This window comes from Pseudomonas sp. P4_C1, from assembly GCF_056402155.1.
This window is the reverse complement of record NZ_JBFUHY010000028.1, coordinates 1-57,183: the sequence shown is the minus strand read 5'-3', so window position 1 is coordinate 57,183 and position 57,183 is coordinate 1. Positions and strand designations below refer to the sequence as shown.

Below are 57,183 nucleotides of genomic sequence, written 5' to 3'. Positions count from 1 at the left end.
GGTCCCGATTGCACGACATAGGCCAGCGTTATATCGCGTTCCCACTCACTGGAATTGCTGGAAGCGATGGTATTGATGTCATCACCTTTAACGTATACAACTCCCGCCGTCGCACCGGGCAAGCCCAGTTTCGCGAAGTCAAAAGCGTAGCGTGCTTGCCAGGACTTCTCGCCAGCGTGCACGAATTTCTGAACCTGCATTTCCGTGATGGTGTAAGTGGTCGGACCGTCACCCTGGTTTAAATAAGGGAAATCGCTTTTTCCGTTGCTAACCTCATAGCCGGCTCCGAAGGTGTGCCCGGCAACGGCATAGGCAAATAATCCACTGAACAGGTTATTGTCGACTTTGCCTTTTATCGTATTGCCGCCGTAGTAGCCTGTCGTAAAGTAAGCAGGGTCATGGCCGTTCGCACCATCATCCTGGCTATTGAAATATCGAATATCACTGGTCAGCACGCCCGAACCGATTGCCCAGTTATGAATCAGTCCTAGAAAGTGTTGCTTATAAAAATCTTCAAGGTTGCCGTAATAATATTGCAAGGTCAGATCTTTGGTCAGTTTGTAATCGCCGCCCGCATAAATGAATTTATTACTGAAGCGACCGGTGACAGGATTGTTGGCACCCGCAATTGACATGTTTTCGATATTGCTGGAGTTCCGGCCCTTGACCCCGTCAATTTGCCCTCCTACCAGGGTCAGATCCCTGATATCCGCGGAGGTAACCTGGGTTCCCTGCCAGGTTTGCGGCAGCAAACGCCCGTCATTGCTGAAGATAACCGGCAGTTTCGGGACCAGAGTACCCAGCTTCAACTCGGTCTTGGATATCTTCACTTTCCCGGTCAATGCAAGGCTGGAAAAATCGTCAACCGCATGGTCGCCGTCGCTTGGAAACACCACGCCACCGAAATTGGTACCCGTTGGATTGCCATGCTTGCCGGCGCTTGAGTCGAGCTTTACGCCCAACATGCCTAAAGCATCGACACCAAATCCTACAGGGCCTTGGGTGTATCCGGAGATGAATTCCACCTGGAAAGCCTGCCCCCATTCCGCTTGATAACTTTGATTGGCGGCTTGCTGCGCGGGTGTTGCAGAGTCACGATAATCGCTGTTGATATAGTAATTGCGCAGTTTAAGCGCAGCCTTACTATCATCAATGAAACCAGCCGCATGGGCTTGCTGCGCCAATACACACATGGCAGCCGCAACGGTCAAAGTACATTTCATTTATGTGCACCCAAGTCGAGGTTATTATTTTTGTATTAACTATTCAGCTATTTTTCAGGCACAAATGCCCCAACAGCACATGGAGCATAAGCGCCGTCATTCAGGAATTATTTAATGCAGACAGTAACTACATGGATCAATCAGCTTTGAACTGAGCCTTCCATGTTGCCGGCGTACCCAGTTCAGAGTCGACCAACTGATTTTCGAATCGATTGCGCTCACTGATGGCACTGGCGGAGCGATCGGTAATGGAAAACCAGCAAATACCGATGAATGCTACGGCCATTGAAAACAGGGCCGGATATTCATAAGGGAACCAGGCTTGCTGATGATGCAGGATCTTGACCCAAACGGTTGGACTGAGAATGCACAGGGTAATTGCCGATACCAGCCCCAGCGATCCGCCAATCACGGCGCCACGGGTCGTCAAGCCTTTCCAGTAGATCGATAACAACAGTACCGGAAAGTTTGAACTTGCGGCGATGGAGAACGTTAAGCTCACAATAAAGGCGATGTTTTGCTTTTCAAACGCAATCGCCAGGAGGATCGACAACACACCCAGTACGATGGTCGTAACACGAGAGACGCGCATTTCGTCACGGTCGCTGGCGGTGCCGCGGCGCAAAGCATGTGCATAGAGATCATGAGAAACAGCTGACGAGCCAGCCAGGGTCAACCCTGCCACTACCGCCAATATCGTCGAGAACGATACCGCACACATGAATCCGAGGAAGACATTACCGCCGACGTTATGGGCGAGGTGAATCGCAACCATGTTAACGCCACCCAATATTCCACCTGATGCATCGTGATAGGCGGGATTGCTGGCAACCAGGGCAATGGTGCCAAAGCCAATGATGACAATCAGCGCATACCCTATGCCGACAAGACCGGAGGCATAAAGAATGCTTTGGCGCGCGGCTTTAACATCACCGACGGTGAAAAACCGCATGAGAATATGTGGAAGACCTGCCGTACCGAAGACCAGTGCCAACCCCAGGGAAATGGCGGATATCGGGTCGGTAATCAAACCTCCGGGGCTCATGATTGCCCCATGGGTTGGATGAACCTGAGTGGCTTGAGTGAACAATTGGTTCAGGCTGAATCCGAACTCGGATAACACCATGAAAGCCATGAAAACACAGCCGGTCAGCAGTAATACTGCCTTGATGATCTGAATCCAGGTAGTTGCCAGCATCCCGCCAAAGAACACATAGACGACCATCAGCGTACCGACGAGCAGTACAGCCGCGGTGTAATCAAAGCCGAACAGCAGTTCCACCAGTTTTCCAGCGCCTACCAGTTGAGACACCAGGTAAAGCAGCACGATCACGATAGAGCTGGACGCCGCAAAAGCTCGTATGGGTCTTTGCTTCAGTCTGTAGGACAGAACGTCCGCCAGGGTGTAGCGCCCAAGGTTGCGCAATGGCTCCGCGATCAGGAATAGAATGATCGGCCAGCTTGCAAGAAAGCCGATTGAGTAGATCAGCCCATCGAAGCCACTGGTAAAAACCAGGGCGGAGATGCCCAGTAACGACGCTGCGGACATGTAGTCTCCGGCGATGGCCCAACCATTCTGGAAACCGGTAATTTTGCCGCCTGCCGCATAGTGATCGGCAACACTATTGTTTTTACGCGCGGCCCATCGTGTGACAAATAGAGTGAATACGACGAACGCCAGGAACATGCCTATGGCAATGGGGTTATGTTTGGGAGCTGCGGCGGGGACATCGCTCGCGTATACAGTTGCCGAAACAAGGATGGCCGAGAATGTGATAAGAAGACGCTTCATTTTTTGAAGCTCCTGATGATTGTTTTTATTTTTGGGTCGTAGCAGGTGTTGGTGCGCCATACGTAGACAGCAACGAGAAGAACCGTAAAGGCGAGCATTGCGAAGCCAATCGGCACGCCCCACGTCATGAGTTGACCTTCGGTGATAGGTGTACCCATGCGGGCAGGAATAAAGGCCAGCGAAAGAATAAAGCCGAAATATACCGCCAGCATGAGAGCAGTCATGCTCCACGAAAATATTCGTCGCTGTTTTACCAATGCACGAAACTGCGGGTTTTCGAAAATCGGATTTTGAATAGTGTCCTCAAGCTTTTCAGCGGACACGGCCGGGCCACCGTCTTGCGGATATGCATGTTCCATGGTTCTCTCCTGCGAAGGGCGTGTAACTGAATTAAAACTTCACGGGCACTGCGGTTTCACGCATCACGGCTTCTGGAGTCCGGTACAACTCAGCCATTTCGCGCTCTTGCTCGCTTTTCAATTGCGCCTGCATATACGCGCCAAGATGCCTGGCGTGCTGAACTATCGAGGCGCCGAAACGGCAGCGTTGCTGGCTATAGTCCGCCAAGGCATCTTCAACGGATGCATGTCGCTCAAGTGCTTCGACGATTGCCAAGGCATCGCCGGCCGCCTTGGTGACACCCATCCCGCAATGAGGACGGACCACAAATGCAGCGTCGCCGAGCAACGCGACTCGTCCGAAATTCATCTTCGGTACTTCCAGGTCGTAAATCGGCTGAAACAGCGGTTGCGTCGCTTTCTTCACGACTTCGGCAAACTGCGGGGCAAGTAGCGTATCGGCGGACTTATACATATTGGCGAGCACATCACGACGTATCAGTGCTGGAGGAATTCCACCTTCAAACTGTTTACCGCTCTCATCCCGGAGCAGATCCTTCAACTCATCGTCGCCGCTGGTGCGGTACCAGACAAAGTTGTAACGACGCTCTCCTGCAAGGGTGCTGTTCGACTGGCCAGCAACCGGATACCCCAAAATTTGCTCGCGCGGGGGTAAACAGAACGCAAATTTATCGAAGAGCGATGCGTGGGTGGAGTCGCAAAGAACACCTTCATCGACCAACCCGCGCCATGCAATATAGCCGGCGTATTGCAGGTGTAAGTCAGGCAAAAGCTGCTGGCGAATCGTCGACCGGAATCCATCGGCAGCAATAATGATGTCCGCTTGATGAGTGGTGCCATCAGCCAATGTGACACTGGCATGGGACTCCGTACTTTCGACCGAGACGACGCTGCCACCGCAACGATAGAGCGAGTCTGGAAAAGCGGCGCGAAGAACCTGGTACATCTTCCCCCACGCAGTCAGCGTTTGCGGGAGCGCATTCTCGAGTACGACATCGCCGTCCTGGTCCAAAGTGACGCGCGACAGCACATCGATACCTACCGACGCATCGAGTGGGATACCCGCTGCAGCCATCGCCTCGAACAATTCAGGGTGTGTAACGATCCCTGCGCCACGTCCAGCGAGTTCGTCCGGAACACGTTCGAAGACTTCTACATCCCAACCTTTGCGTAGCAACATGTTCGCTGCAAACAGACCTCCCAGCGAACCACCTACGACAATAGCGCGGCGCTTGTTCGATATATCAATCATGGCTGCACCTCCACAGTCGCAGCGGCATGGGCGGTGTAGGAACCGACGGCTTCAATCTCGGAGGCCGGGAAGTTGWGTTCGATGGTGACACCGCTAGGATCTTCGATGAAGACCTGATGCAGGCCCAGGCTCGGAACGGTGCGATCACGCCAGGCAATGCCTTGCGCTTTGAAGACGCTCCAGAACTCAACCAGGCCTGTTACCAGAAAAGCAATGTGATCAACGGTCCCAGTGCCCTTCAGCGGGATTTCCTTGTCGCCGAGATACTTCTTCAGGCCCTCGGGGTTGGAGGGATCGATCCCGATAATGTGAACCGTACCAAAGTCTTGCTCATCCCCTCCCATGTACAACCACACGCCAGGAAAGTCGAACGGCGGCCGGTAGCCAGGGGTGAAACCGAGCACCTTTTCATAAAATTGGCTGGACTTTTCCAGGTCGAACGACCGGATCGAGTAATGAGCGAGTTTTCGGACTTGCATGGCGCCTCCAACAGTTTCTTGTAGTTATTTATCAGTCGATAAACAGTAAGGCCTGACGAAATTGAAGTAAATAGCCGCGGGACCAAATTTTTTGAGGACGGCCCCTGAACCACGTCGTGGTGGCGTCTCGGCAGGGCGAGTTCCAGGTGTTTGGAAAGGGCTTTTCAGAGCGAAATAGCGGAATGCGCGCCCTCCCGCCACCTATCCAGCTAAAGGCTGAAACAGGTGATGAGTGGTCGACAAAAAGAAGGGTGGAAGCAGGATGTCATCAGGTGGGCAAGCGGAAAAATCAATTCAAGCGAGGCTTTTCGCCGAGGTCGTTGTCGACCTGAGCCAATACATGGGGACCGCCATTGAGGAACGCATCGACCATCTGCTCTATCAGCGCGTCAATGTCCTCGGTCACTGGAAGATCGTAGATCCATTTGCGCACGCCAATATAGAAAATGCTGGCATGCAAACTCCAGATCAGTTCGAGCTCTTTTTCATTGATCGTTTCACCGCAGGAAGGCGCCAGACCATGGGCATGGCGAATTTCCGCAATAACAGGAATGAAGACTCGCTCACGCAATTTGGCCAGATACCGATCGTTGATGCCTTCACGGGTCAACCCGGCGAAAACGAAGATGCGAATCCATTCTCGCCGCAAAATCACGTTTGCGTATGAGGTATAGAAACGAACCAGGCGAGCCTGAAGGGGTTGCGAACGATCCTTGATTATCGTCTCCCAAGAGGCATCCCACTGATATACCTCGTCGTAAACACGGTCGATCAATGCCTCTTTGCTGGGGAAATAGCGGTAGAGCAACGGCTGGGTAACGTCCAGTTGCCGCGCCAGCTCACGGGTGCTTCCCGAGAATCCGCACGTCGCAAAGTGCTCGATGGCTTTGTGCACGATCTGCTTTTCCCGGACCTCTGGAGAAAGGCGCCGAGTCGCCGCTTTGACGGTGCCCTGTGAGTCCGCTGATTTTTCCGGCGTTCTCTCGTCTACGTTTTTTGAGTCTTGCATAACGCCTCACTAGAGCTTCATCGAGGCATCATACAAAACAAAAGAATGCGCTGGCTATGAACCCGACCCGGCTTCTGAGGACGCCAGCAGATCAATTCCCGGGGAGGTGTTCAGGCCCCAGTAATTCACTGATGAAATCGATAAACGCATTGACGCGTCTGGAGCCGCGATGATTGGGAAGATACAGCGCGGAAATGGCCGAACTTGCATCGTTGGGATTGATCACAAAAGACTCGAACAACGACGTCAAGTCGCCGCTGTCGATATCATCGTCGACGAGCCAATCCGGTAACAGCGCCACCCCACCGCCGGCCAGTACAACTTCGCGCAAAACCTCCGCATTGTTGCTTTTGAAGCGGCCGTCAATGGGCACTCGCGTCTCCTCACCGTCCTTTTGGAACGTCCAGACCTGCTGCTTTGCCCCGTAACTGAAGCGCATGCACTCGTGCTGCAGCAGGTCCAGAGGCTGTTCGGGAAAGCCATGCGTATTCAAGTACGCGGCGCTGGCAACCGCCCGACGCCGAAAATGACCGATGGGACGACTGACCACACCATCCATCGCTGCTGCCGATCCCAACCGTATCGATAGATCGACGCGCTCGCCGAGCAACTCGACGATGTCGTCAGAAAGTGTCATGTCCAACACCAACTGCGGGTAACGTTTCAAAAGCGAGGCGATATGCGGAGCAATGAGACGCCGTCCAAGCGCCACCGGCACCGAAATACGCAGATGCCCCGCAGGGACTTCCCCACGGTCAGTGACTGAGGCATCCGCTTCGGCCACAGCATTGAGCACCTCCCGCGCTTTCAAATAGTAGGCGGCCCCGGCATCTGACAATGAGATTTGACGGGGGGAGCGGTTAAGCAGGACAGCGCCCAGTTCAGCCTCAAGCCCATCGATCATCCGGGTTACAGATGACGTAGCCATGCCTAATTGTCGTGCGGCAGAAGAAAAACCCTTCGAATCCACCGCCTGGACGAACATTTTCAATGCGAGCAGCTTGTCCATGACACTCCTTGAGTTACCGGGCGCTGACTGGGAACGGTGCGCCTATTGAATCACTGATTGGATTTGATGACGAACTTGGGGCTCCCTCCCCAATCGTTTGTTCAGGCGACGGATTTACTCAGTGGGTCTGCCCGCTTCTACGGGACACCATCAAGAACGCGATCAGAGTGGCCAGTGACAATGCACTTCCGACTGCAGCAATCGCCGACCAGCTAAAGTGTTCATAAAGCGAGCTGGCCACCGAGGAGCCGATCGCCCCGCCAATGAAGATGCTGATCATGTACAACGCATTCAGACGGCCCCGGTTGGCAGTGCCCAAGGCGTAGACGGCTCGTTGCCCAAGCACCATGTTCATCTGCACGGCAAAATCCAGCGCGATACCCGTAACCGCTAAGCCGATCACACCGTAAAAAGGATTGATGAAGGCCGGCAGGAAACTCACTGCACCCAATATCATCGCCAACTGTGAGGCTTGTCGAGTGTGCCCCGCATCAGCGAGTCGACCACTGATAGGTGCGGCGATTGCGCCGATGGCGCCGACCAGAGAGAAAATCGCAATCTGACTTTGCGTGAGGCCGAACTCACGGCTCAATACCAGGGGGACAGCGGTCCAGAACAAGCTGAACGCCGCAAACATCAACCCTTGATAGAGCGCTCGTTGACGCAATACCGGCTCACGGTAAAACAATTGTCCAAGGGACTTCAGCAACTGCCCATACGACGCGCGATGGGTCGGTTGCCATTTGGGCATGGTCATGCCGATCACCATGGAGATGACGAACATCAACGCAGCCGCGCCGATAAATACTGCCCGCCAGCCAAAATGATCAGCAACCAGGCTCGACAGCGGACGCGCAAGCAGGATCCCCAACAGCAAGCCCCCCATGATCCCGCCCACCACTCGGCCGCGAGACTCTTCCGGCGTCAGATGCGCGGCCAATGGAATCAGCATCTGCACGCAGACCGAGCTGAAACCGATGAGTGCCGAGACGACAAGAAACACACTCGGTTGCCTGGCCAAACCAGCGGCGATCAGGCTGAAGATTGTAACCACGATCGTCGCGATCATCAGTCGGCGGTTTTCCATGAGGTCCGCCAAGGGAACCAGGAAAAACAATCCGAGTGCGTAACCAATTTGAGTCAGCGATACGATAAAGCTGGCGCTGCCATTCGACATGCCGATATCCGGGGCGATCAAGCTGATAATCGGTTGTGCGTAATAGATGTTGGCCACGATGGCACCACAACAAAACGCAAAGAGAAGCACCATTCCCCTCGTCATTGAAGCTTTTGTTATCGCCGCTGCTGTGCCGCTGGTTGAAACGCTCATGCCATGAACTCCTGAGGTTCGACCGCGGTGACTTTCCAATGAAGGTCACCCGCCTGATGATTGTCAGGTCACAAAGTAGGCGGCACGCCCCACCGAGAGAATACGGACATGGCGCAATGTCATGTTGCGTCGTGCGCAAAAGCTGCCTGGGCGCAATCAACGCCTCCCGTGTGCATCATTGGCGTATATAAGCGGGATACTTCATTGCCCGCACTCAACTTTCGAGGTCGATGCCCATTGGGCGGGTAAAAATGAAATTTCTGAGTAAGGCGAAACACATCGTGACGCTAAATCTTCGAGTTGGCTTTTACTCTGACTCGAAGCCGTATCAGAAACCGCTCGACTTCCCTGCCCCTCAGTCTCAGCTAAGTTTCGACCCGTATCGTCTCCCTTGCGCAACTTCGGCGCTGCACAGGAGAGGCAACCCGCCCATGAAACCCGTTACAGCCGGATGGCTCAACAAAGTACCCGAGGTGACCCTGTCATTCTGGGTGATCAAGATCTTGTCCACGACGGTGGGTGAAACCGGCGCGGACTTTCTCGCCGTCGATGCCGGCCTCGGCCTGGGCTGGACCAGCGTCGGCATGGCGACATTGCTGGCCATCGCCCTCTTCATACAGATGCGCAAAACCGCCTGTTCGCCCTGGATCTACTGGCTGACCGTGGTGCTGGTGAGCATCGTCGGGACGCAGCTCACCGACATCCTGACCGATGTACTCGACGTTAGCCTGTACACCAGCACCGCCGTGTTTTCAGTCCTGCTGGCACTCAATTTTCTCGTCTGGGACCGGGTGGAGCACAACCTGTCGATCCGCGAGATCGTCACCCCGCGCCGGGAGTGGTTCTACTGGACGACCGTGCTCTGCACCTTTGCCCTCGGTACGGCAGCCGGTGACCTGGCCACCGAGGCCCTGGGTCTGGGCTTCACCCTCGGCGCGGTGATTTTCGCCGCGCTGCTCGCCGCGACATTAGTAGCCTGGCGCCTGGGTGCCAGCGTGGTGCGGTCATTCTGGGTCGCCTACATCCTGACCCGTCCGTTCGGTGCTTCTCTGGGCGACTTGCTGACCCAGTCCAGGACTTACGGTGGCCTCGGCATGGGCGCCACCTGGACCAGCGCGATCTTCCTGTGCGTCATCGTCCTGTTGGTTGCGGTCGCGCAGATCAGCGTCGGCAACCGCAAGCCCGTCACTCAGTAACACTTAATAGTCCATCAAGGAATCGTCATGCGCCCTTTTCAAAACATCATTCGTCACGTCGCCATTGTCTCGTCGATCTTTCTGCTGAGCATCGCCGCCGGCTGCTCGAAACCCGCCGACAAACCTGCTGCGGGCGCCACATCCGGTGCGATGAGTGCCCAAACCCAATCCGGTTCAAAACTGGGTGACCTGTCCGAGTTCCGTACCATCGCCGCCGACGTAGCCGCGATCGTCGATAAAAACGATCTGCCGGGTGCGAAAGCCCGCATCAAGGACCTGGAGAGCGCCTGGGACTCCGCCGAAGCTGGCATCAAGCCGCGCGCTGCGAGCGACTGGCATGTAGTGGACAAGGCCATTGACCGCGCGCTCGACGCGTTGCGCGCCAGCAGTCCGCAACAGAGCAATTGCAAGGCCCGCATGAACGAGCTGATGAAGGCCTTCGATTCGATGAAAGGCGTGTAATAACCGGGCGGACAAACGCCGGTACAGGTGCTTCAATACAGGCGCGACGGTCATGGCCGCCGCGCCTTTTTTTCGGAGCGGGACATGCGCATATTGCTGGTCGAAGATGACCCGATGATCGGAGACGCCATCCAGGGCGCACTGAGTGATGCGAGCTACGCGACCGACTGGGTGAAAAACGGCCTTACCGCACTCTCGGCGCTGCAGACCCAGCCCTACGACCTGGTGCTGCTGGACCTCGGATTGCCAGGCAAGGACGGGCTCGATGTGCTCGACAGYATTCGCGCCCGCAACAACCCGGTGCCTCTGCTGATCATCACCGCACGGGACAGCCTCGACGATCGCCTGCGTGGCCTCGACGGTGGTGCCGACGACTACCTGCTCAAACCCTTCGACATGGCCGAGTTGCTGGCCCGCATGCGCGCTGTGCTGCGCCGTAACGGCGGGAGCGCCCAGTCATTGCTGGACAACGGTGTGGTGGCGCTGGACCTGGTGTCGAAACAGGCGAGCACTGCCGAGAACCCCGACGTGCAACTGTCCAGCCGCGAGTTCGCCTTGTTACAGGCCCTGCTGATCCGCCCGGGGGCGATCCTCTCGCGCAGCGAACTCGAAGACCGCCTCTACGGCTGGGGCAACGAAGTGGAAAGCAACGCGGTGGAGTTTCTGATTCATTCGCTGCGACGCAAGCTGGGCAACCAGGTCATCAAGAACGTCAGGGGTATGGGATGGATGGTTTCAAAAAGCGCTTGAGCGACTCGGTGCAGGTACGGCTGTCGGTCGCACTGTCGCTGGCCATCCTGATCGTGGCGGTGCTGGCCGGGATGTTTGCGTTCGTCTCGGCCCTCGACGAAGCCCACGAAATGCAGGACGACACCTTACGTCAGGTGGCCATCCTGTTCGATCGGCAGCAGATGACCCTGCACTACCCCGCTACCGAAAAAATCGCCGGTGACGACGAAGAATCCAGGGTCATCGTGCAATACCTGGCCGACAGCAGCAAAGCCGCCGGCAACCACGACGACAGCGTCATACCGCTGCCCTTCTCCACGACGCTGGCCGATGGCTTGTCGACATTGAATATCGCTGGCGAAGACTTTCGCGCACTGGTCAGGACCACCGCCCGGGGCGAGCGCATCGTCGTCGCCCAGGAGACGGGGGTTCGCGACAAGGAGGCGCGCGAGAGCGCCTTGCGCAGCCTGCTGCCGTTTCTCATTCTGTTTCCGGTGCTGTTGCTGGTGGTGAGCGATCTGGTGCACAAGCTGTTTCGCCCCATTGCCACCCTCTCCGATGACCTGGACCGACGCGACAAACAGGCCCTGCACCCTATCGACGAACACCATCTGCCAACCGAGATCCGCCCTTTCGTCGTGGCCATCAATCGCTTGCTGGCGCGGGTTGCGCAGTCCATGGAAACCCAGCGGCGCTTCATTGCCGACGCCGCCCACGAACTGCGCTCACCCATGACAGCCCTGTCTCTGCAAGCCGAGCGACTGAAAGCCACACCCATGCCGACGCAAGCCGTCGAGCGCCTGTTGCCGCTGTCCTGCGGCATTGAGCGCAGCAGAAAGCTGATCGATCAGTTGCTGGCCCTGGCCGCCGCGCAATCGAACGCCGAGCGGCCGCAAACCACGGTTTCGGTGCATGAGGTCTATCGACGGGTGCTGGAGGACCTGTTGCCCCTGGCGGAACGCAAGAACATCGACATCGGTGTTGAAGGCACCGAAGACGTGCAGCTCGTCATCAACGAAATGGACCTGCTGATACTGGTCAAGAACCTGGTGGACAACGCGATCCGCTACACCCCTTGTGGCGGACGCGTCGACCTGTCGGTGGCGCTCGCACAGGAAATCGTGATCCTTCAGGTCAAGGACTCCGGCCCGGGCATCACCGCCGATGAACAAGTGCGCGTGTTCGACCCGTTCTATCGCAGCGTGGGCACCGAAGAAGCAGGCTCAGGGCTGGGCTTGTCCATCGTCAGGGCCATCGCCGAGCGCACCGGGGCTGGGGTGCGCTTGAGCTTTTCGGACGAGACGAACAAGCGCGGGTTATGTGTGTCAATCGAACTGAAAAGAGGCTCAGACCAGATCCCTATGTATCACAGTGTGTAAACGCGAACGCTCGATACACAGGCTTTCATCCGTCCGGCGATTCGACACAGGCTGGATACGTTGACGCGTTTCAATGCAAGCAAGGTTTGCAGGGGCACAGACCGGACCCCTGACCCATGGCTGGTAATGGAGACATCCCATGAAGATGGCATTGCGCAACAGCAACACCGGCAACACTCGCCGCCACCTGGTCGGCCCTTCGATCCTTGCGCTGACCCTGTTCGGCGCTCTTGGCGCAGCTCACGCGCAAACGGCCGCCACCACGCAGCCAGCGGCGACCCCGGCCGCTACCACGCAGGTGGCGCCCTTGCCCTTCGGCCCGCTCAAGCATGTCAACGCCGGACTGCTGAATGTGGCGTACGCCGAAACTGGCCCGACCAACGGCCCGGTGGTGATCCTGCTCCACGGCTGGCCGTACGACATTCACAGCTATGACGAGGTCGCGCCGTTGTTGGCCGCTAAGGGCTATCGGGTGCTGATGCCCTATGCGCGCGGCTATGGCGATACGCGTTTCCTGTCCGTAGAAACCCAGCGCAACGGCCAGCCGGCTGCGCTGGCCAGTGATGTCATCGATTTCATGGACGCCCTGAAGATCAAACAAGCGGTGCTCGGTGGCTATGACTGGGGTGCGCGTTCGGCCGATATTGTCTCGGCGCTGTGGCCGGAGCGGGTCAAGGCACTGGTCTCGGTCAGCGGTTATCTGATCGGCAATCAGGCAGCCGGCAAGAACCCGCTGCCACCCAAGGCGGAATTGCAGTGGTGGTATCAGTTCTACTTCGCCACTGACCGTGGTCGCGCCGGTTACGAGAGAAACACCCACGACTTCGCCAAGCTGATCTGGCAACTGGCTTCGCCGAAATGGGCGTTCGATGACGCCACCTTCGACCGCAGCGCCAGGGCACTGGATAACCCGGACCATGTCGACATCACCGTGTTCAACTACCGCTGGCGCCTGGGCCTGGTCCAGGGCGAGAGCCGGTACGATGCGCTGGAGCAGAAACTGGCCACGGCGCCGTCCATCAGCGTGCCGACCATTACCCTGGAAGGCGATGCCAACGGCGCACCGCACCCGGCCCCCGAAGACTATGCCAAGCGGTTCACCGGTAAATACGAGTTCCGGCTGATCAACGGCGGCATCGGCCACAACCTGCCGCAGGAAGCTCCGCAGGCGTTCGCCAAGGCGGTGATCGATGCGGATCATCTTTGAGGGCTGATCCGGCATTCGCCTGCCGTTGCCCAATAACCACCTTCGTGGGCACGGTTCCTTGTAGGAGCCAGCTTGCTGGCGATGGTCGTAAACGATAACGCGTGTGAACTGGATAAACGCGGTGCACTTGAGTCCATCGCCGGCAAGCCGGCTCCTACAGGTATTGCTGCGGCAAACATGAGCTATCTTTTCAGCAACCCGCCTGCACCAGGTGACTGCTATCAAGTAAGGACGCCTTATGATCCGTTTGCCCCGGCGTCATACCCTCTTTGCCTTGACCTTGGCCAGTACGCTCGCCGCCACTCCCCTGCCGGGGGCCCAGAGCCGCGCTGTCGAAGCCACCGCCGCCAGCGCGGTCGCGGGCCCCGTCGCCGGCACCAAAGTCACTGAGCCGTACGTGCGCATGATGGCGCGCGAGGCGTATTTCTGGGGTTGGCCGATGGCCAACATCTTCAATCGGCGCCAGGCGTTCAAAGACCTGCCCGAACCCGGATTGTTGGGCGGCATCGTGCCCGTGGCCCCGATCAACCGGTTGTCGATGCTCAGCGACTACATCGACCCGGCCGAGCGGCTGGTGGCCTGTCCGAACCAGGACGTAGTGTACGGCGCCGGCAGCATCGCCCTGGACATTGAGCCGGTGGTGCTGCAAGTGCCGGACTTCGACGGCCGTTTCTGGGTGTATCAGGTGGTCGACCTGCGTTCCGACAGCTTTGCCGAACTGGGCAAAATGTATAACACCCAACCGGGTTTCTACCTGCTGGTCGGCCCGGACTGGAACGGCAAGGTGCCGCCCGGCATCAAACGTGTGTACCGGGCGCGCACCAACACCGGGTTCGTGATCCCGCGGGTATTCCTGGATGACACCGCTACCGACCGCCTGGCTGTGCAACCGGCACTGTCGGGCATCGACATGTACCCGCTGTCGCAGTACGACGGCAAGATGAAGAAGCGTGCCTGGGCCAGGCTGCCGAAATTCCCGGCCCAGGCTTCCGAAGGCAGCGCCGAAACCAAATGGGTGGTACCGGAGAGTTTCTTCGACGAACTGCCGGCCCTGCTCAAGGACGCCAAGCCCTTGCCGGGCGAAGAGGCCCGCTACGCACAAATGGCCGCCCTGGCGGCCATCGCCAAGGCCGACCCGCAACTACGGGCCGCGATGATCGACGAGGCGAAAAAGGCCGACAGCGAAGTGATCGACCCGTTGTTGCAGTTCCGCAACTATGGCCTGCAATTGCCCGATCACTGGAGCACAGTGAGCAACGGCGCAGCGTTCGGCACCGACTATTTCAGTCGTACCGCCGTGGCGCGCTCGAACATTTTCGTGAACCAGCAGAAAGAGGCCAAATACTTCTACCAGGACCTGGATGAGAACGGCCTGCGCCTTAACGGCCAGTACGGCTACAGCGTGACATTCGCCAAAGGCAAGCTGCCGCCGGTCAGGGGCTTCTGGTCGCTGACGCTGTACAACGAACAGCACTTCTTCGCCCCGAATGCCCTCAAACGCTATTCCATTGGCACCAGGAACAAGTCCCTGCAAACCAACCCTGATGGCTCGCTGACCCTTTACGTGCAAAGCGAATCACCCGGCAAGGACAAGGAAAGCAATTGGCTGCCCTCGCCCAAGGACGCCAACTTTTCGCTGTACATCCGGGCTTACTGGCCAGAGTCCGAAGCACTCAACGGCCAATGGACCCCACCGCCCGTGGTCAAAACGAACTGAACCGGATTAAACACAAATCCCTGTGGGAGCGAGCTTGCTCGCGATGGCGGCATGTCAGCCGACATCATTATTGAATGTACCGGCCTCATCGCGAGCAGGCTCGCTCCTACAGGTACGCGCCTCGCTCACTGCACACGTCGGTCAAAGACAGCACACCGATTCAATATTCCCGACCCGATCTACGTAACCATGACGTCCTCATTCACACCCCGTAAGGACCCTGTCATGGCCATTGCAAAAGCAGTTCCCGGCAAAACCCTGCTGACCCCGACCGACCACACCCTGATCATGATCGATCACCAGTCACAGATGTCCTTCGCGACCAAGTCGATCGACGCCGTGACCCTGCGCAACAACGCCGCACTGGTGGCCAAGGCAGCGCGTGGCTTCAAGGTCTCGACCATCCTCACCACCGTCGCCGAGAAGAGTTTTTCCGGGCCGATCTTCGACGAAATCAAGGCTGTGTTCCCGGAACACAACGTGATCGACCGCACCAGCATGAACACCTGGGAAGACGAGCGCATTGCCGTGGAGGTCAACGCCATCGGCAAGCAGAAGATCGTCCTCGCCGGTCTGTGGACCTCTGTTTGCATCGTCGGCCCGGCGTTGTCGGCGATCGATCAGGGCTTCGAGGTGTATGTGATTGCCGACGCCTGTGGCGACGTCAGCACCGAAGCCCATGAAATGGCCATGCAGCGCATGATCCAGATCGGCGCCCGGCCGATGACCTCGCTGCAATACCTGCTGGAACTGCAACGCGACTGGGCCCGCACCGAGACCTACGACGAAACTGTGAAAACCTCGATTGCCAACGGTGGTGCCTACGGTCTGGGCCTGATCTACGCCAAGACCATGTTTGGTGCATCCGAAGGCCATTAAGGTCCGTTGAAAAAACCAGCGACTGCAAGCGGACTCCTGTAGGAGCGAGCTTGCTCGCGATGGTCTCAAGAGCGCCGCGTTTAGCCAGTAAACACGCGTTATCGTTAACGACCATCGCGAGCAAGCTCGCTCCTACAGTGAATCATCGCAGTCGCTACCCCCTGTGGTGAGCCATTGATGACCCTCTTCCCGCAAGACTTCAGGGTGACGATTGCCCTGTGCTTCTGCCTGTTCGCTACCCACTCACTGGCCGATGAACCAGCACAAGGCGCAGAAGGATTTCTCGACGGCGCAACGCTTGGCGTACTCAGCCGAAACTTTTATCTGAACAGCGACTATCGATCCCCCTCGCCAACCGGTAAGAGCTACAAAGCCGAATGGGCTCAGGGATTTATCGGTGCTTTTACATCCGGATTCACACCAGGAACCGTCGGCTTCGGCCTCGATGCCCATGCTTTTCTGGGATTGAAACTCGATGGCGGCAAGGGCCATTCCGGGACCGGATTGCTGCCGGTGGGCAGTGACGGCCGCAGCGAAAGCGACTACTCCAGCGGTGGCGGCGCGATCAAGCTCAAGGCATCGAAGACCACCCTGGCGTTTGGCGAAATGGAGGTCGAATCCCCGGTGTTCGACACCGCGGACAAACGCCTGCAACCAGAGTACGCCACCGGTTTTCTGCTCGACAGCCGCGAAATCGACGGAATGAACCTGCAGGCCGGCCACTTCACGGCGTTCAAGAATCAGGACAGTGCGTCAGGCAAGGGCAACTTTTTCGGTTATGGCGCCAACACCGAGGCCGGCGGCATTTCGTTTGTCGGCGCCGATCTGTTTACCCAAAGTCCGGTCGGTGGCGCCCTGTACGCTTCGGAGCTGACCGACACCTGGCATCAGTACTACGGCAACCTGCACTTCAAGCAGTCCGAAGTGTTCCTCGACGCCAACCTCTATCACACCCGGGACACCGGTCAAGCGCTGGCCGGCGCCATCGACAACACGGCGTACAGCCTGTCCGGCCGATACACGCTGGGTGCCCATGGTTTCACCCTGGCCTATCAGAAGATCAACGGTGATACGCCGTTCGATTTTGTCGGTGGCGACTCCATCTACCTCGCCAACTCGATCAAGTACGCCGACTTCAACGGCGCCCGCGAACGCTCCTGGCAGGTTCGCTACGACCTGGACCTGGCCACCTTCGGGGTACCCGGCCTGAAGTTCATGGCCCGCTACGTCACCGGCGACCAGATCGACGGCACCCATGCGCCACAAGGCGGGGCCTACAACCCGTTCGACCCGGCGACCGGCACCTTCACACCGCAACAAGGTGACGGGGGCAAGCACTGGGAGCGGGACATTGACTTGAAGTACATCGTGCAATCCGGGGTGGCCAAGGACTTGTCGTTGCAACTGTCCCATGTGTCGCACCGGGCCAACGCGGCCCAGGCCGGCGATGACATCGACCGGGTGTACGTGGTCATCCAGTACCCGTTGAACTTTGGGCCGTTCTGAGTGGAAAGTGGCGGAAGGCAGCCGGAGTCGAACCTGCCCGGGAACGGATGCCGTCCCCAACCGGGTTTGAAGCCCGGCCGCGCCACCGGGCGCGATTGCCTTCCTTGAAGTCATGCCTTTGAATCAGTGTTCTGTGTGCTGGGCCAACGCACTGTCCAGGCGAATCTGCCGGCGATCACCCAAGCGTCGTGTCAGACCGATACGGTCGAAGTACTCCAGTATCTGAATGCTGCGCTTGCGCCCCAGGCCCACGGCATCACGAAACGCCGCCACCTGAATCACCGGGTTGGCGTCTGCCAGTTGCAACAGCATAGCCGCCAATCGGTGGATCATGCTGTCGGTGTAAAACAGATCGCGCACCACCTGGTGCATCAAGCCCAGGCGCGCCATTTTGCGCAGCAAATCGCGCACGTCCGCTTCCTCATGCCCCAGGTCGCGCACCCAGGGCGGGTCGAAACCGGCCTGTTCGAACAGCGGCTGCACGTGTCGCCACAGGGCTTCGTCCTCTTCGCTCAAACGCACCTGATGCCCGGGCAGATGCAACCACGGACCGCTGCTGGCGATGTCGCCGCTGGCCAGTAACTCCTCGAGCAGGGTGATAAATGTTGCGCGTTCCAGAGTGCTACCGGTAAATCGGCGCAAACGATCCCGGTCCGGCCCCATTTGATCCGGTTCGAGTTGATGCAAGCGCGCGAGTTGCTCCAGTACGGCCGCTTTCAAGGCTTCCCAACGACTGGCGCTGAACAGCAACGCGCCTTGACGGGTTTCGACCCAGCGCACGTCAGCGGGCAACACCCAGCTGCTGCGCAGTCGGTTGAACTGCCGTTCCAGGCGCTGCGGATCGAGCCCGCTGTCGCTATGGGCCAGCAATGCCGGCAAAACATCCTCCAGCTTTGCGCTGTTCACCAATGCATGCAGCTGCGCCAATCGTTCGGGGCTGCGGCGTTGCCGAGTGGGAGCAAACGGGTCGAGCACCCGGCCGCCGCCCAGGGTTCGTTGGGCACTCTGGTCGCGCAGGATCAGCGGATCGCCTTTCACCGCATGCACCGGTGTATTGAGCAACAGTTGGGCCAACATCCGCTCACCGGGCGCCAGGCTGGTGCCTTCGAGCAAGGCGACTCGCCCGGTGACGTCCTGGGTGCCGAGGTGCACGTGCACCGGTTGAAAGTGCTCGAAGGCGCGGGGTTCACCGGGGAGCAACTGCATGTCGAAGTCCAGCCGTTGGGTGGGCGCATACAAGCCGGCGGCCAGCAACCAGTGGCCGCGATGGATGTGCTCCAGGGCCAGCCGTTCGGCACTCAGGTTCAACGCCACGCGCTGGCCGGCAAAGGCATGGTCGGCGACCTGGTTTTGCGCGTGCAGGCCGCGAATGCGCACCGGTTTGCCTTGTGGCCCCAGTAGCAAGGTATCCCCCACCGCGACCCGGCCGGACAGCGCCGTACCGGTCACCACGATACCGGCCCCGGCCACGCTGAAGGCCCGATCGATCGCCAGGCGAAAACCACCTTCGGTGCTGCGTTGCGACACCTCGCGCTGGGCATCGAGCAACGCCTGGCGCAAGGTGTCGATGCCATCAAAGGTCACGCTCGACAGCGCCATCAGCGGTGCACCGGCATACGGACCGGGCGCCAGTAATGCGCCCACCTGCTCGCGAACAACCTGCACCCGGGCACCATCGACCCGGTCGCATTTGGTGATGGCCACCAGCGCCCGGGGAATGCCGAGCAGCTCGACAATCGCCAGATGCTCGCGGGTCTGCGGCATCACCCCGTCATCGGCGGCCACCACCAGCAACACAAGATCGATGCCCTGCGCTCCGGCGAGCATGTTGTGGGTGAAGCGTTCATGGCCGGGAACATCGATGAAACCGGTCAGGCCCGCTCCCGGCTCCAGCGCGGCATACAGGTAGCCGAGGTCGATGGTCATACCGCGCTCGCGCTCTTCCCGGCGCCGGTCACCCGCCTGACCGGTCAGCGCCTGGAGCAGCGCGGTTTTGCCATGGTCGATGTGCCCTGCGGTGCCGACAATCACCCTGCCCGGCCCTCCACTTGTAATTGATCGAGTTGCGCCAGCCATGCCGGCTCGTCGTCCAGTTGCCGCAGGTCCAGCCACAGGGCGTCATCGTCAATGCGCCCGAGGACCGCAATCGGTAAACCGCGCAAAGCCTGCTCAAGATTCAGCAAAGATCGCCCGCGCAAGCGCTTGGAAGTGAGTGGTCGCACACACAGCGCCGCACTGGCCAGCCGTGCCACCGGTTGGCTGCCGCTGCCGATCATGCCGAGTGCCGGCATGGCACTGACGCTCCAGCCCTCACCCAGCACCTGGGCCAGCGCTGGCCGCAATCGTTCGGCCTGGGCGAGGATATCGGCCTGTGGCCGGGTTAACAGGCGCAGGCTCGGCAAGCGCTCGGCGAGTCGGTCCGGGTTGCGGTACAAAGCCAACACCGCTTCCAGGGCCGCCAGGGTCATTTTGTCGACCCGCAGCGCACGCTTGAGCGGGTTTTTCTTGATCCTGGCGATCAACTCCTTGCGACCGACGATAAGCCCGGCTTGCGGCCCGCCAAGCAGTTTGTCGCCACTGAAGGTAACGATGTCCGCGCCATCGAGCAGCGCCTGGCGTACCGTCGGTTCGGCGGGCAAGCCCCAGCGGGTCAGGTCCAGCAGGCTGCCGCTGCCGAGGTCTTCAAGCAACGGCAGTCCATGCTGGTGGGCAATTTGCGCCAGTTCAGCCGTCGCCACACGCGTGGTGAAGCCTTGAATGCTGTAGTTGCTCGCATGCACGCGCAGGATCAATCCGCTGCGCGGGCCAATGGCGGCCTCGTAGTCGCGGGCATGGGTGCGGTTGGTGGTGCCGACCTCAACCAGCTTCACCCCGGCGCGGGCCATGATGTCGGGGATGCGAAAGGCGCCACCGATTTCAATCAGTTCGCCCCGGGAAATAATCCCTTCCTTGCGCGCGCCCAGGCTGTTGAGAGTCAGCAAGACCGCTGCGGCATTGTTATTGACCACGGTCACAGCTTCGGCGCCGGTCAGTTCGAGGATCAAGCCTTCGATCAGGTCGTCGCGGTCACCGCGCTTGCCGCTGCGCAGGTCAAATTCCAGGTTAAGCGGATAGCGGGCCGCCATTTGCACCGCCTCAATCGCCTCTTCAGGCAACAACGCCCGCCCGAGATTGGTGTGCAGCACCGTGCCAGTGAGGTTGAACACCCGGTGCACCTGGCTGCGATGCTGGGTTGTCAATCGTTCGCCGACCCTGCCCGCCAGCACTTCGGCGCTGACTTCTGCAGGTTCGAGCAATCCCTGTTGCGCCCCTTCGCGCAACTCATCCAGCAAAAGCCGCAAGGTATACAGCAAGGCGTCGCGTCCATAGCGTTCGGCCAACGGCAGGCACGCCGGGTGCCGCAACAAACTGTCGATAGAAGGTAGACGCAGAGGCTGGCTGGCACCGCGTGCAGACATCTGGCGCTCCTGAAAACGAAAGACCCTCGCGCCAGAGTGTAGACGCTGCGCTTATTCGTCTCCCGGCGCCAACAACAGATTCGGCGCCAGACGCTGATAACCGTCCTGGGTCAGACGCATGTCGAGCATCAGGCTGGACAGGTCTGCCGATAGCGCTTCGGCATCCGCATCGTTCTCCAGATAGAGCAACTTAAGATAGCTGTTGCAACCGGGGCAGACTTCGGCGCGCAAGGGTGCCTGGTTGGCGGCATGCCGATCATCTTCAAGGCTGAGGTATTCCAGGCCCTTGCTCTGCTCGCAATACACGCACTTGACCCGCACCACATGCCACTCGCAGGCGCACAGCGAACAGACCAGATAACGCAAACCATTGTACTTGCCACGATGGCGGATGACCCCGGCCATGGCCGGCGAGCCACAGGCCGGGCACTGGCTGAGGCTGTCACCGGGGGTTAGTTGCAGATTGGGCGTGCTCAACAGCCAGTGGCTCCAGGCTGTTTGCAGCGCCGCACCGAGAAACGGCACCAATGCTGCCGACACCAGCGAATACTGGCCGCTGATCAACGCCACCGCCCAGGCGCGACGCTGCCCGGCACCGGCCAGGCGCAAGGTTTGCACGGCATCGGCCACGGCAGATTGTGACGGTGCGCTATAGCGCTGCAGCAAAGCATCGAGGTAAAGCTGCCAATCGTCTTCGCGCGCCAGGCTGTCGGCCGCGAACGGCGGCAAGCCGTGTTGCTGGCACAACTCGATGCGTTGTCGGTCGAGGGGCTCGCTCAGCGGCGGGTCGTCCAGCACCTGTTGCTGCACCCGGCACAATCCGGCAATCAGGCGCAGGTAATCGGCCAGCGGGTGCCCTTCCGCCAGCGTTTCCAGGCGCAGGGCGCGCAGGCTGAACAGGTTATGCGGTGGCATGTACAGAAACGGCGGCGAACTGGCCGCCGCTTCTATTTCTCCGGGTTCGAGAATGGTTGGCAAATGTCAGCCCTTTTTGGTGATCGGTCGCTTGGGTGCTACGTCGCGGGTCTCATCTTGAGTTACTTGGCGATACCAGAGTTCGTGGTGTTTCCTGGCCCAGGCGCGGCTGACCCAGCCGTGCACCATGGCGCTGACCGAGCCCTTGATCCAGATCCCGGCATAGATGTGCACGATGATGCTCAGGATCAGCACGAAAGCGGCCAGCGCATGCAGCAAACTCGCCCAGCGGATAAGCGTGATGCCGAAGTAATCGCTGAAATACGCGCGCCAGATCACCAGGCCGCTGAACAGCAACACCAGCATGCACAGCAGTAAAGTCCAGAACAGCAACTTCTGCCCGGGGTTGTACTTGCCAATGGGCGGAACGCCCTCCTCCTGGTTCAGCATCACCCGGTCGATGCGCTTGAGCCATAGCCGATCGTTGGCGATGAAGTAGTTGGCGCGCCAGAAACGCAGCACTAATCCGAGGAACAGCAGGAACATCAATACGCCCATGAACGGATGCAGAATGCGCGTCCACGGACCGCCGCCGAACAGGTTGCTCAGCCAGAACAGCGCCGGGTGGAACAGCGCCAGCCCGGACAGCCCGGCCATGAGGAACAGAATCGCCACCAGCCAGTGATTGGTGCGCTGGTTGCTGGTATAGCGCAGGATCGTCTTGCCGCTCATGGCTTGCCCTCCCCACGGGGATCGAAGGTATGCACCGCCGGGTCGACTTCGTGCACCGAGGTATCCGGCGGGCTCGGATGTTCATCCTCTTCGACCACTTGGGGGCCGACCCGCACGTAGTGGAAGAACCCGGCCAGCACCGCCGCGCCCATGGCCAGTAGTGCCAGGGGTTTGCTCACGCCTTTCCACAGGTTGACCAAGGGGCTGATGATCGGATCGGCCGGCAAACCAGCGTACAGTTTCGGCGTATCGGCGTGGTGCAGTACGTACATCACATGGGTGCCGCCGACGCCCGCGGGGTCATACAGACCGGCGTTTTCAAAGCCACGGCTCTTGAGATCAACGATACGCTCGGCGGCATGTTCCTTCATGTCGTCCTTGGAGCCGAACACGATGGCACCGGTCGGGCAGGTTTTCACGCAGGCCGGTTCCAGCCCTACCGCCACCCGGTCCGAGCACAACGTACATTTGTAGGCCTTGTGATCCTTCTGCGAGATCCGTGGAATGTTGAACGGACAACCGGTGATGCAGTAGCCGCAGCCAATGCAGTGGTCCTGATCGAAATCGACGATGCCATTGGCGTGCTTGATGATCGCCCCCGGGCTGGGGCATGCCGCCAGGCAACCGGGCTCGGCGCAGTGCATGCAGCCGTCCTTGCGGATCAGCCATTCCAGGTTGCCGGCGTCGGTCTCGTGCTCGGTGAAGCGCATCAAGGTCCAGGTTTCTGCGGTGAGGTCCTGCGGGTTGCCGTAGGTGCCATGGTTGTGACCGACCTCGTCACGCAACTCGTTCCATTCCGAGCAGGCGACCTGGCAGGCCTTGCAGCCGATGCATTTGGTGGTGTCGATCAGCTTGGCGACTTCCTCCACGCCGCGTATCGACGGCGCGGGGGTGGTGGTGGCCGAGCGGGCAATGATGTCTTGGCTGGCCATTTAGACTTTCTCCACGTTGACCAGGAATGACTTGGATTCCGGGGTCTGGGTGTTGCCATCGCCGAGGAACGGCACCAGGGTGTTGGTCAGGTAGCCGTGACGGGTGGCGCCGGTGAAGCCCCAGTGCAAGGGGATACCGATCTGGTGAACGACCTGATTGTTGACCTGCAGCGGACGAATCCGCTTGGTCACCACCGCCACCGCTTCGATATGCCCGCGTTTGGAGCTGACCCTTACTCGGTCACCGGCAGCAATGCCCTTCTCCTTGGCCAGCACCTCGCCGATTTCGACGAATTGTTCGGGTTGGGTAACGGCGTTGATCGGGCAATGCTTGGTCCAGAAGTGGAAGTGTTCGGTCAGCCGGTAGCTGGTCGCCGCATACGGGAAGTCCTTGGCCTGCCCGAGGGTGTCCCAGACTGAATCGAAGATCCGCCCGGCCGGGTTGCTGGTCGCCTGCTTGTTGTTGGGGTGCATCGGGTTGATGCCGATGGGTGTCTCGAACGGCTCATAGTGTTCCGGGAACGGCCCTTCGTTCATCTTGTCGAGGGCGAAGAAACGCGCCACGCCTTCGGGGTTCATGATGAACGGGTTGATGCCCGCTTCCGGTGCGGCGTCGACTTTGTAGTCGGGCACGTCGGTGCCGGTCCAGACCTTGCCGTTCCACCACACCACCCGTTTGTTCGCGTCCCATGGTTTGCCTTTCGGGTCGCACGAGGCGCGGTTATAGAGGATCCGTCGATTTGCCGGCCAGGCCCAGGCCCAGCCGAGGTTCTGCTTCATCCCGAAAGGGTCGCTGTTATCGCGCCGGGCCATGTTGTTGCCCTGCTCGGTCCAGCTGCCGCAGAAAATCCAGCAACCGGATGCCGTGCTGCCATCGTCCTTGAGCTGGCCGAAGCCGGACAACTGTTGACCGGCCTTGACCACCGCACCCGAGGCGTCGGTGACATCGGCGATGGCGTAGCCGTTGAATTCCCGGGCGAGCTCTTCCGGCGTCGGGTCATCCGGTACCTTGTAGGGCCAGTCGAGCTTGAGAATCGGCTCGGCCCAGGCACCGCCGTTGGCCTGGTAACGCTTGCGCAGGCGCAAGAACAGCTCGGCCATGATTTTCACGTCGGTGCGCGCCTGCCCCGGGCCATCGGCACCCTTCCAGTGCCATTGCAGCCAGCGGCCGCTGTTGACCAGCGAACCGTTTTCTTCGGCGAAGCAGGTGGCGGGCAGGCGGATGACTTCGGTCTGGATGCTGGCCGTTTCCACGTCGTTGTAAGGCCCGACGTTGCGCCAGAACTCCGAGGTTTCGGTGGCCAGTGGGTCCATCACCACCAGCCACTTGAGTTTCGCCAGCGCCTTCATCACCCGGTTTTTGTCCGGCAAGGCGGCGATCGGGTTGAAGCCCTGGCACAGGTAGCCATTGACCTCGCCCTTGCTCATCATGTCGAACATTTTCAGGATGTCGTAGCCGGGAATGTCCAGCTTGGGCAGCCAGTCGTAACCCCAGTGATTCTCGGCGGTGGCATTGGCGCCGTACCAGGCCTTCATCAGACTGACGTGGAACTTGCCGTAGTTCTGCCAGTAGGACATCTGCCCGGGACGCAGCGGCTTGAGTGCACGTTTGGCAATGTAGGCGTTGTAATCCTGTTCGGCCTCGGCCGGCAAGGTCAGGTAACCAGGCAACAGGTTGGACAGCAAGCCCAGGTCGGTCAGGCCMTGAATATTGGAGTGCCCGCGCAGGGCGTTGACGCCCCCGCCCGGCATGCCGACGTTGCCCAGCAGCAATTGCACCATGGCCGCGCTACGGATCATCTGCGAGCCGGTTGAGTGCTGGGTCCAGCCCAGCGCGTAGAGAATCGTCATGGTTTTGCCCGGTTGCGAGCAGGTGGCGATCTCTTCCCAGATTTTCTGCATCGCGTCCACGGGCATGCCGCAGACCTGACTGGCCAGCTCCAGGGTGTAGCGGCTGTAATGCTGCTTCATCAATTGGTAGACGCAGCGTGGGTCTTGCAAGGTCGGGTCGACTTTGGCGAAACCGTCCTCGCCTATTTCGTAGCCCCAGCCGGACTTGTCGGTGTAGGTGCGCTTGCTCGCGTCGTAACCGCTGAACAACCCGTCCTCGAAACCGTAGTTGGCCTTGACGATGAACGACACGTCCGTATAGGCCCGCACGTATTCGTGCTGGATCTTGTCCTCGGTCAGCAGGTAATTGATCAGCCCGCCCATGAAGGCAATGTCGGTGCCGGTGCGGATCGGCGCGTAATAGTCGGCCACCGAGGCCGTACGGGTGAAACGCGGGTCGACCACGATCAGCCGCGCCTTGTTGTGCGCCTTGGCTTCGGTCACCCATTTGAAGCCGCACGGGTGCGCTTCTGCTGCGTTGCCGCCCATCACCAGAACCAGATTCGCGTTGGCGATATCGGTCCAGTGGTTGGTCATGGCACCACGGCCGTACGTCGGGGCAAGACTTGCCACCGTCGGGCCGTGTCAGACACGCGCCTGGTTATCGAACCCCAGCATGCCGAGACTGCGAACCACCTTGTGGGTGATGTAACCCGCTTCGTTTGACGATGCCGACGCCGCGAGAAAACCGGTGGTCAGCCAGCGGTTCACTGTTTGCCCCTTGGCGTTCTTCTCGATGAAGTTGGCGTCGCGGTCGGCCTTCATCAGGTCGGCGATACGATCGAGCGCTTCATCCCAGGAGATTCGCGTCCACTCCGTGGTGCCAGGCTTGCGCACCTGCGGGTACTGGAGACGACTGGGACTGTGAATGAAGTCCAGCAGGCCCGCGCCTTTGGGGCAAAGGGTGCCGCGGTTGACCGGGTGGTCGGCGTCGCCTTCGATGTGGATGATGTTTTGCGCGACATTCTTCGCGTCATCGCCCTGGCTGTACATGATCAACCCGCAACCGACCGAGCAATACGGACAGGTGTTGCGGGTTTCATGGGTGTGGGCGAGCTTGAAATGACGCACCTGTTCGGCAAAGGCTGTCGTCGGGGCCATGCCCAACGCGCCCAGGCTAGAGCCTGCAAGGCCGATACCGGCGACCTTGAAGAACTGACGACGGCTGAGATCCATCGTGCACTCCTGATCAGGTGGAACCCGGTACATGGCCGGGCCATTTTGAACAACCGCGGTGGTGGCAGTCTGACTGCCGACACTACAAACTGTAGTCAATGCACTAGTGCTTTGTGTGAAAACCGACCGTCGGGCAAATCCAGCGGGTCGTGAAGATCCTTGTAGGAGCGAGCCTGCTCGCGATGGTGTGTCAGTCGACATCACCGTATCTGACACWCCWTCGCGAGCAGGCTCGCTCCTACAGGGGGTTGGCGCTTATCATTGGCGCATGTTCAACCCCGCTTCTACGAGATCCCGCATGACTTTCGATTTTGATCAGGTGTTCGACCGTCACAACACCGGCAGTACAAAATGGAGCCGCTACCCGGCCGACGTATTGCCAATGTGGGTCGCCGACATGGATTTCGCCGCGCCGCCGGTGATCATCCAGGCCCTGCAAAAACGCCTGGAACACCCGATGGTCGGTTACAGCGTGGCCCGGGATGACCTGCGCGAGGCGATCGTCGCCGACCTCTGGAACAAGTACGCCTGGCGCGTCGAGCCCCAGGAGCTGATCTTCCTGCCGGGCGTCGAGTCCGGCTTCAACATGGCGCTGAAGGCCCTGGTGCAGGCGTCACAGAACGTCGTTGTGCAGGTGCCGAACTACCCGCCGCTGCGCCACGCACCCGGGCATTGGGGCCTGAACAAGGTCGAGCTGAACTTCGATGCGCAAGCCGATGGCACCTACACCACGCCGCTGGATACCTTGAGCCAGTCGCTGCAGGGCGGCGGCGCCTTGCTGCTGAGCAACCCGCATAACCCGCTGGGCAAGGCCTTCCCCCGCGCAGAGCTGCAAGCCATTGCCGACATTTGCCTTGAGCATGATGCCTGGATCATTTCCGACGAGATCCACGCCGAGTTGTGCTACGACGGGCGCCAGCACATTCCGATGGCCACATTGAGCGCGCAAGTGGCCCAGCGCACCATCACGCTGATGTCGGCGAGCAAGGCCTATAACATCGCAGGTCTCAAGACCTCGTTCATGATCATCCAGGACCGTCACCTGCGCGAGAAGGTCAACCACGCTCGTTGCGGTATGGTCGACAGCGTCAATCCGCTGGGCATGGAAGCCACCCGTGTCGCCTACAGCGAAGCGGCGCCATGGCTGGCCGAGTTGAAGGTCTACCTGCAAGGCAACCGCGATTTCCTCGCCGAGGCCGTGCGCACCCGCCTGCCGGGTATCACCATGAACCTGCCGCAAAGCACTTATCTGGCGTGGCTCGACTGCACGGCACTGGGGCTGGACAACCCGCAACAGTTCTTCCTCGAACAGGCCAAAGTTGGCTTGAGCGCCGGGCTGGACTTTGGCGATGACTGCAAGCAGTTCGTGCGCCTGAACTTCGGCTGCCCACGATCGCTGCTGGAAGAAGGCATTGCGCGAATGGAGCGCAGCTTGCGCAACCTCAAGGCCTGATACCCCCTCAGCAACAACGAAGATCCCTGTAGGAGCAAGCTCGCTCCTACAGTGCTGGGTCCAAGGACGCGGCCGCATCGATTAACCGTTACGCCAGCTTAGCGATACACGTATTTGGTGATATAGGAATACAGGTCGTTGTACACAAAATCAGGGACATGCTTTGCATGTGCACTGGTTCTCATTAGTTGCAAATGGCATTCCTTGACCATTTCATCACGCTCTTCCATCGAATAGACAGTATTCCTGAGAATTTTGTCATAGGCGCTATACGCATATGCCTGCAACTGCGAAACTTCGGACAGCTTGCCCGTGGCGTCCAGAGTGTAGGTACTGTGAGCGCGCAGCACTCGGTCGTTCAGTTTGCCCATCCCGCGCTCATACAAGAAAATTTGTGAACCGCTCACTTCCTTTGCCAGGAACTCGAACGCGACCAGAACCGCCGGAGCGTTACTGATGCTCGATTCAACCCTCGAATAGCTGACAAAACGCTCCAGTTCCTGCTTTTCCAGACTGGTGAACGCTCTTTTGATGCTGGAAATATGGGCGAACGCATGATTACAACCCACGACATGGACTTCGAGTTGGTAGCCGGGAACAAATTTTGCCAATCCGGCAAAACCAATGTCATCGAACGCGCACTCCATGATGATGTTGTATTTGTGAGTAAGCGCATTGGCGAAGATTTTCGAACCGAGTTCCCTGATAAACGCTTCTGAATGTTCGTAGGCGTGCAAGACACCGAGCTTGATCATATCGGCGTAATGCGGGWGTTTCTTTCGATATTCGGGCAGGTACAGTCGAATGTAGTTCCCGTAATTCCCGGATGGCAGCAAGCTCTTTTCCAGCAGGTAAGTCTTGCCCGAGCCCTCCACTCCCGCAGTGATCAGCAACTTTGGGATGGTTTCGGCAGTTTTGCCGGCGAAGAGCGTGGGGAAGATCTCGTCGAACGCCTGGGTCACGTCGTCTGGGGAGTAGCTGTATTGCGGTGCTTCTGACATACCTTGATTTCCTTATCAAAGAATTGGGTTGTGATATCCAGCCCCTTCAATAAAGCGTGCGTACGCCGATTGTTCAAGTCGTTGTTTAAATCAAGGTATGTATCTGTTTTTTAAGGTAAAAATCCCTACGACGCAGAGCGAAAAAACGTCGGAGCAATGGCCCACCAACGCGGCAACAACTGCTTGACCCTGTTCTCGCCAAAACGGTCGTCGATCAACATCACCACCCCTTGATCCTGCTGGGTGCGGATCACCCGTCCAGCGGCCTGCACCACTTTCTGTACGCCTGGAAACAGATAGGTGTAGTCGTAACCGGCGCCAAAAATGGCGGCCATGCGCCGTTTCAGTTGCTCGTTCACCGGATTGAGCTGCKCCAGCCCCAAGGTGGCGATAAATGCGCCGATCAGCCGGGCACCAGGCAAATCGATGCCTTCACCAAAGGCCCCGCCAAGCACCGCAAAACCGACACCCTGGCCGTCGGCGTGAAACCGATCGAGAAACTGCTGACGTTGCGCTTCGCTCATGCCTCGGGACTGCGACCACAGACTGATGTGCGGATGCTTCTCGGCGAGCAGCTGCGCCACCTGCCGCAAATAATCGAAGCTGCTGAAAAACGCCAGGTAATTGCCGGGGCGTGCGCAGAACTGTCTGGCGATCAAGTCCACGATCGGTTCGAGGGAGGACTGGCGATGCACGAACCGCGTGGAAATCTGGTCGACGATGTGCACTTGCAGTTGATCGGCATGAAACGGCGACTGGACGTCGATGCACACCGTGTCCGCCGGTGTCCCCAGTAAATCGGCGTAATAGTGCCGGGGGCTGAGGGTCGCGGAAAACAGCACCGTGCTGCGCGCGGCCGTCAGGCGCGGGCGGATGAACCCGGCGGGAACCACATTGCGCAGGCACAACTGCGAGAGGTTGCGCTGGCGCTCCAGGTCGCGCTTGCTGATGTCGAACAGGAACTGCTCATCGAACAGCTCGGCCACCCGGAAAAAATGCAGCATGTCGAAGTAAAAACCCTGAAGTGCACTGTCCAGCCCTTGAGGGTGATCGTTCAGGTAATCACCGATGCTGGCGCTGCACGACGACAATGCCTGAAGGAGCTTTTCCGGCGTCTTGTCATAGGCCTGATAAGCACCGGTTTGCGCGCCATGCAGGGCATTCCACTCGCGGTTGACCCGCTGCATCGGCTTTTTCAGCGCTTCGGGTGCGGATTTGCGCACGCCGTTGAAGGTCCCTTGATCGAGGCTGGCGCTGTACATCTGCCGACCGCGTTCCACCAGGTTATGGGCTTCGTCGACCAGCACCGCGACTTTCCAGTTGTTGGCCTGGGCCAGACCGAACAACAAGGCGCTGAAGTCGAAGTAATAGTTGTAGTCGGCGACCACCACGTCGGCCCAGCGCGCCATTTCCTGGCTCAGGTAATACGGACAGACATCGTGCGCCAGGGCGACCTCGCGCAAGGCGCACTGGTCCAGCAGGCTCAGCTGACTGGCCGCCTGCCGCGCGGCGGGCAGGCGATCGTAGAAACCCCGGGCCAATGGGCACGACTCACCGTGGCAGGCTTTGTCCGGGTGCTCGCAGGCCTTATCCCGGGCGATCATCTCCAGCACCCGCAATGGCGGCGCATCGGCGCTGGCAAGAATCACTTGCGCGGCGTCCAGGGCCAGTTTGCGTCCCGGGGTTTTCGCCGTGAGGAAGAACACTTTGTCCAGTTGCTGCGGTGCCAGCGCCTTGAGCATGGGGAACAGGGTGCCCAGGGTTTTGCCGATTCCGGTGGGTGCCTGGGCCATCAGGCAGCGCCCCGTGCTGACCGCCTTGAACACCGACTCGGCCAGATGGCGCTGCCCCGGCCGAAAGTCGGTGTGGGGAAACGCCAGACGCTGCGCCGCCAGATTGCGCCCGTCACGATGGGCGACCTCCTGTTCGGCCCATTGCAGGAACCGCGCGCAATGCAGTTCGAAGAACTGTTGCAGCTGCGCGGCCTCGAAGGGCTCGACCAGGCAGGTTTCCTTTTCGCTGACGATGTCGAAATACACCAGCGCCAGGTTGATCCGGGACAGATCCAGTTTGCGGCACATCAACCAGCCGTAGATTTTCGCCTGGGCCCAATGCAATTGACGGTGGTTGGCCGGTTGCTTGCTCAAATCGCCGCGGTAGGTCTTGACCTCTTCCAGGCAGTTTTGCCCGGGGTCGTAGCCGTCCGCCCTGCCCTTGACCGTCAAGGTTCGATACTGGCCCTCAAGGGCGACTTCGCTTTGGTAACCCTCGCTGCGCCGCGATGCCACCGTACGGTGCCCGACGATGCCCTCCAGCGCGGTGGGTGACGGTGTGAAGCGCAGATCGAGGTCGCCGGCCTTGGCGGTGAACTCACACAGCGCCCGCACCGCAATGCTGTAGCTCAAGCGCCCGGCTCCGCCCATTGCACGTAGCACACGGCAATCGGCATCTGGTGTTCGTGGCAGAATTCCAGCCAGCGCAACTGGTTGTCCTGCAGGCGATCGCCCCGGCCTTTGACTTCGATCATGCGGTAGGTCTTTTGCTGCGGCCAGAACTGGATCAGGTCCGGCATGCCGGCGCGATTGGCCTTGATGTCCAGCAACAAACGGTTGAACCAGTGCTTGAGGTGCTCGGCCGGGAGGCAATCCAGAGCTTGCTCCAGCAGTTCTTCGCTGAGCACGCTCCAGAACACGAAAGGCGACTGCACGCCCCACTTGGCGGCATAACGTTCGCGGATGGTCTGCCGGTAGCGCCCGTCGTCGAGTTCGGCCAGGCATGCCTGAAACAGTTTGGCCCGACGGCCATGAAAGTCTTCGCTGAGCAAATCCACCGGCCCGCGCTGGAACGGGTGAAAAAATGCGCCCGGCAAAGGCGCAAAAATCGCCGGCCAGCACAACAAGCCGAACAGCGAGTTGATCAGGCTGTTTTCGACGTAGTGCACCGGCGCCGAATCCTCAGCCAGATGCGCCTGAACGTAAAACTCCACCGATAACGCCGGGTCTGTCCTGGGCAATTGCAGGTCCAGACGCTGCATTTCCCGAGGCGCTGCGCGCTTGATGGGCGGCCCGCCGAGCTTGCGCTGCAGGCGTGGCAGCACACGGAGCAGCTGTTGTTGTTCGGCGGCGCTTTCCGGTGCCTGTTCGGCCTGTGCGGCCAGTTCCAGCGCCAACTCAAACTCGCCACTGCGTTCCAGCACGCGAATCAGCCGTGAACGCGCGCCCGGATAGGCACATTCGCGGTAGAGGTTCAGGGCCATGGCGAAATCCGCGATGCGTTCGCAATACTGGCCCATCTGGAACAGCAGCTTGCCGCGTCGCCGTTGCAACCATGGGTTGTCCAGCGCCAGCCCCTTGATGCGCTCGACCACCTCTTCCAGCGCTTCACCGGCCTCGAATTGTTGCTGGTACGCGTGCAGGAGGACGCAGGCATCTACGTCCTCTCGGCTGCGCAAGCCACGGGACTCGGCACAGAATTCGACTTTTTCGTAGGTATAAATGCCCAGGTCGGCCAACACAAACTCCGACCAGTCCTGGTACAGGTTGCCGAAGAACATCAGGCGCAGGCGATCGCACAACGCCATGATGGTCAGGCTGAACAAGCGCTCATCCAGCCACGGGCACCAGTCGTTGAAGCTCTGCGTCTGGGGAAATTGCACGCTCAGCGTCGGCAACCAGTCGGTTTTCTTGCCTTTGGGTTGATCGATGGCAGCGGCAAAGGCCTGGAGGACTTCGGCCTTGAGCAGCACCTCGAACAGTTCGTCGATGGCGATGGGCATTTGCCCGTCAACCCAACCCAGTTCAAGCAACGGGCCGGCGGCTGTGCCGATATCGCCGATTTCGTCGTAATGCAGCTTGCTCGCCCTGAAATGAATGCCTTTGCGCATCACCATTCTGACCAGAAGTGCCTGCGATTCACGGGGTAACCCCTTGAACGCTTGAATGAAATGCCGCTCTTCGACGCTCAACACGTCGCCAGAGCGCCGCTCAAGCCAATCAAGCACTTGCATGAAGTTGTTCAGGTAATAGAACGGATCGTCGAGGGGATTTGCAGTCACAGGGAAATAGGCCATGGCGAGCGAGTACTGGTTATGCGTACAGATATCAGTTCCACCCTGCCCGGTGCAATCGGAAAAGGATAAATGGCGCTGTAGGAATTTTTCCCGAGCAGTAGAACTTTCTGCCCCCCGGCGGCACCAACCGCCATAGAGGTGCAGTGATGGCCATCGAACTGATGGCGCTGCTTCAGAACCTATGGAGGTGATTATGGATATCAAGACTTTGGGCTCGCCCTTGGCGGTAGCGGCCCTGCTGACGCTGTCCGGTTGCTCGACCCCAACGGTGGTGACGCTGCAGAACGGCACTCAGTACCTGACTAAAGACATACCGAAGACCAAAACCCGAGACGGCTTCTTCGAGTTTGAGGACATTTCAGGTAAGAAGGTGAAAGTCAGGTCTGACGAAGTGGCGACAATTCGCAAAGAAGAAGACTGACGTTTCTCCTGGCACGATGTGGCAGGTTTCGAGCACTGCTTTACACTCGATAGACCCCGTGCGACCGGATGACTGTGCAACGCTTCGACACAGGCGTTGCAATACGGGCATCACGCAAAGACTCAGGTGACGCCGAAATGAAAATGGTCATGCCACTTCTTGCCTCTGTGCTCGCCGTCAGCGCGTGCGTGACGGCGAGCCTGTGTGACGCCGCTACGAAGGTAAAACCAAAACCAAAACCCTTGCCAACGTACAAAACCAGTTTCGATTGCGCCACGCCCCAGGCCTCCGCCGAAAAGCTTATCTGCCATGACGCTCAACTGGCGAGCATGGACCTGGAACTCAATCGTCTTTATCTGCTGGCGCTCACCGACGATCACTCAGTGCCGCGCCCGAATAAAGTCGAGATTGATCAGCGGTTCTGGCTTGAGTCCCGTAACCAGTGTGGCGGCGGGACTCAAGCCAAGGCGTGCGTCGTGCGAAGTTATGCCGAGCGTGCGTTCCAACTGCGCCAGGGCTCGGCCATTGCGAGAACCAAGGACCCAAGCCGACGCACCGAAGGCCCCGTTGCCTTCCATTGCGCAGGGTTCAGCCCGCTGATTGCCGCCACGTTCTTTACCGTCGAACCGGGCGTTGTGCTCCTGAAATGGGCGAACACCTCCATCACCCTGAACCAGGTGCCGAACGATTACGGAACCCAGTACACGGGCAAGGATTACAAAGGCAACTACAGCTTCTGGCAAATCGGCGATGACGTGTTTTTGCAGATACCCGGCTCAGGAAAGATGAATTGCGCAGCCGAGCCGGTCGGCTGAGGACGATGGCATCGGGACGTCCTGTCCCGATGGCCGCTCACCGCTTCAACTGCCGGTGCGAATCTTGTTCCACACTCGCGTACGCACCCGATCGATATTCAGAGGCATGGCCTCCAGCGCAAACAGCTTGCCCATCATTTCAGGACTTGGATAAACCTTGGTGTCGTTCTTGATCGCCGGGTCGATCAGGCTGTCGGCCGTCTCGTTGCCATTGGCGTAATGCACATAGTTGCTGACGCTGGCCATGACGTCCGGACGCAGCAGGTAATCCATGAAGGCGTAACCGGCCTTTTCGTCCGGAGCGTCGGCCGGCATGGCGACCATATCGAACCAGATCGCGGCGCCTTCCTTGGGAATCGAATAGCCGATCTCGATGCCGTTGTTGGCTTCCCTGGCGCGGTTTTCCGCTTGCAGGATGTCGCCGGAGAAACCGACCGCGACGCAGATGTCGCCGTTGGCCAGGTCACTGGTGTACTTGGACGAATGGAAATAGCTCACATACGGCCGCACTTTCAACAGCAGGGCTTCGGCCTTTTTGTAGTCTTGCGGGTTCTTGCTGTGAGGCGGCAACCCGAGGTAGTTCAATGCGGCCGGCAGCAGTTCGGGGCCGTTGTCGAGGATGGTCACGCCGCACTTCTGTAGTTTCTGCATGTTCTCGGGCTTGAAGATCAGGTCCCAGGAATCCACCGGGGCGTTGTCGCCCAGTACCGCTTTGACCTTGGCAATGTTGTAGCCGATGCCGGTGCTGCCCCACAGGTACGGGAAGCCATGCTCGTTGCCCGGATCGTTGGTCTGCAATGCCTTGAGCAATACCGGGTTGAGGTTTTTCCAGTTCGGCAACTGACTCTTGTCGAGTTTCTTCAGCGCTCCGCCTTCGATCTGCCGGGCCATGAAGTGGTTCGACGGAAACACCACGTCGTAGCCGGATTTGCCGGTCATCAGCTTGCCATCGAGGGTTTCGTTGCTGTCGTAGACGTCGTAGGTGAAGCCGATGCCGGTTTCTTTCTGGAAGTTTTTCGTGGTGTCCGGCGCGATATAGTCCGACCAGTTGTAAATCTTGACGGTGTCGGCTGCCTGGCTGATCGACGCAATCAGCATCAGCGGAGCGAGGGTCAGTGTCTTTCGGAGCATGAGTCGATTCCTGTAGGGGTTATTGTTGTTGGCAGGCAATCAAAGGATCAGCTTTCAAATTTCAAAAGCACTCAAAAAATCAGTACATAGGTCTTGCGCACGGTTTCCTGGATATCCCAGATGCCGAGGCTGTTGGCCGGCAACATCAATGCGTCACCGGCTTCCATGTGCAGCGGTTCACCGCCATCCGGGGTGAAGGTGCAGCGGCCCTTGATGAAGTGACAGAATTCCTGGGCGACGATCTGCCGCCGCCAGCGCCCGGGTGTGCATTCCCAGACGCCGGTCTCGACGCCGTCGTCGCGTTCGACGCTGGTGGTCGAAGCCACGGCCACGGGTGTACCCAGCGGCACGGCGACCGGATTGGACTCTTCCAGTTTCAGGGTTGCAGTGTTCTTGAATTGCGTGATGCTCATGGGAATACCTGTCGAAGTAGCCTTTTGATGAAAAGCGTGCCGTTTTTCAGTGCATGAAACCTTCCATGAAACCGGCAACCCCGCTGGCCAGCTTGCGCCGCCAGGGCGCGGTAGCCGGGTTGGCCAGGGTCTGGTCCTCATGGACAAAGCTGCGGATGATCGCGTTATAACCGAGCCAGCGGATGGGTTCGGGCTCCCAGGCCCTGAGCGCGTCGAGGCCGCGCTGCGCAATGACCCACGGCTGGCGCACCAGATCGGTGTCACGGCCCAGGATCAGGTCGGCCAGCGTCCGTCCTCCCAGGTTGCTGGCGCCAACACCCTCCCCGCCATAGCCACCGGACAAGGCAATGCCGTTGGCCTGGTCGCAGAGCATGTGCGGCTTGAAATGCCGGGACATGCCCAGGTTGCCGCCCCAGGAATGGGTGATTTTCACGTTCTTCAGCTGCGGGAACAGCTCACCGAACAGGTAGCGCCGCAGCTCTTTTTCATCCGTGGTCAGGTCGAAGTCGTGGCGCAGTTTGCCGGCAAACTGATAGCCGCCACGGGCGCCAAAGATCAATCGGTTGTCAGCGGTGCGCTGGCCGTAGGTCACCTGGCGACTGGCCTCGCTGAACGCCTGGCCGCGGCTCAGGCCGATTTCGTCCCAGGTGGCCGCCGACAATGGTTCGGTCGCGACGATCAGGCTCTGCACCGGCATCTGATAACGCCCCAGTGGCGGCAAGGTGACGGAGTAGCCTTCTACCGCCGGCACCACCCAGCGACTACGCACCGACGCTTTCGCCGTGCGCAGGGTGCCGGACTGCCAATGGGTGACCGGGCTGTTTTCATAGATTTTGACCCCCAGGCGCTCCACCACCCGGGCCAACCCGCGTACCAGTTTGGCCGGGTGGATGGTCGCCACGTGCGGCGCGTAGATACCGCCGTAGGGTTTGGCGATGCGGATCTGTTGCGCCAGTTGTTCCGGGTTCAGCCAGCGATAGTGGCTGTCGTTGAGGCCCTGGCGGTAGAGATCGTCCAGGTAGTGACGCAGGCTGGTCTCCTGCTCCGGATAGCGTGCGGCGCAATACAGCACCCCGCCTTTGCGGTAATCGCAGTCGATGCCCTCACGTTCGAGGACAGTCTCCACTTCATCCGGAATGTGATGCAACAAATCGTAGGAGGCGCGGCGTTCTTCGGCCGACAGATTGGCCAGCAGGCGATCTTCACCCAGCAAGTTGCCCATCAGCCAGCCGCCATTGCGCCCCGACGCTCCGAAACCGGCGGTCTGCGCTTCGACAATCGCAATGCTCAGGTCCGGTTTGTGTTGCTTGAGGTAGTACGCTGTCCAGAGACCGGTGTAGCCCGCGCCGATGATCGCCACGTCCACATCCAGGTCCCGCTCCAGCGCCGGACGCGCCAATAGAGGCTCGTCGAGCTGGTCCATCCACAAACTGATAGTGCGCCACGCCGGCATGCAAGACTCCACCACTCAAACTTCGATGGCGTCGATCCTAGTGCGTGGGCTCAGGGGCTGTCTTGCGCGCGTGCACGCAAAGAAATTTGTTTGACGTAGGCCTTGGGTGACTGGCCGGTGTGCTGGCGGAAGCAGCTGTAGAACGCCGACAGCGAATTGAATCCGGCAGCGAAGGCCAGCTCATCGATACGCAGCGGCGGCGTGGCGGCATCCAGCGCCGCGAGCAAGTGTTGCAGGCGCGCCTGGTTGACGTAGCGGTAGAAGCTCTGCCCCAGCACCTGGTTCAACAAGTAGGAAATCTGATTGCGGCTGTACCCGCACTCCTTCGCCACCCGTTGCAGATCGAGCTCCGGGTCTAGATACGGCTGCTGACCCTGGAAATACTGCTGCAGGTCCTCGGCCATGAAGCTCAACTGGCGAGGCGACAGGCCGAGCCGGCTGACCGCCGGGCGCTGGTTGCCGGACGTTTTGCTGCCGGGTTGTTCGTGCACCAATGAAGCATATTCATTGACCCGCCAGATCAGCCCGTCCTTGACGCTAATCGCTTCGCTGGCGCGGAACGACACCAGCCCTTCACCGCCGCRCAAGGTGATGCGGTATTGAATGAATGCGGTGTTGCCGTCCAGTCGTATGCGGTCGGAATGTTCCAGCGCTTCATCCGGATCCCGGGGCATGCTGCTGCGCACGTACTCGCGCAATTGGGCCAGGCCCATGACCCGGTTCTGGAAAAAGTCGTTGTACTGGACTTCAGGGTGATAGAGCGCCATGACGCCATCCAGATCCCGGTGCTTCCAGCGCAAGTGATAGCGCATGACCGTCTCGCCCGTGGCCTGGGTTTGCAGGGGGCCATCATCATCGGCGTGCATTGAAAATCTCGACGGGAAAACCCTGAGCTTGCCCAACTTGCGCTTGGTCTTCAACGACTAAACGGATGAAGGCTTCTGGCCGCAAATGCGTACGAGCGTGACTGAATCAAAAAAATGGCGACAATCGCCAAATGGCCTGAAAAACCCCCACTCTTTTCACATCCGGATGCTACTTTTAAACATTGTCACTGGTTGAACCAATGAAGGTTCTTCCCTCCTACCATGAGCTAAGGGAAGCGCTCGATAATGAAGGCGGGTAACACATGAATAGAGGGTTCAGTAAGGTCACGTTTCCAAACGCCTGCCAGCTGATGCGCTGGCATTTTCATCCCATGGGTTTCGAGGCGAGCATGGACGCCCCGGGCAGCATGATTGCCCGTCTTTTTGATCGTGCCACTGGCGAGACCATGATCGCCATTGCCGGTATTCCTTGCGCCACCGTCATGAATGCTGCAGATGTAGAACTGATAATCGAAGCGGTGGAGGATGAACTTGAAGCTTTCGTTCCACCAGAAGCGTTCAGGAGTTATGCCTGAAGGCTCAGTTATAAGAAAGCCCACTTTAAGTGGGCTTTTTGTTGAGCGCTGTTCTCTGTAGGAGCTCGCTCCTACAGAGTGCCGATTCAGACGGTGATTTGGCTTTCACGATGGTCGACAAAAAACGCCTTGCCCTTGCCGATCCGGTCGGAGGCCTTGGGCATGTTAGCGGCCTGGGTGTCTTGCGCATCGACGTACCAGTAGCAATGGCTGACAGCGCGGGTAATACCCACATAGGCCAGCCGCAGGATCTCGTCCTTCTGGGCGTTGTCGTAGGGTTCGCTGTCACCGGCCTTGCCCAGGCCCGCCATCCGGTACACCTGATTCTTGTAAGGCGAACAGGTCAGGTGCTGGCAGTCGCCCAGCAGGAACACCGCATCGGCCTGGAGGCCCTTGGCGCTGTGATAGGTCAGTTGCTTGAGCCTGCGAGCCTCATGCGGCAAGCTCGAATCAACATTAACTACCGACTGAATATGCTCTTCTATCAATGACTTATCGCTGCTTTTTCGATAAAGCATCAAGATCGAATCACCCTTTCGGTAATGCTCCATCAGGCGCCGGGCCATGCCTTGGTCATCACGATCGAGCACGTTCACCGGCAGCAATGCCTTGGGTTCGCCGCTGGCCTTGGCTTTCTTCCCGGCAATCGCCGGTGCAGCGCGCACGATGTGCTCGGCGGCATCGATGATGTGCTGGTGGCTGCGGTAGTTGTCGCTGAGCATGACCTTGGTGGTGCTCGGCGACGGGAACTCCTTGTTGAACTCCATGAAGTAGGTCGGCGAACTGCCGCGCCATCCATAGATGGATTGCCAGTCATCGCCCACACAAAGCAGCGAGGAACGCTGGGCTCCACGTCCTACGTGCATGGCCGGTCCGCGACTGCGAATCTCTGCCAGGCTGGCCCTGATCCAGGAGACGATTTGCGGCGAGACATCCTGAAATTCGTCGATCATCAGGTGCGACAGCGGCCGCAGCAGTTCATCGCCGAGCAGTTTGAGGTTCTCCGGCGAATGCTCGCTGAACAGGGCAAACATCCGGTTGTAGGTCATGATCGGCGGTTTCTGATCGAGCAAGTGATCTTCCAGCGCTCGCCAGAAAAGGCTCAAGGCCTCGAAGAAGAATCGGTCGGGATCGTCCTTGGCGAAACTCATCTGGCCCACAGCGCCCGGCACATCCAGCCCGAGGTTTTCGATGAACCCGGCAGCGGCGACAAAGCAATCGAGCAACGGCGCAGAAGCGAGCTCGCCCTTGACCTTGTAATCGAAGCCCGGCCCGGCGCTGGCATCACCGGCAAGTGAGGCCAAAACACGTTTTGATGATTCGTAACTATCGAGCCATATCAATGGCTTACGGCAGAAAGCTTGAAACAGGGTGCGCTTTACTGCCCACTCTGCGCGCACCGTCAGCTTGGCGTTTGGCCGCGTGACCTGCGGGTTTTCCCGAGGGTCGAACCCCAGCACCACCCAGGCATCCAGGGACGGGATGTAGCCGTGACAATGGAATGTCGAACCGTTGATATCGAAGGACTGCCGATTCGGTTCGATACCCTTGATCGGCCAGGCACTGGCCCGAAACCACAGGTCTTCAATGACGTCGCACAGTTCTTCATCGCGTTTGGCCGCCAGTTCGGTAACGCCCATGCGTTTCTGCACATCCGGGTGGTCCCGCTCCAGCTCCTTGAGTTGCAAGGCATGCCGGGACAATGGCTTGATCAATTCACGAAAACGCTCATCGTCGCGGTGCAGGCGGTGATAGCAGGCGTTGAGCTGTTGGCGTTGGGCGTCGTTGATCCGCAGATCGAACGGGTTGCTGTCGACCTCCTCGTCACCTTGTGCAGACCGCAGGCTGAGGTTCTCGAAAGCCTGCAAACGCTCGAAACCTGGAAGACTGCGCACCATCGGCAGGATCCGCGAGTGAAAGGTGCGCACCAGATCCCGCGCCTCCTTGAAACTGATTGCGCGACCCCAGAGCGCAAACAGTTCGATCAGCTTGTTGATGAAATCCTTGCGCGACTCACGGGTGAAGGTCACCACCGTCATCGAACTCAGCTCGAAGCCCAGGTAATGGCTCAGCAGCAGGATACGCAGCACCAGCGTGGTCGATTTGCCCGCACCGGCACCGGCGATCACCGAGGTGGACGGCGTGTCGCTGAAGATCATTTTCCACTGGGCGGCGCTGGGTTGGGCATGGGCTGGCAACAATCGGGCGACATCTGCCTTCATGCGCTTCTTCAATTCAGCGTTCAATGGCAGGCGCCAATCGTCGAACAACAGGTCATCGACATTCGGTGGCCGGTGTTCAGTGGCGCGCGAGTCGCGGATCAGCAGGACCTGTCGACCCTCCTCCAGTCCTTCGAGCTTGCCTTCCTTGTAGCCGTAATCGACCCCGGCGCTATGGCCACTGCGAAAACCGTCAGCCTGGCCGTGCAACCACGATGCTCGGTGCTGGGCATGCAGGCGGGTCAGGCTGTAACCGAAGAATCGGGCGAGCAATCGCTTGATCAACGGCATCTCGGCCAAGGGACGAAGTTCAGGAGGAAGATCGGGGGTGTGTTGCGGCACGCGGGCTGACTCCAGGGTGTGAGGCTGTTGAGCGCTATGGTGTCTGCATTTGCCGTCGAGTTCTAGTCAATTGCTTATCACTCATTGGCTTATGCGATGAAGTGAAGGTTGAATGAGAAAATTTCGAGGTAGTTTTATATCAATCGATTCGATTGGAATGCTGCATTTTTTACGCTTTTTATCGATTGTTGCCTGTTGGATGATGGCCGTCATCACTCACCGGTCTCGCTTCGTGGCCCAGGCGCTTCGCCCCATGACGAACCTTTTCTGGAGACGATCATGCTTGAACTCAGACCTTTCAACTCGCTCGGCGGCGCTCACCACGGCTGGCTGGATGCGCACCATCATTTTTCGTTCGCCGAGTACTACGATCCCAAGCGCATGAACTGGGGCAACCTGCGGGTCTGGAATGACGACGTGATCGCCCCCGGCACCGGTTTCCCACAACACCCACACCGGGACATGGAAATCATCACCTATGTCCGCGAAGGCGCCATCACCCACCAGGACAACCTTGGCAACAAGGGCCGCACCGAAGCGGGCGATGTCCAGGTCATGAGTGCAGGCACCGGGATCGCCCACAGCGAGTACAACCTGGAAGCGACGCCGACCAGGATTTTCCAGATCTGGATCATCCCGAACGAATCCGGCCTGGCGCCGTCCTGGGGCGCCAAGCCGTTCCCGAAAGGCGAGCGCGAAGGTTTTGTCACCCTGGCCAGCGGCAAGGAAGGCGACGACCAGAGTTTGCGCATCCGCGCCGATGCCCGGCTGGTAGCCGCCAATCTGAAGGCTGGCGAGTCTGCCGAATACCATTTGGACAACGGTCGTCGTGCATACCTGGTGCCGGCCACCGGGGTCATTGAAGTCAATGGCTTGCGTGCACAAGCTCGAGATGGTGTGGCGGTTGCTGACGAGCAAGTGCTGCGGGTGACGGCCATCGAGGACAGCGAGATCGTTCTGGTGGACCTGGCCTGATCCGCTGGGCAAATCGCAAAAAAAGGGGCGACCGTGTTGGTCGCCCCTTTTTTGTTCTACCTGGGTAACTCCTGAAAGTCGTGCCCCTGTGGGAGCGAGCTTGCTCGCGATAGCGGTGTGTCAGACACATCAATGTTGAATGTACTGACGTCATCGCGAGCAAGCTCGCTCCCACAGGGTTGTGTGTTTATTTCGAGGAAATGGCCCCATCCACCAGCGTTTGCGCCTCGGCAACAAGCCGCTTGAGGTGGTCGTCACTGACGAAGCTTTCGGCGTAGATCTTGTAGATGTCTTCGGTGCCCGACGGACGCGCCGCGAACCAGCCGTTTTCGGTCATGACCTTGAGACCGCCAATGGCCTGGTCATTGCCCGGCGCGTGGCTGAGGATATTCTGGATCGGTTCGCCAGCCAGTTGGGTCGAGGTGACCTGTTGCGGCGACAACTTGCTCAGCAGTGCTTTCTGTTCCGGGTTGGCCTTGGCGTCGACCCGCACCGAGAACGGCTCACCCAGTTCATCGGTCAAGGCACGATACGCCTGGCTCGGGTCGCGACCGGTACGGGCAGTCATCTCGGCGGCCAGCAGGGCCGGAATCAAACCGTCCTTGTCGGTGCTCCAGACGCCGCCGTCCTTGCGCAGGAACGAGGCACCGGCGCTTTCTTCACCGCCGAAACCGAGGGATCCATCGAACAGGCCGTCGGCAAACCATTTGAAGCCGACCGGCACTTCGTACAGGCGACGACCCAGGCGCCTGGCCACGCGATCGATCAAGCCGCTGCTGACCACGGTTTTACCCACGGCGGCATCGGCGCGCCATTGCGGCCGGTTCTGGAACAGATAGTCGATGGAAACGGCGAGGTAGTTGTTCGGCGCAAGCAAACCGCCGGACGGCGTGACGATGCCATGACGGTCGTGGTCCGGATCGCAGGCAAACGCCACGTCGAAACGTTCTTTCAGGCCGATCAGGCCTTGCATGGCGTGGCCGGACGATGGGTCCATGCGGATCTGGCCGTCCCAGTCGACGGTCATGAAACGGAAGGTCGGGTCGACCTCTTTGTTCACCACATCCAGGTCCAGACGATAATGCTCGGCAATCGCCGACCAGTAGCGCACCCCCGCTCCACCCAGCGGATCGACACCCAGGCGTAGCTTGGCATCGCGGATGGCGTCGAAGTCGATCACGTTGATCAGGTCGGCGACATAGGTGTTGAGGTAATCGTGACGATGGGTGGTGCTGGCCTTCAATGCCTGCTCGTAGCCGATGCGCTTGACGCCAGCGAGCTTGTTGGCCAGCAGTTCGTTGGCTTTGGCTTCGATCCACTTGGTGATGTGGGTATCGGCCGGACCACCGTTGGTTGGGTTGTACTTGTAGCCACCGCTTTGTGGCGGGTTGTGGGAAGGCGTGATGACAATGCCGTCCGCCAGGCCGGTGGTGCGACCACGGTTGTAGCAGAGGATCGCATGGGAAATGGCCGGGGTCGGCGTGTACTCGTCGCCAGCGGCGATCATCACGGTCACGCCGTTGGCCGCCAGTACTTCGAGGGCGCTGGCGCCGGCCGGCGTGGACAGCGCGTGGGTGTCGATGCCGACAAACAGCGGGCCATCGATGCCTTGAGCTTCGCGATACAGGCAGATCGCCTGGCTGATCGCCAGCACGTGCCATTCGTTGAAACTCAAGTCGAACGAGCTGCCGCGGTGCCCGGACGTGCCGAAAGCAACGCGCTGGGTCGAAATAGCGGCATCAGGCTGGCCGGTGTAATAGGCCGTTACCAGTCGCGGGATATCGACCAACAATTCTGCCGGTGCCGGTTTACCCGCAAAAGGACTGAGTGTCATGCAAAACCTCTGGAATAGAGTGGTTCAGGAATTGGGTCGCAGTTTACTGGCAGTTCGTCCGCAACGCGATGGGATCGATCCAATAGAATGAAGGGTGTTATTTTTTGTCTCATCACTCACTCGATTGATTCCAGACGCAGCGCATCCCCCAACAAGCCCAGTGCGGCAGCCAGGTTGTGATCACCGCCGAAGGTATGACTCAAACGCAAATGCTGCCCGTGCAGACCGTGGAGGCTGAACAGTTCCCCCGGCGCGATGACCACTTGATGCGCCAGCAGGCGCTGGAACACACGACGTACGTTGACCCGACGCAAGGAGCGCACCCAGATCGTTGCACCGCCTTGCGGCTCGACGAAATGCAAGGCATCACCCAATCGCTCCTGCAACAACTGGGTCATTTGACTCTTGCGTTCCTTGAGCAGCCGGCGCAGCACCAGCAGGTGTTGATCGATGCGACCGCTGCTGTACAAGCGGGCGATGGCTTTCTGGCGAATCGGCGAGAGACGAAAGGAGCGCAGCAGAAAGTGCCGTTGCAGCTCAGCGCTCAAATGCCTTGAAAGCAGGTAGCCGTAGGGCGCTTCCGGACCGATGATTTTCTCGAACGTGGAAAACACCATCAGCCGTTCAGGGTCCAGCAAGTCGCGAAAGCGCACACCTGCAAGGTCGAATCCGAGTTCGCCATAACAGTCGTTTTCCAGCACCCAACTGTCATGCGCGGCCAACAGCCGGGCAATGGCTTGCCTGTTTTCGTCAGACGCCAGGCTGCCACGGGGCATGTTCAGGGCCGACGACAGCATCACCAGCATTACCGGTTCGGTATCCAGCAGCGTTTTGAGCCGCTGCGTATCCAGGCAACCGTCGGCTTGTACGGGCAACTCGATCACCCGCACGCAGGCGGCTTGAAACAGACGCAGGATCGTCCAGTCGCACGGCGATTCGACCACCACGGTGGCATCCTTCAAGCCCAGCACGGCGATCAGGATTTCCAGTACACCGCGAAGGTCGGCGCCGATGTAGACATCATCGGCATGCCAGTAACGCATCGGAGACGTGGTGTAGCGTGCAGCCAGGGCGGTGCGCAATTCGAGCTCGCCACAGGGTTGCGAAGACGACTGCGGCTGTCGAGGATACTGGCGCAGCAATTCTCGCTCCAGCAGCAACAAAGGACTGTCGAGTGGCTGCAGCAGCGCCGGTTCATCGGCGCTCAGGACCAGCATCCCCGGACGCCTGGCATTGACGTAGACGGCTTCCAGCAGGTCGCTGCCGCTGTCCAGCAGGCTGATTGAGGACACCGGCAACGCGTAGTAACCGGACTTGGCCACCGAATAGACGCGCCCCTCTTTCTCCAGCAGTGAATAAGCGTACTGAATGGTCGAGATCGACACATTGAGGCGCTCCGCCAGATGCCGCAGCGACGGCAGGCGGATGGGCGAATCCCCTTCAGATTCGTTGATCAGGCTGTCCAGGTATCGATAAACCGCCTGATAGGCGAAATCCGTTTCTCGTGGACCTTTCATGGATGAAGGCCGGCCGCACTGGCTGAAAATCCGCCCACGTTCAGTGACCCGCCGACCATTCATCCACCAACGTGATATCAGCGCCAGGATCGCCCAGCGCATTTTGCAGCGCGCCCGTCTGGATCAGTGCTTGAGGCGCCCTGCCAGCGCTTCCTGGCGCCCACTCCATGCGATAAAGCCGGCCAATCAGGCTGACGGGCAATCCGCTGACATCCATCATCCATTGCATGATCTGTTCGGCGACCGGGTGCCCCTGCATGGCCCGGTGCAACTCGGGCATGGCCACCAACATGCCCGGATGGCACTGACGCAGAAAACGCTCGAGCCCTGCACCTCTTTCGATAAAAGGCGCAAAAAGCAGGCACACCAGTTGTGCTTCGCTCAGGCCCAGGTTCCTTTGCGCCTCGGCCGCCGCCCGGGCGCGCCGCTCGTTCAGTGTCGCCGGGTTGCCGAAGAGCTCGATGGCCTGCTCGCACAAACGCTCAGGCAAGTGCTTGCGGCGCATCATCACCAAGGCGCGTTGCAGGTATTGCGCAACGCCGGACTCGTAATCRCGACCCTGCACGAAGCTCGCCTGCAACCCCCGCACGTGCGCCGAGATCGACGGGCTGACGAATTCGTTGTCACTGATCTGCGCGAACAGTTCGTCAGGCTGGAATCGGAGAAACTCCGTCAGCAATGGCCAGCGCTCTTCCAGGTTACTGACCAGCAGGTCGTGAATATCGATGCAGGCCGTACGACGACAGGTCTCAAAGCGCTCTTGTGGACGCCATCGGGCCTGGCCGTAATCGGCGTAGAACGCGTGATAGCAGTCGCTGCCCAGTTCATCGAGCAGTGCAAACAACCCCGAAAAACCGGCCTCGCCCCCGTATGAAGGCGTGAGCCCTGCCTTGGTGGCGGCACGTTTCAAACCGTCGATGAACTGCTTTTGCTGACGCAACGTATCACCGATCAGCAAGGCGTCTACACCACCGTCCCAGCGGGCGATTTGTCCGTAGAACTCTCCCGTGGCCAGATAACCGTCATCCCACAGGTCGAACCCGCCGCGCCACGCCCGGCGATGGCCGATCATCAACAGGTTCAGGCGGCTGGACTCGCGACCGGCGTCGGAGATCGGCGCCAGGTGGTTGAACGGCAAGACTTCGCGATCATCGACCATCAACACCTCGACCCGGGGATCGTCATAGACAAACAATGCGCTGTTGGTCCGGTGCATGTTCTCCACGGCCGCGCAGCTTGCCCCGTTCAACCGCAACGAGGCGATGCGCAACTGGAATGTCGCCGGCGCCCGCGTGGCGATGATCAACTGCGCGGCACGCAACAATGCCAGGGTGTAGCAGTTGTCACGGGCCCCGGACTGGATCGCCAACACCTTGTAATCGCCAATGCGCTCCATGCCCCCCGCCGCTACCGCCAGGCGCTGAATCAACAATTGCAATGCGGTGCGTTCGGCACGGGAGAAAAACCCCAGCAATCGCTGCAGCACTTGTTGATAGACATAGTTCATCGCTTGGTCATGGATGCTGGTCATCTTTATTTACCTGATACTCGTAAGTTCAATATCGCGCAGACAGCAAATCCCGTTGGACTGTCTGCACGTATGGAGTCATGGACTTTATTGCCAAATGCTAGCACTTGAATTTTCTGGTGATCATTTGCAACGTTCGCAGCGCCCCCTCGGTTTAACGACGCAGGTGAAGCTGTAGTGCCCAGCCGGCAAGGGTTTTCTCGATTTAAATCGCAGTCCTAGGAAACGTCCGACAATGTCCCACAGACACTTAACACAAGAAATAAAGAAGGAAGTTGTCGCTGTCTTTTTGGCAACTACACAACAACACGCTAGTTTGGAGATGTGCACCGACGGCGCACATTGAAAAGATTCAGCCTGACACCCAGTCATGACTCATTCCTTGAGATGAAAGTAATCATTCAATTATCAGGGCTTAGTGGCTGATTAGAAGCTACAGATTACGAGCAAAAACCAGTTCAGTTGCTGGGCTGGCCTGCGGGTCGACGGCTTTTTGGGGAGGGGGGGACTGAAACGAAAGAGTCCGCATGGGCACGGACTCTTGGATTGGCTATTACGGCGATTGTTATGCCGGTTCGACCTGCAGCGCCACCCTTTCGCGACACGGGCATTCGTCCATGTAGCGGTGCGCTTCGACAAACTCGGCAAACGGGAAGACCCGAGTCTTGAGCGGCAGCAGAACGCGGTCGGCAGTCATCTGATTGATGTCGCGCAAGGCACGTTGCAGTGCGACCTGGTCCTGGGTGATGCCCAGTTCCGGCTTGCCAGTGAAGTTGCCGATGCAGTGTACGAAGAACTGAATGTTTTTCTGGAACGCTGCGCAGGCCGGGAAAGGCGTCTGGTTGCCGCCTTGCAGGCCGTACAACACCAGGCTGCCGCGAGGTGCCAACACATCGCCAAGCAACGACATCTGCGGGCCGCCCAAACCATCGAATACCACATCCACGCCGCGGTTATCGGTGATCTTGTTGATTCGTACCAGCAGATCTTCTTCCTCGGTGACGATGACTTTCTCGGCACCCAGCGACAGCAGATACTCACGCTCGTCTGCTGACTTGGTCGCGGCGATCACTCGAACACCCAAGGCCTTGCCCAGTTGTACAAACGAAGGTCCGGCGCAATGACTGGCGTCGGTCACCAGGGCAAACTGCCCGGGTTTGACCCGTGCCAGATCCGCATAAGCGAAATAGGCAATCAACAACGGCGTGTAGTGCACGCTGGCTTCAATCGGGCTGAGCACATCCGGGTAGCGGGTCAGTGCCGAGCGCGGCAGAACGATCAGCTCGCCGTAGACCGGGTAATCGTTCGGGCTTTCGGCCGGGAAACTGGCAACCTTGTCACCGATGGCCAGGTCTTCCACGCCATCGCCGACGGCGGTGACGATACCGGCCATTTCATGACCAAGGCCTGAAGGCAGGCGAGCATGGGACGAGGCCAGGTTCTGGCGCCAAAGAATGTCATACCAACTGATGCCGATCGCTTCGACGCGCACCTGCACTTCGCCCGGTGCAGGCAGAGCCGCCGCATGCTCTTCGCATTTGAGCACCTCGGCTGGACCAAACTTGTGAAAACGGATCGTGCGGGACATCGCAAACCTCGCCAATTGAACCTCTAATGCCTTGAACTCTAGCTGGGCTTTCAACCCAASACYATCWGTGGCTATTAATAGTCGACATGCCTGTCATTGATTCCGCAGCGGCGGCAATTTCGTGAAATGTTGTAGGAAACTGGAGCCGCTTTTGCAGGAAATCTGAATTACCCGGTGCAGAGTACCAGCCTTTCCCCGTAATATTCCTGCTGGCCATTGTTCTCATATGGCCGCTCACGTCAAGTTTGCTGACTCTGCCAGGACTCCAGATGAATCGTAATGACCTGCGTCGTGTCGACCTGAACCTGTTGATCGTTTTCGAAACATTGATGCACGAACGCAGCGTGACCCGTGCTGCGGAAAAACTGTTCCTCGGCCAGCCGGCCATCAGTGCGGCGCTCTCGCGCCTGCGCGGCTTGTTCGATGATCCTTTGTTTGTGCGTACCGGCCGCAGCATGGAGCCGTCCGCCCGGGCGATCGAAATTTTCGCCCTGCTGTCGCCGGCACTGGATTCGATTTCCACGGCCGTCAGCCGTGCGGCCGAGTTCGATCCTGCCACAAGTACCGCCGTGTTCCGCATCGGCCTTTCGGACGATGTCGAGTTCGCCTTGCTGCCCATGCTGCTCAAGCGCCTGCGTGCCGAATCGCCGGGGATTGTGCTGGTGGTGCGCAGGGTCAACTACATCCTGATGCCGGGGATGCTGGCGTCCGGGGAAATTTCCATCGGCGTCAGCTACACCACCGACCTGCCGGCCAATGCCAAGCGCAAAGTATTGCGCCGCAGCCAGCCGAAGCTGTTGCGTGCCGACACCGTCCCGGGGCCGTTGAGCCTGGATGACTACTGCGCTCGCCCCCATGCACTGGTGTCGTTCGCCGGCGACCTCAGCGGTTTTATCGATGAAGAACTGGAAAAACTCGGGCGCAAACGTCATGTGGTGCTCGCCGTGCCGCAGTTCAACGGGTTGAGCACCCTGCTCGCGGGCACCGACATCGTGGCTAYGGTGCCGGACTACACGGCCGATGCACTGACGGCGGCTGGCGGTGTACGGGCAGAGGACCCGCCGTTGCCGGTGCGCAGCTTTGAACTGCATATGGCCTGGCGCGGGTCGCAGGATAACGATCCGGGAGAGCGCTGGCTGCGGTCGCGGATTCAGATGTTCTTTGGCGACCCTGAGAGTCTTTGAAAGGGGGCTGGCGCCTTATTATTCAAGGTGCGTAAGCTGGATTTAGCGCCATACAAAAGTCCACTGCTTCCGATCAATGACCCGGGCTACCCCAGCGCCTCTTTTGGGGGCGTTATTGGGGGCAAACACTGTGTACTAAAAAAGTTGCCCCCAACATAGAGACCCCAAGAATACACTAGCGGCGAGTGGCTGAGATTTGGGCAACTGACGGAATGACGTGCACGCTACAAACACTTAATCTGCTGACTGGCATGTATCGTCAAGGGGCTACCAATGTCGTTTGATCTCCACCACCTCCTGCTTGTATTCACCGCCTACATCGTGGGAGCAGCAAGCCCTGGCCCCAGCAACATGCGCATCATGGGCGTAGCCATGCACCAGGGCAGAAAACCTGCGCTTGTGCTGGCAGCAGGTGTAATCAGTGGTTCTTTTTTCTGGGGATCGATGGCCGCCACGGGCGTATCAGCCATTCTGGCCCAATACGCGCAGGCGCTCTTCGCCCTCAAAATAGTCGGAGGGATTTACCTGCTTTTCCTCGCCATCAAAGCTGGCCGCTCCGCCCTCAACCCTGACGAGCGCCTTCAAAAAGAACTGGCTGGCGCACCAACGGTTTCGGGCTTTGGCCTTTACCGGCGCGGCCTGCTTATGCACCTCACAAACCCGAAAGCGCTGCTGGGTTGGATCGCAACCATGACCCTGGGGCTGGGGCCACACGCGACGCCTGGAACAATTGTGATTATCCTGGCTGGCTGCGCCGTACTGAGCGTCACTATCTTCTGCAGCTATGCGATCATCTTCTCCACTGCACCGATGATTCGAGGTTATCGCCGGGCACGCCGATGGATCGAAGGCGCCCTGGGGTTAGTCTTCGGCGCCGCGGGTATAAAGCTGCTGTTCTCAYGCGCTTGAATCCATGACATCGCTCGCGGTTTGTCTGGAGTGCGCCGTGCTACGTCCTAAGTTCGAAAACCATCCACCAACTGCTTGAGTCGCGTGGCTTGTCGCTCAAGCTCGTCATAGGCAAGCAAGGTAGCCTGGAGATTTTCCACGCCTTCCTGGTTGAGGGTTTTGATCTTGGTGATGTCAACGTTTAACGAATCTATGACCGCAGTCTGCTCTTCCGTGGCAGTCGCCACCGACTGATTGATGCCGTCAATGTCGCCGATGCGCTGAGTGACACTGCCCAGTCGCTCACTTGCCTGGTTGGCGATAATCACGCCGTCCTGACTGTAGCGCTCACTCTCTCTCATAGTGGAGACCGCCTCACGGGCGCCCACCTGAAGCTCTTCAATCATCGTGTGGATTTCCTGGGCTGACGTCTGAGTACGGTACGCCTGGCTACGAACCTCGTCGGCTACCACGGCAAAACCACGACCGGCCCCGCCCGCCCGTGCAGCTTCGATGAACGCTGCTTGCCGTGATTTTGCTCATTTCTTCAAGGTGGTTTTCAAKATTGCTGCGGATGGTTTTGCACTGGATCGAATCGTTGTACAGCGTAAAGAGGGTAAACGCAGCGACAACAACGAGCGACGCAGCAAGCAGTACCTTATGACTGAACTTCAGGTTGGCAATCATCCTGTTTTTCCGAAGGCCGGGAGTGTTGTAGTTGTTATTCGATACCAAGATGCGTCGATGATTGCTCGATGACGGCCAACTCTGGATAGGCTGCCAGTTTCTCGATATGCAGTTCAGTACTCTCCAACCGGCGTTCAGTGAGTGAGCGGAAATGCTCCATATCCCGGCAGCGCATGCGCAGACAGTAATCCAGCGCACCACTGATGAGCTGACACTCAATGACCTGCGAGCAAGCACCGACTAAAGCTTAAAACACCTTTTGCGCGCTGCCCCCCTTACCCTCAGCCAATCCAACCAGCACCAGCACCAGCACCAGCAGAGATATACCAGGAGAGAGCTTGCGCGCGTCGATGAAGGCACCGTAACCGCGAATGATCCCGAGCCTTTCCAGCTTACGTACACGTTGCTGGCAAGGGCTCTCACTCAAGTGCACAAGTGAGGCGAGCTTTTTATAAGTGATGCGCCCGCTGTGGCGCAGCACATCAATAATTGCCTCGTCGACACGCCCCAAAGTTTCAAAAGTCCCCAGGGCCTTACTTCCAGTCTTCATAGGGAAGGTTTTTCACTTCAGTCCATTGGACAGAAATTGCTGTAGACGCTCGCTGCGCGGGTTATCCAGAATTTCTGGCCCGCCCTGCTCTTCGACAAGGCCTTGATGAAGAAACAACAGTTGGTTCGAAACCTTGCGGGCAAAACCCATTTCATGGGTCACCATGATCATGGTCCGACCTTCTTCAGCAAGCCCTTGGATGACTTTGAGCACTTCGCCCACCACTTCAGGGTCGAGTGCCGATGTAGGTTCGTCGAACAGCATGACTTCAGGCTCCATCGCGAGTGCACGAGCAATGGCTACCCGTTGCTGTTGACCACCTGAGAGAAACGCAGGGAATTGATCGGCAACACGGGCTGGCAACCCTACTTTTTCCAAATATCGCCGGGCACGATCTTCCGCGTCTTTTTTGCTGACACCCAGCACGCGGCGCGGAGCAATGGTGATGTTGTCCAACACGGTCATGTGGCCCCATAGGTTGAAGTGCTGGAACACCATGGCCAGGCGGGTGCGCAATCGTTGCAGCTCACGGTCATCCGCCACGCGCAGTCCCAAATGGTTTTTAACCATGCAAATYGGCTTGCCATCCAGACTCATGGCGCCGTCGTTGGGCGTTTCGAGGAAATTTATGCAACGCAGGAAAGTGCTTTTTCCGGAACCACTGGCGCCAATCAGGCTGATCACGTCGCCGGTTTTGGCGTGCAGGGAAACGCCCTTGAGTACTTCATGGTTACCGTAACTTTTGTGTAGCCCGTCAACAGTCAATTTGTACATGTTCGCAATCATCCTCTACAGCGGATCGGGAGCATCAATGTCAGATAAAAGGCTCAGTGAGCCGGACCCAGAAAAGCCAGCCAATGACGCTCGGCGATTCGAAACACGCCGACCAGCGCAAAGGTCACCGCCAGGTAAATCAGTGCGGCAATCCCGAACGATTGAAAGGTCAAAAAGGTCGCTGAATTCGCGTCACGCGCGACTTTGAGAATGTCCGGCACAGTCGCGGTGAACGCCACCGTGGTCGAGTGCAGCATCAGGATGACTTCGTTGCTGTAATACGGCAGCGAGCGACGCAAGGCTGACGGCATGATCACAAAGGCATAGAGCTTCCAACCTGAGAGGCCGTAAGCTTTCGCAGCCTCAACCTCGCCATGGGCAATGTTGCGAATAGCACCAGCAAATATCTCTGTGGTGTAGGCGCAAGTATTCAGGGCGAAGGCCAGGATGGTGCAGTTCATCGCATCACGAAAGAACGCATCAAGCGCAGGCTGCGCACGTATTGCAGCCAAGCTATAGATACCGGTGTAGCAGATCAGCAACTGGATATAGAGCGGCGTCCCTCTGAACAGGTAGGTGTAAAACTGCACCGGCCAGCGCACATAAAACCTGGGCGACACTCGAGCGATGGACAGTGGAATCGACACGATAAAGCCGATGAACAGTGAGGCACTGAGCAACCACAACGTCATGGCCAGACCGGTTATCTGCTGACCATCGCTGAAGAAGAAAGGCCTCCAATACTCCTGCAAAAGCTCGATCATCGCACCGCCTCCCGTGAACCCACCGCGTAGCGCCGCTCAAGTAAGCGCAGGACAAGATTTGAAAGGCTGGTGATGACGAGGTACGTCAATGCAGCCAGCACCAGAAAGAAGAATAATTGGTAGGTGCTTTTCCCCGCATCCTGGGCGGCTTTCACCAAGTCAGCCAGACCGATGATCGACACCAGCGCGGTGGCTTTTAGAATCACCATCCAGTTGTTGCCAAGCCCCGGCAAAGCGAACCGCATCATTTGCGGGAACATCACGAAGCGAAAACGCTGAGTACGACTTAACCCATAAGCAGTAGCGGCTTCGACCTGACCACGGGGCACTGCCAGCATTGCGCCACGGAACGTTTCGGTGAAATAAGCGCCGTAGATGAATCCAAGGGTGATAATCCCGGCGACAAAGGGGTTGATCTCGATGTACTCCCAACCCAGAGCGACTGTGAGGACCGTCAGCCAGGTTTGCAGGCTGTAGAAAATCAATAACATCAGTACAAGATCCGGCACCCCCCGAATCAGTGTGGTGTAGAGCTGCGCTGGCAAACGCAGCAGCTTGAGGCTGGAAAGTTTGGCGCTGGCCCCGATCAGCCCCAGCAGTACGCTGAGCGCAAGGGAAGACAGGGACAGCTTGACGGTCATCCAGGCGCCTTCGAGCAGTAAAGGACCGAACCCTTTCAGGCTGAATGCAGAGAATCCCAGCGCGCCTAATAGTGTTTCGAACATGATCAACAACCTATAGCGATAAGCGCCCATCCTGCGGACGAGCGCCGGGTGGTTATTTGCCGCTGTAAAGATTCAGATCGCCGAAATGTTGCTTCTGGATCGAATCATAGGTGCCATCTTCGTGTAAGGCCCGGATCGTTTTATCCAGCACCGCCTTGAGCTCTGCATTGTCTTTGGCGATGCCGATGGCTGTTTTGGAGGGAAGATAGGGGCTCTCAACGGACCGGCTGATTTCGTAATCAGCGCCCTGCGGCGAGCTGATAAAACCCAACTGAGCTTGCAACGTGTCCTGGAGGGATGCATCCAGCCGTCCCGCTACAAGGTCGTAATACACCTGATCCTGGTTCTGATAGGACTGAGTTTTTACGCCGGCTTTGTCCAGAACGGCTTTTGCGTAGGCTTCCTGGATGCTGCCCTGAAAGTAACCGACCGTTTTGCCTTTGAGTGATGCCGCATTTTCGCTCAGGCCCGAACCTTTCTTGAACACATAGGAGGTGAATCCGGAAAACAGCTCATTTGAAAAGTCGATGGCTTTTTCGCGCGCGGGGGTCACGGTCATGGATGAGAGAATGCCGTCAAACTTGCCGGCTTTGAGGCCTGGTATCAGGCCATCAAAATCGCTTTCAACCCATATGCATTTGGCTTGCAGCTTCGCACAAATCGCGTTGCCCAAATCAATATCAAATCCTTTGAGGCTGCCATCAGCCGCCTTGGACTCAAACGGCGCGTAGTTAGCGTCCACGCCAAAACGCAACGTGGTGTATTCCTTGGCCGACACTGCGTTCGTGCACAACGCAAAGAGCATTATCAAATACAGTTTTCTTAGCGAAATCATAAGTACATCCCTAGATTTTGTAGTTGGATTTAAGGGCAGTAAACATCTGATAGCGTTGAAACGTTACTTTCATTGTTATTGGCTGAAGCCATCGCCTCGCCTTAAACACTACCTGAGTGCCGCGACTTAACGAATATGGCAAATTGATCGATATCACGAGCAAAATGCTCGCCGCTCAAGCAGACACCAACTTCATCATCAACAAACCACTGACAATCAAAGTGGCGGCCACAACGCGCAGCAGACTGGCAGGTTCATCCAGGAAAAACATACCCGCTGCGAATGCTCCCACCGCGCCAATACCGGTCCAGATAGTGTACGCCGTGCCCAGCGGCAAGCTTTTCATAGAGAACGAGAGCAGCGCAAAACTGGCTATCACTGTAATAAATGTAATAACCGTCGGTACTAATCGCGTAAAACCCTCCGACTGTTTCATCGAAAACGCCCAGATAACTTCAAGTATTCCCGCAATGATCAAACTTACCCAAGCCACAAGCCTCTCCCAAAACGCAAGCGAACAGACGATTGGCCTTTAATAGGGCTAACCTGTTAACTTGCTTAAAAAGACCCCCGCAAGCACGGGGGTAAAGACGGGTTGACCAAACCCTGGTTGCGTGACGCCTGTATTTAAATCACCTGAATGTTGCATCCAGCGCGAACGTAATATCCTTGATCAAGTCTTCCGGATCTTCCAGCCCGACTGAAAAACGCAAATGACCGTATTTACGGAACTCTTCGGGATACTTGTCAAAGCCACCCCGACCTTCTGCGCCCACATGCACAATCAGCGATTCGTCATGCCCTAATGAAACGGCCGAAGTGATGATGCGCAGATTCGAAACAAACCGGTTCTGCGTATCAGGGTCGCCCTTCACCGCGAAGGCCATCACCGCCCCATATCCCTTGCCTGCAAATTGCCGGCGCGCCAACTCATGCTGCGGGTGTGAAGGCAATCCAGGGTAGTAGACGTAAGCAATACGATCATCGGCATCAAGAAACTGAGCCAGTTTTTCAGCTGTGTTCAACAGTTGCTTCAGACGCAGGGGCAGCGTGACGGAACCGCGCATGATCATCCACGCATTGAAGGGAGAAATCGTCGCACCAAGATCAACCAACGCATCATTTTTGATCTTGTTGATCAGCTGATTGGAGCCGATCACAACGCCGCCCATGGCATCGCCATGGCCATTGATGTACTTGGTCAATGAGTGAACGACGAAGTCGACACCGTGCTCACTCGCACGAAAGAATGGAGGTGGGGTGAACGTTGCATCTACTGAGATCAATGCGCCGTGCGCATGGGCAATCTCAGCCAGCGCTGCAATATCTGCGATTTTGGTAGTCGGGTTGGCGATCGTTTCGGTATGGATCAGTTTAGTGTTGGGTCGGATGGCTTGACGGACCGATTCCAGATCACCGACGTCTACAAACGTCGCTTCGATCCCGTAACGTTCGGGCAGGAGTTCTGCGAAGAGTCGCCAAACGGCTTGGTAGGTGATGTCGCTGACGATGACGTGGTCGCCACTTTTCAAGAAAGAAAAAAACACCGAATGCAACGCGGCGACACCGGTAGCGAATACCACTGCATCTTCACAACCCTCGAGGGCTGCGAGTTTCTTCTCCAGACAAACCTGGTTATGGCCTTGATTTCGCGTATACACAAGGCCGTCTGGACTCGACCAGTCCATGGTTGCCGGATCTTCGGGCAAGAGATAGGAGTTAGCCATTACCAATGGAGTACGGACGGCACCGCTGGTGACATCCGCGACATTCCCGCCATGAACTGCCAGCGTCGCTGCAGATAATGTTGATAGGTTGTGCTTATCGGGACGCATGTCGATTCCTCTGATTTTATTGTTGTGTCATTCGTCGTGAACTCGAACGATTTGTTTAGCTTCCACTCACACCGTTAATGCAAATAACCTTGGGTTGCGTCATATCTTCGTAGGCGAAACGCACACCTTCACGCCCCATGCTCCCGCTG

48 protein-coding genes, 1 tRNA gene and 2 pseudogenes are annotated in these 57,183 nt (G+C 58.5%); 16 read left to right on the top strand and 35 right to left on the bottom strand.

What is annotated here, in order from left to right; all coding sequences use genetic code 11:
* From AC1DU9_RS17040 to AC1DU9_RS17005, 8 genes are all read right to left on the bottom strand, one after another.
* Positions 1-1,223: OprD family porin (locus AC1DU9_RS17040; RefSeq protein ID WP_477810514.1), on the bottom strand; the 1,223-nt coding region annotated here is incomplete at its 3' end.
* Positions 1,224-1,359: 136 nt separating this feature from the next.
* Positions 1,360-3,015, bottom strand: coding sequence for a cation acetate symporter (locus AC1DU9_RS17035; protein WP_223457950.1), 1,656 nt, complete (start codon positions 3,013-3,015; stop codon positions 1,360-1,362).
* Positions 3,012-3,374 (bottom strand): DUF485 domain-containing protein, encoded by a 363-nt coding sequence (locus AC1DU9_RS17030; protein WP_477810513.1) that lies wholly within the window; start codon positions 3,372-3,374, stop codon positions 3,012-3,014. Before AC1DU9_RS17030 ends, AC1DU9_RS17035 begins: the two co-directional genes overlap by 4 nt.
* A 31-nt stretch (positions 3,375-3,405) precedes the next feature.
* Complete coding sequence (locus AC1DU9_RS17025) at positions 3,406-4,626, bottom strand: FAD binding domain-containing protein (protein WP_223457954.1); 1,221 nt, start codon at positions 4,624-4,626, stop codon at positions 3,406-3,408.
* A complete protein-coding gene (locus tag AC1DU9_RS17020; protein ID WP_477810512.1) occupies positions 4,623-5,105 on the bottom strand; it encodes a VOC family protein in 483 nt (160 codons plus the stop codon). The genes AC1DU9_RS17025 and AC1DU9_RS17020 overlap by 4 nt, the downstream gene beginning before the upstream one ends.
* Positions 5,106-5,394: 289 nt before the next feature.
* On the bottom strand, positions 5,395-6,114 hold the full coding sequence (locus AC1DU9_RS17015; RefSeq protein ID WP_223457958.1) for a TetR/AcrR family transcriptional regulator: 720 nt from the start codon (positions 6,112-6,114) through the stop codon (positions 5,395-5,397).
* Positions 6,115-6,205: 91 nt separating this feature from the next.
* Positions 6,206-7,123 (bottom strand): LysR family transcriptional regulator, encoded by a 918-nt coding sequence (locus AC1DU9_RS17010; RefSeq protein ID WP_223457960.1) that lies wholly within the window; start codon positions 7,121-7,123, stop codon positions 6,206-6,208.
* A gap of 118 nt (positions 7,124-7,241) precedes the next feature.
* Positions 7,242-8,453, bottom strand: a complete 1,212-nt coding sequence (locus AC1DU9_RS17005; RefSeq protein WP_223457962.1) for an MFS transporter — start codon at positions 8,451-8,453, stop codon at positions 7,242-7,244.
* Positions 8,454-8,884: 431 nt separating this feature from the next.
* On the opposite strand from AC1DU9_RS17005, the gene AC1DU9_RS17000 reads away from it, so the two are divergent.
* From AC1DU9_RS17000 to AC1DU9_RS16965, 8 genes are all read left to right on the top strand, one after another.
* Positions 8,885-9,649 carry a COG4705 family protein gene (locus AC1DU9_RS17000; protein WP_223457964.1) on the top strand — a complete coding sequence of 255 codons (765 nt, stop codon included), beginning with the start codon at positions 8,885-8,887 and terminating at the stop codon, positions 9,647-9,649.
* Positions 9,650-9,676: 27 nt separating this feature from the next.
* Complete coding sequence (locus tag AC1DU9_RS16995) at positions 9,677-10,111, top strand: hypothetical protein (protein ID WP_223457966.1); 435 nt, start codon at positions 9,677-9,679, stop codon at positions 10,109-10,111.
* 84 nt (positions 10,112-10,195) lie between these two features.
* Entirely contained in the window at positions 10,196-10,861 is a 666-nt protein-coding gene (locus AC1DU9_RS16990; protein ID WP_223457967.1) for a response regulator, read from the top strand.
* A complete protein-coding gene (locus AC1DU9_RS16985) occupies positions 10,837-12,219 on the top strand; it encodes an ATP-binding protein (RefSeq protein ID WP_477810511.1) in 1,383 nt (460 codons plus the stop codon). The genes AC1DU9_RS16990 and AC1DU9_RS16985 overlap by 25 nt, the downstream gene beginning before the upstream one ends.
* Before the next feature lie 139 nt (positions 12,220-12,358).
* A complete protein-coding gene (locus AC1DU9_RS16980) occupies positions 12,359-13,426 on the top strand; it encodes an alpha/beta fold hydrolase (protein ID WP_457265901.1) in 1,068 nt (355 codons plus the stop codon).
* 238 nt (positions 13,427-13,664) lie between these two features.
* Complete coding sequence (locus AC1DU9_RS16975; protein ID WP_477810510.1) at positions 13,665-15,143, top strand: DUF1254 domain-containing protein; 1,479 nt, start codon at positions 13,665-13,667, stop codon at positions 15,141-15,143.
* 225 nt (positions 15,144-15,368) lie between these two features.
* Positions 15,369-16,022 carry a hydrolase gene (locus AC1DU9_RS16970; RefSeq protein WP_223457974.1) on the top strand — a complete coding sequence of 218 codons (654 nt, stop codon included), beginning with the start codon at positions 15,369-15,371 and terminating at the stop codon, positions 16,020-16,022.
* Positions 16,023-16,199: 177 nt separating this feature from the next.
* A complete protein-coding gene (locus AC1DU9_RS16965) occupies positions 16,200-17,528 on the top strand; it encodes an OprD family porin (RefSeq protein ID WP_223457976.1) in 1,329 nt (442 codons plus the stop codon).
* A gap of 8 nt (positions 17,529-17,536) precedes the next feature.
* Here AC1DU9_RS16965 and AC1DU9_RS16960 read toward each other — a convergent pair.
* From AC1DU9_RS16960 to fdnG, 7 genes are all read right to left on the bottom strand, one after another.
* Positions 17,537-17,632 (bottom strand) — tRNA-Sec (locus tag AC1DU9_RS16960).
* A gap of 19 nt (positions 17,633-17,651) precedes the next feature.
* Positions 17,652-19,559, bottom strand: coding sequence for a selenocysteine-specific translation elongation factor (gene selB / locus AC1DU9_RS16955; RefSeq protein ID WP_477810509.1), 1,908 nt, complete (start codon positions 19,557-19,559; stop codon positions 17,652-17,654).
* Complete coding sequence (gene selA, locus AC1DU9_RS16950; protein ID WP_477810508.1) at positions 19,556-20,986, bottom strand: L-seryl-tRNA(Sec) selenium transferase; 1,431 nt, start codon at positions 20,984-20,986, stop codon at positions 19,556-19,558. The genes selB and selA overlap by 4 nt, the downstream gene beginning before the upstream one ends.
* 51 nt (positions 20,987-21,037) lie before the next feature.
* Positions 21,038-21,964, bottom strand: a complete 927-nt coding sequence (fdhE, locus tag AC1DU9_RS16945) for a formate dehydrogenase accessory protein FdhE (protein WP_477810507.1) — start codon at positions 21,962-21,964, stop codon at positions 21,038-21,040.
* A gap of 3 nt (positions 21,965-21,967) precedes the next feature.
* A complete protein-coding gene (locus AC1DU9_RS16940) occupies positions 21,968-22,633 on the bottom strand; it encodes a formate dehydrogenase subunit gamma (protein ID WP_223457984.1) in 666 nt (221 codons plus the stop codon).
* Positions 22,630-23,565, bottom strand: coding sequence for a formate dehydrogenase subunit beta (fdxH, locus tag AC1DU9_RS16935; protein ID WP_108215531.1), 936 nt, complete (start codon positions 23,563-23,565; stop codon positions 22,630-22,632). Before fdxH ends, AC1DU9_RS16940 begins: the two co-directional genes overlap by 4 nt.
* Positions 23,566-26,631, bottom strand: coding sequence for a formate dehydrogenase-N subunit alpha (gene fdnG / locus AC1DU9_RS16930; protein ID WP_477810506.1), 3,066 nt, complete (start codon positions 26,629-26,631; stop codon positions 23,566-23,568).
* A 298-nt stretch (positions 26,632-26,929) separates the two neighbouring features.
* On the opposite strand from fdnG, the gene AC1DU9_RS16925 reads away from it, so the two are divergent.
* A complete protein-coding gene (locus AC1DU9_RS16925) occupies positions 26,930-28,084 on the top strand; it encodes a MalY/PatB family protein (protein WP_477810505.1) in 1,155 nt (384 codons plus the stop codon).
* A 98-nt stretch (positions 28,085-28,182) separates the two neighbouring features.
* Here the strand turns inward: AC1DU9_RS16925 and AC1DU9_RS16920 are convergent, their stop codons facing one another.
* The 3 genes from AC1DU9_RS16920 to AC1DU9_RS16910 form a co-directional block, all read right to left on the bottom strand.
* On the bottom strand, positions 28,183-29,085 hold the full coding sequence (locus tag AC1DU9_RS16920) for a zeta toxin family protein (RefSeq protein ID WP_477810504.1): 903 nt from the start codon (positions 29,083-29,085) through the stop codon (positions 28,183-28,185).
* A 125-nt stretch (positions 29,086-29,210) separates the two neighbouring features.
* Positions 29,211-31,490 (bottom strand): ATP-dependent DNA helicase, encoded by a 2,280-nt coding sequence (locus AC1DU9_RS16915; protein ID WP_477810503.1) that lies wholly within the window; start codon positions 31,488-31,490, stop codon positions 29,211-29,213.
* A complete protein-coding gene (locus tag AC1DU9_RS16910; RefSeq protein WP_223457995.1) occupies positions 31,487-33,154 on the bottom strand; it encodes a VRR-NUC domain-containing protein in 1,668 nt (555 codons plus the stop codon). The genes AC1DU9_RS16915 and AC1DU9_RS16910 overlap by 4 nt, the downstream gene beginning before the upstream one ends.
* Positions 33,155-33,347: 193 nt before the next feature.
* Here AC1DU9_RS16910 and AC1DU9_RS16905 point away from each other — a divergent pair, with 193 nt between their 5' ends.
* Both AC1DU9_RS16905 and AC1DU9_RS16900 read left to right on the top strand, forming a co-directional pair.
* Positions 33,348-33,575 (top strand): YgdI/YgdR family lipoprotein, encoded by a 228-nt coding sequence (locus AC1DU9_RS16905; RefSeq protein ID WP_223457997.1) that lies wholly within the window; start codon positions 33,348-33,350, stop codon positions 33,573-33,575.
* 137 nt (positions 33,576-33,712) lie between these two features.
* Positions 33,713-34,390: an MliC family protein gene (locus AC1DU9_RS16900; protein ID WP_223458189.1), complete on the top strand. Its 678-nt coding sequence runs from the start codon at positions 33,713-33,715 to the stop codon at positions 34,388-34,390.
* A gap of 45 nt (positions 34,391-34,435) precedes the next feature.
* Here AC1DU9_RS16900 and AC1DU9_RS16895 read toward each other — a convergent pair whose 3' ends face one another.
* The 4 genes from AC1DU9_RS16895 to AC1DU9_RS16880 all read right to left on the bottom strand — a co-directional run bounded on the left by AC1DU9_RS16895 (position 34,436) and on the right by AC1DU9_RS16880 (position 38,253).
* Positions 34,436-35,521 carry a polyamine ABC transporter substrate-binding protein gene (locus AC1DU9_RS16895; protein WP_477810502.1) on the bottom strand — a complete coding sequence of 362 codons (1,086 nt, stop codon included), beginning with the start codon at positions 35,519-35,521 and terminating at the stop codon, positions 34,436-34,438.
* Between the two features lie 71 nt (positions 35,522-35,592).
* Positions 35,593-35,934 (bottom strand): cupin domain-containing protein, encoded by a 342-nt coding sequence (locus tag AC1DU9_RS16890; RefSeq protein WP_223458001.1) that lies wholly within the window; start codon positions 35,932-35,934, stop codon positions 35,593-35,595.
* Positions 35,935-35,980: 46 nt separating this feature from the next.
* Positions 35,981-37,387: an NAD(P)/FAD-dependent oxidoreductase gene (locus AC1DU9_RS16885; protein WP_477810501.1), complete on the bottom strand. Its 1,407-nt coding sequence runs from the start codon at positions 37,385-37,387 to the stop codon at positions 35,981-35,983.
* Between the two features lie 50 nt (positions 37,388-37,437).
* The gene (locus AC1DU9_RS16880) at positions 37,438-38,253 is read right to left on the bottom strand and encodes a helix-turn-helix transcriptional regulator (protein WP_477810500.1); all 816 of its coding nucleotides are present in this window, start codon (positions 38,251-38,253) and stop codon (positions 37,438-37,440) included.
* Between the two features lie 263 nt (positions 38,254-38,516).
* Between AC1DU9_RS16880 and AC1DU9_RS16875 the strand changes: the two genes are divergently transcribed.
* A complete protein-coding gene (locus AC1DU9_RS16875; protein WP_218428094.1) occupies positions 38,517-38,789 on the top strand; it encodes a DUF1652 domain-containing protein in 273 nt (90 codons plus the stop codon).
* 86 nt (positions 38,790-38,875) lie between these two features.
* Here the strand turns inward: AC1DU9_RS16875 and AC1DU9_RS16870 are convergent, their stop codons facing one another.
* On the bottom strand, positions 38,876-41,350 hold the full coding sequence (locus tag AC1DU9_RS16870) for a UvrD-helicase domain-containing protein (protein WP_223458007.1): 2,475 nt from the start codon (positions 41,348-41,350) through the stop codon (positions 38,876-38,878).
* Positions 41,351-41,629: 279 nt separating this feature from the next.
* On the opposite strand from AC1DU9_RS16870, the gene AC1DU9_RS16865 reads away from it, so the two are divergent.
* Positions 41,630-42,325, top strand: a complete 696-nt coding sequence (locus AC1DU9_RS16865; protein ID WP_223458009.1) for a pirin family protein — start codon at positions 41,630-41,632, stop codon at positions 42,323-42,325.
* A 187-nt stretch (positions 42,326-42,512) separates the two neighbouring features.
* On the opposite strand, the gene pgm is transcribed toward AC1DU9_RS16865, so the two are convergent.
* The 4 genes from pgm to AC1DU9_RS16845 all read right to left on the bottom strand — a co-directional run bounded on the left by pgm (position 42,513) and on the right by AC1DU9_RS16845 (position 48,792).
* Positions 42,513-44,159, bottom strand: coding sequence for a phosphoglucomutase (alpha-D-glucose-1,6-bisphosphate-dependent) (gene pgm / locus AC1DU9_RS16860; protein ID WP_223458011.1), 1,647 nt, complete (start codon positions 44,157-44,159; stop codon positions 42,513-42,515).
* 116 nt (positions 44,160-44,275) lie between these two features.
* Positions 44,276-45,676 carry an aminotransferase-like domain-containing protein gene (locus AC1DU9_RS16855; protein ID WP_223458013.1) on the bottom strand — a complete coding sequence of 467 codons (1,401 nt, stop codon included), beginning with the start codon at positions 45,674-45,676 and terminating at the stop codon, positions 44,276-44,278.
* Between the two features lie 40 nt (positions 45,677-45,716).
* Positions 45,717-47,207: a hypothetical protein gene (locus AC1DU9_RS16850; protein ID WP_223458015.1), complete on the bottom strand. Its 1,491-nt coding sequence runs from the start codon at positions 47,205-47,207 to the stop codon at positions 45,717-45,719.
* A 562-nt stretch (positions 47,208-47,769) separates the two neighbouring features.
* Entirely contained in the window at positions 47,770-48,792 is a 1,023-nt protein-coding gene (locus tag AC1DU9_RS16845) for a zinc-dependent alcohol dehydrogenase family protein (protein WP_223458017.1), read from the bottom strand.
* Positions 48,793-49,061: 269 nt separating this feature from the next.
* Between AC1DU9_RS16845 and AC1DU9_RS16840 the strand changes: the two genes are divergently transcribed.
* Positions 49,062-49,976, top strand: coding sequence for a LysR family transcriptional regulator (locus AC1DU9_RS16840; protein ID WP_477810499.1), 915 nt, complete (start codon positions 49,062-49,064; stop codon positions 49,974-49,976).
* Positions 49,977-50,249: 273 nt separating this feature from the next.
* Positions 50,250-50,885: a LysE family translocator gene (locus AC1DU9_RS16835; protein ID WP_477810498.1), complete on the top strand. Its 636-nt coding sequence runs from the start codon at positions 50,250-50,252 to the stop codon at positions 50,883-50,885.
* 47 nt (positions 50,886-50,932) lie between these two features.
* On the opposite strand, the pseudogene AC1DU9_RS16830 reads toward AC1DU9_RS16835, so the two are convergent.
* Positions 50,933-51,385 (bottom strand): annotated as a pseudogene (locus AC1DU9_RS16830) (methyl-accepting chemotaxis protein); the annotation flags it as partial.
* On the opposite strand from AC1DU9_RS16830, the gene AC1DU9_RS16825 reads away from it, so the two are divergent.
* Positions 51,378-51,623 (top strand): hypothetical protein, encoded by a 246-nt coding sequence (locus AC1DU9_RS16825; protein ID WP_477810515.1) that lies wholly within the window; start codon positions 51,378-51,380, stop codon positions 51,621-51,623. The pseudogene AC1DU9_RS16830 and the gene AC1DU9_RS16825 overlap by 8 nt on opposite strands.
* On the opposite strand, the pseudogene AC1DU9_RS16820 reads toward AC1DU9_RS16825, so the two are convergent.
* The 7 genes and pseudogenes from AC1DU9_RS16820 to AC1DU9_RS16790 form a co-directional block, all read right to left on the bottom strand.
* Positions 51,586-52,101 (bottom strand): annotated as a pseudogene (locus AC1DU9_RS16820) (Lrp/AsnC family transcriptional regulator). The gene AC1DU9_RS16825 and the pseudogene AC1DU9_RS16820 sit on opposite strands and share 38 nt — an antisense overlap.
* 12 nt (positions 52,102-52,113) lie before the next feature.
* The gene (locus AC1DU9_RS16815) at positions 52,114-52,875 is read right to left on the bottom strand and encodes an ABC transporter ATP-binding protein (protein ID WP_115948015.1); all 762 of its coding nucleotides are present in this window, start codon (positions 52,873-52,875) and stop codon (positions 52,114-52,116) included.
* A gap of 53 nt (positions 52,876-52,928) precedes the next feature.
* The gene (locus AC1DU9_RS16810) at positions 52,929-53,639 is read right to left on the bottom strand and encodes an ABC transporter permease (protein WP_115948016.1); all 711 of its coding nucleotides are present in this window, start codon (positions 53,637-53,639) and stop codon (positions 52,929-52,931) included.
* A complete protein-coding gene (locus AC1DU9_RS16805; protein ID WP_115948017.1) occupies positions 53,636-54,364 on the bottom strand; it encodes an ABC transporter permease in 729 nt (242 codons plus the stop codon). The genes AC1DU9_RS16810 and AC1DU9_RS16805 overlap by 4 nt, the downstream gene beginning before the upstream one ends.
* Positions 54,365-54,416: 52 nt before the next feature.
* Entirely contained in the window at positions 54,417-55,199 is a 783-nt protein-coding gene (locus tag AC1DU9_RS16800; RefSeq protein ID WP_115948018.1) for a transporter substrate-binding domain-containing protein, read from the bottom strand.
* A gap of 175 nt (positions 55,200-55,374) precedes the next feature.
* Positions 55,375-55,692 (bottom strand): DMT family transporter, encoded by a 318-nt coding sequence (locus AC1DU9_RS16795; RefSeq protein WP_115948019.1) that lies wholly within the window; start codon positions 55,690-55,692, stop codon positions 55,375-55,377.
* Between the two features lie 139 nt (positions 55,693-55,831).
* Positions 55,832-57,034 carry a trans-sulfuration enzyme family protein gene (locus tag AC1DU9_RS16790; RefSeq protein ID WP_177413285.1) on the bottom strand — a complete coding sequence of 401 codons (1,203 nt, stop codon included), beginning with the start codon at positions 57,032-57,034 and terminating at the stop codon, positions 55,832-55,834.
* Between the last annotated feature and the right edge of the window lie 149 nt (positions 57,035-57,183).

Excerpts from the sequence above, each read along its gene's own strand:
- AC1DU9_RS17035 (WP_223457950.1), bottom strand. The coding sequence starts at position 3,015 with ATGAAGCGTCTTCTTATCACATTCTCGGCCATCCTTGTTTCGGCAACT.
- AC1DU9_RS17030 (WP_477810513.1), bottom strand. The coding sequence starts at position 3,374 with ATGGAACATGCATATCCGCAAGACGGTGGCCCGGCCGTGTCCGCTGAA.
- AC1DU9_RS17025 (WP_223457954.1), bottom strand. The coding sequence starts at position 4,626 with ATGATTGATATATCGAACAAGCGCCGCGCTATTGTCGTAGGTGGTTCG.
- AC1DU9_RS17015 (WP_223457958.1), bottom strand. The coding sequence starts at position 6,114 with ATGCAAGACTCAAAAAACGTAGACGAGAGAACGCCGGAAAAATCAGCG.
- AC1DU9_RS17010 (WP_223457960.1), bottom strand. The coding sequence starts at position 7,123 with ATGGACAAGCTGCTCGCATTGAAAATGTTCGTCCAGGCGGTGGATTCG.
- AC1DU9_RS17005 (WP_223457962.1), bottom strand. The coding sequence starts at position 8,453 with ATGAGCGTTTCAACCAGCGGCACAGCAGCGGCGATAACAAAAGCTTCA.
- AC1DU9_RS17000 (WP_223457964.1), top strand. The coding sequence starts at position 8,885 with ATGAAACCCGTTACAGCCGGATGGCTCAACAAAGTACCCGAGGTGACC.
- AC1DU9_RS16995 (WP_223457966.1), top strand. The coding sequence starts at position 9,677 with ATGCGCCCTTTTCAAAACATCATTCGTCACGTCGCCATTGTCTCGTCG.
- AC1DU9_RS16985 (WP_477810511.1), top strand. The coding sequence starts at position 10,837 with ATGGATGGTTTCAAAAAGCGCTTGAGCGACTCGGTGCAGGTACGGCTG.
- AC1DU9_RS16980 (WP_457265901.1), top strand. The coding sequence starts at position 12,359 with ATGAAGATGGCATTGCGCAACAGCAACACCGGCAACACTCGCCGCCAC.
- AC1DU9_RS16975 (WP_477810510.1), top strand. The coding sequence starts at position 13,665 with ATGATCCGTTTGCCCCGGCGTCATACCCTCTTTGCCTTGACCTTGGCC.
- AC1DU9_RS16970 (WP_223457974.1), top strand. The coding sequence starts at position 15,369 with ATGGCCATTGCAAAAGCAGTTCCCGGCAAAACCCTGCTGACCCCGACC.
- AC1DU9_RS16965 (WP_223457976.1), top strand. The coding sequence starts at position 16,200 with ATGACCCTCTTCCCGCAAGACTTCAGGGTGACGATTGCCCTGTGCTTC.
- selA (WP_477810508.1), bottom strand. The coding sequence starts at position 20,986 with ATGTCTGCACGCGGTGCCAGCCAGCCTCTGCGTCTACCTTCTATCGAC.
- AC1DU9_RS16940 (WP_223457984.1), bottom strand. The coding sequence starts at position 22,633 with ATGAGCGGCAAGACGATCCTGCGCTATACCAGCAACCAGCGCACCAAT.
- fdxH (WP_108215531.1), bottom strand. The coding sequence starts at position 23,565 with ATGGCCAGCCAAGACATCATTGCCCGCTCGGCCACCACCACCCCCGCG.
- AC1DU9_RS16925 (WP_477810505.1), top strand. The coding sequence starts at position 26,930 with ATGACTTTCGATTTTGATCAGGTGTTCGACCGTCACAACACCGGCAGT.
- AC1DU9_RS16910 (WP_223457995.1), bottom strand. The coding sequence starts at position 33,154 with ATGGCCTATTTCCCTGTGACTGCAAATCCCCTCGACGATCCGTTCTAT.
- AC1DU9_RS16905 (WP_223457997.1), top strand. The coding sequence starts at position 33,348 with ATGGATATCAAGACTTTGGGCTCGCCCTTGGCGGTAGCGGCCCTGCTG.
- AC1DU9_RS16900 (WP_223458189.1), top strand. The coding sequence starts at position 33,713 with ATGAAAATGGTCATGCCACTTCTTGCCTCTGTGCTCGCCGTCAGCGCG.
- AC1DU9_RS16895 (WP_477810502.1), bottom strand. The coding sequence starts at position 35,521 with ATGCTCCGAAAGACACTGACCCTCGCTCCGCTGATGCTGATTGCGTCG.
- AC1DU9_RS16890 (WP_223458001.1), bottom strand. The coding sequence starts at position 35,934 with ATGAGCATCACGCAATTCAAGAACACTGCAACCCTGAAACTGGAAGAG.
- AC1DU9_RS16885 (WP_477810501.1), bottom strand. The coding sequence starts at position 37,387 with ATGCCGGCGTGGCGCACTATCAGTTTGTGGATGGACCAGCTCGACGAG.
- AC1DU9_RS16875 (WP_218428094.1), top strand. The coding sequence starts at position 38,517 with ATGAATAGAGGGTTCAGTAAGGTCACGTTTCCAAACGCCTGCCAGCTG.
- AC1DU9_RS16865 (WP_223458009.1), top strand. The coding sequence starts at position 41,630 with ATGCTTGAACTCAGACCTTTCAACTCGCTCGGCGGCGCTCACCACGGC.
- pgm (WP_223458011.1), bottom strand. The coding sequence starts at position 44,159 with ATGACACTCAGTCCTTTTGCGGGTAAACCGGCACCGGCAGAATTGTTG.
- AC1DU9_RS16855 (WP_223458013.1), bottom strand. The coding sequence starts at position 45,676 with ATGAAAGGTCCACGAGAAACGGATTTCGCCTATCAGGCGGTTTATCGA.
- AC1DU9_RS16845 (WP_223458017.1), bottom strand. The coding sequence starts at position 48,792 with ATGTCCCGCACGATCCGTTTTCACAAGTTTGGTCCAGCCGAGGTGCTC.
- AC1DU9_RS16810 (WP_115948016.1), bottom strand. The coding sequence starts at position 53,639 with ATGATCGAGCTTTTGCAGGAGTATTGGAGGCCTTTCTTCTTCAGCGAT.
- AC1DU9_RS16805 (WP_115948017.1), bottom strand. The coding sequence starts at position 54,364 with ATGTTCGAAACACTATTAGGCGCGCTGGGATTCTCTGCATTCAGCCTG.
- AC1DU9_RS16800 (WP_115948018.1), bottom strand. The coding sequence starts at position 55,199 with ATGATTTCGCTAAGAAAACTGTATTTGATAATGCTCTTTGCGTTGTGC.
- AC1DU9_RS16790 (WP_177413285.1), bottom strand. The coding sequence starts at position 57,034 with ATGCGTCCCGATAAGCACAACCTATCAACATTATCTGCAGCGACGCTG.